Annotated in this window: 40 protein-coding genes and 1 pseudogene; 16 read left to right on the plus strand and 25 right to left on the minus strand. The window is 64.8% G+C overall.

Annotated elements, in window-relative coordinates; genetic code table 11:
• Nucleotides 1-13: 13 nt before the first annotated feature.
• Nucleotides 14-979, minus strand: a complete 966-nt coding sequence (locus DBR47_RS21450) for a succinylglutamate desuccinylase/aspartoacylase family protein (protein ID WP_124453954.1) — start codon at nucleotides 977-979, stop codon at nucleotides 14-16.
• 133 nt (nucleotides 980-1,112) lie between these two features.
• Here DBR47_RS21450 and DBR47_RS21455 point away from each other — a divergent pair, with 133 nt between their 5' ends.
• The gene (locus DBR47_RS21455; protein ID WP_124453956.1) at nucleotides 1,113-1,649 is read left to right on the plus strand and encodes a GrpB family protein; all 537 of its coding nucleotides are present in this window, start codon (nucleotides 1,113-1,115) and stop codon (nucleotides 1,647-1,649) included.
• A 6-nt stretch (nucleotides 1,650-1,655) separates the two neighbouring features.
• Here DBR47_RS21455 and DBR47_RS21460 read toward each other — a convergent pair whose 3' ends face one another.
• The 4 genes from DBR47_RS21460 to DBR47_RS21475 all read right to left on the minus strand — a co-directional run bounded on the left by DBR47_RS21460 (nucleotide 1,656) and on the right by DBR47_RS21475 (nucleotide 4,978).
• Nucleotides 1,656-2,528, minus strand: a complete 873-nt coding sequence (locus DBR47_RS21460; protein ID WP_124453958.1) for an alpha/beta hydrolase — start codon at nucleotides 2,526-2,528, stop codon at nucleotides 1,656-1,658.
• 97 nt (nucleotides 2,529-2,625) lie between these two features.
• Nucleotides 2,626-3,270: a glutathione S-transferase family protein gene (locus DBR47_RS21465; RefSeq protein ID WP_124453960.1), complete on the minus strand. Its 645-nt coding sequence runs from the start codon at nucleotides 3,268-3,270 to the stop codon at nucleotides 2,626-2,628.
• On the minus strand, nucleotides 3,267-4,124 hold the full coding sequence (gene yghU / locus DBR47_RS21470) for a glutathione-dependent disulfide-bond oxidoreductase (protein ID WP_124453962.1): 858 nt from the start codon (nucleotides 4,122-4,124) through the stop codon (nucleotides 3,267-3,269). Before yghU ends, DBR47_RS21465 begins: the two co-directional genes overlap by 4 nt.
• The gene (locus DBR47_RS21475; RefSeq protein WP_124453964.1) at nucleotides 4,121-4,978 is read right to left on the minus strand and encodes an enoyl-CoA hydratase-related protein; all 858 of its coding nucleotides are present in this window, start codon (nucleotides 4,976-4,978) and stop codon (nucleotides 4,121-4,123) included. Before DBR47_RS21475 ends, yghU begins: the two co-directional genes overlap by 4 nt.
• 166 nt (nucleotides 4,979-5,144) lie before the next feature.
• Between DBR47_RS21475 and DBR47_RS21480 the strand changes: the two genes are divergently transcribed.
• On the plus strand, nucleotides 5,145-6,041 hold the full coding sequence (locus DBR47_RS21480) for an alpha/beta hydrolase (RefSeq protein ID WP_124453966.1): 897 nt from the start codon (nucleotides 5,145-5,147) through the stop codon (nucleotides 6,039-6,041).
• A gap of 60 nt (nucleotides 6,042-6,101) precedes the next feature.
• Nucleotides 6,102-7,577, plus strand: a complete 1,476-nt coding sequence (locus DBR47_RS21485) for a M20 family metallopeptidase (RefSeq protein WP_124453968.1) — start codon at nucleotides 6,102-6,104, stop codon at nucleotides 7,575-7,577.
• Between the two features lie 76 nt (nucleotides 7,578-7,653).
• On the opposite strand, the gene DBR47_RS21490 is transcribed toward DBR47_RS21485, so the two are convergent.
• A complete protein-coding gene (locus DBR47_RS21490; RefSeq protein WP_124453970.1) occupies nucleotides 7,654-8,715 on the minus strand; it encodes an aminoglycoside phosphotransferase family protein in 1,062 nt (353 codons plus the stop codon).
• 207 nt (nucleotides 8,716-8,922) lie between these two features.
• On the opposite strand from DBR47_RS21490, the gene DBR47_RS21495 reads away from it, so the two are divergent.
• The 3 genes from DBR47_RS21495 to rsmA are packed head-to-tail and all read left to right on the plus strand — an operon-like array spanning nucleotide 8,923 to nucleotide 13,541.
• Nucleotides 8,923-11,442 (plus strand): LPS-assembly protein LptD, encoded by a 2,520-nt coding sequence (locus DBR47_RS21495; RefSeq protein WP_124453972.1) that lies wholly within the window; start codon nucleotides 8,923-8,925, stop codon nucleotides 11,440-11,442.
• 1 nt (nucleotide 11,443) lies between these two features.
• On the plus strand, nucleotides 11,444-12,760 hold the full coding sequence (locus tag DBR47_RS21500) for a peptidylprolyl isomerase (RefSeq protein WP_231512440.1): 1,317 nt from the start codon (nucleotides 11,444-11,446) through the stop codon (nucleotides 12,758-12,760).
• 4 nt (nucleotides 12,761-12,764) lie between these two features.
• A complete protein-coding gene (rsmA, locus tag DBR47_RS21505; protein WP_124453976.1) occupies nucleotides 12,765-13,541 on the plus strand; it encodes a 16S rRNA (adenine(1518)-N(6)/adenine(1519)-N(6))-dimethyltransferase RsmA in 777 nt (258 codons plus the stop codon).
• Nucleotides 13,542-13,791: 250 nt separating this feature from the next.
• Here the strand turns inward: rsmA and DBR47_RS21515 are convergent, their stop codons facing one another.
• From DBR47_RS21515 to DBR47_RS21525, 3 genes are all read right to left on the minus strand, one after another.
• Nucleotides 13,792-14,187, minus strand: coding sequence for a barstar family protein (locus DBR47_RS21515; protein WP_124453979.1), 396 nt, complete (start codon nucleotides 14,185-14,187; stop codon nucleotides 13,792-13,794).
• 62 nt (nucleotides 14,188-14,249) lie between these two features.
• Nucleotides 14,250-14,585 carry a ribonuclease gene (locus DBR47_RS21520; RefSeq protein WP_231512453.1) on the minus strand — a complete coding sequence of 112 codons (336 nt, stop codon included), beginning with the start codon at nucleotides 14,583-14,585 and terminating at the stop codon, nucleotides 14,250-14,252.
• A gap of 389 nt (nucleotides 14,586-14,974) precedes the next feature.
• Nucleotides 14,975-17,296: an NADP-dependent malic enzyme gene (locus tag DBR47_RS21525; protein ID WP_124453981.1), complete on the minus strand. Its 2,322-nt coding sequence runs from the start codon at nucleotides 17,294-17,296 to the stop codon at nucleotides 14,975-14,977.
• A gap of 290 nt (nucleotides 17,297-17,586) precedes the next feature.
• On the opposite strand from DBR47_RS21525, the gene DBR47_RS21530 reads away from it, so the two are divergent.
• A complete protein-coding gene (locus DBR47_RS21530) occupies nucleotides 17,587-19,740 on the plus strand; it encodes a sensor histidine kinase (protein ID WP_124453983.1) in 2,154 nt (717 codons plus the stop codon).
• Nucleotides 19,712-20,368 carry a response regulator transcription factor gene (locus DBR47_RS21535; RefSeq protein ID WP_231512441.1) on the plus strand — a complete coding sequence of 219 codons (657 nt, stop codon included), beginning with the start codon at nucleotides 19,712-19,714 and terminating at the stop codon, nucleotides 20,366-20,368. The genes DBR47_RS21530 and DBR47_RS21535 overlap by 29 nt, the downstream gene beginning before the upstream one ends.
• A gap of 17 nt (nucleotides 20,369-20,385) precedes the next feature.
• Here the strand turns inward: DBR47_RS21535 and DBR47_RS21540 are convergent, their stop codons facing one another.
• Nucleotides 20,386-21,438, minus strand: coding sequence for a kelch repeat-containing protein (locus DBR47_RS21540; RefSeq protein ID WP_124453985.1), 1,053 nt, complete (start codon nucleotides 21,436-21,438; stop codon nucleotides 20,386-20,388).
• Nucleotides 21,439-21,546: 108 nt separating this feature from the next.
• On the opposite strand from DBR47_RS21540, the pseudogene DBR47_RS25150 reads away from it, so the two are divergent.
• Nucleotides 21,547-21,687, plus strand: a pseudogene (locus tag DBR47_RS25150) (LuxR C-terminal-related transcriptional regulator); the annotation flags it as partial.
• Here DBR47_RS25150 and DBR47_RS21550 read toward each other — a convergent pair.
• Entirely contained in the window at nucleotides 21,684-22,994 is a 1,311-nt protein-coding gene (locus tag DBR47_RS21550; protein ID WP_231512442.1) for a pitrilysin family protein, read from the minus strand. The pseudogene DBR47_RS25150 and the gene DBR47_RS21550 overlap by 4 nt on opposite strands.
• A 135-nt stretch (nucleotides 22,995-23,129) precedes the next feature.
• Here DBR47_RS21550 and DBR47_RS21555 point away from each other — a divergent pair, with 135 nt between their 5' ends.
• Entirely contained in the window at nucleotides 23,130-26,306 is a 3,177-nt protein-coding gene (locus tag DBR47_RS21555; protein ID WP_124453989.1) for a ligand-binding sensor domain-containing diguanylate cyclase, read from the plus strand.
• Between the two features lie 273 nt (nucleotides 26,307-26,579).
• Here DBR47_RS21555 and truD read toward each other — a convergent pair whose 3' ends face one another.
• The 8 genes from truD to DBR47_RS21595 form a co-directional block, all read right to left on the minus strand.
• Nucleotides 26,580-27,599 carry a tRNA pseudouridine(13) synthase TruD gene (gene truD, locus DBR47_RS21560; RefSeq protein ID WP_124453991.1) on the minus strand — a complete coding sequence of 340 codons (1,020 nt, stop codon included), beginning with the start codon at nucleotides 27,597-27,599 and terminating at the stop codon, nucleotides 26,580-26,582.
• Nucleotides 27,600-27,693: 94 nt separating this feature from the next.
• Nucleotides 27,694-28,023 (minus strand): hypothetical protein, encoded by a 330-nt coding sequence (locus DBR47_RS21565; RefSeq protein WP_124453993.1) that lies wholly within the window; start codon nucleotides 28,021-28,023, stop codon nucleotides 27,694-27,696.
• Nucleotides 28,020-28,595: an RNA polymerase sigma factor gene (locus DBR47_RS21570; RefSeq protein WP_197047212.1), complete on the minus strand. Its 576-nt coding sequence runs from the start codon at nucleotides 28,593-28,595 to the stop codon at nucleotides 28,020-28,022. The genes DBR47_RS21565 and DBR47_RS21570 overlap by 4 nt, the downstream gene beginning before the upstream one ends.
• Complete coding sequence (locus DBR47_RS21575) at nucleotides 28,588-28,956, minus strand: DUF6249 domain-containing protein (RefSeq protein ID WP_197047213.1); 369 nt, start codon at nucleotides 28,954-28,956, stop codon at nucleotides 28,588-28,590. The genes DBR47_RS21570 and DBR47_RS21575 overlap by 8 nt, the downstream gene beginning before the upstream one ends.
• A gap of 67 nt (nucleotides 28,957-29,023) precedes the next feature.
• Entirely contained in the window at nucleotides 29,024-30,460 is a 1,437-nt protein-coding gene (locus DBR47_RS21580; protein WP_124453995.1) for a serine hydrolase, read from the minus strand.
• Nucleotides 30,461-31,401: 941 nt separating this feature from the next.
• Nucleotides 31,402-33,042, minus strand: a complete 1,641-nt coding sequence (locus tag DBR47_RS21585) for a DUF2326 domain-containing protein (protein ID WP_124453997.1) — start codon at nucleotides 33,040-33,042, stop codon at nucleotides 31,402-31,404.
• On the minus strand, nucleotides 33,032-33,256 hold the full coding sequence (locus tag DBR47_RS21590; protein WP_124453999.1) for an ABC-three component system middle component 7: 225 nt from the start codon (nucleotides 33,254-33,256) through the stop codon (nucleotides 33,032-33,034). The genes DBR47_RS21585 and DBR47_RS21590 overlap by 11 nt, the downstream gene beginning before the upstream one ends.
• Nucleotides 33,253-34,017 (minus strand): ABC-three component system protein, encoded by a 765-nt coding sequence (locus DBR47_RS21595; protein ID WP_124454001.1) that lies wholly within the window; start codon nucleotides 34,015-34,017, stop codon nucleotides 33,253-33,255. Before DBR47_RS21595 ends, DBR47_RS21590 begins: the two co-directional genes overlap by 4 nt.
• 267 nt (nucleotides 34,018-34,284) lie before the next feature.
• On the opposite strand from DBR47_RS21595, the gene thiL reads away from it, so the two are divergent.
• From thiL to DBR47_RS21615, 4 genes are read left to right on the plus strand one after another with little or no spacing between them, the layout of a single operon-like run.
• A complete protein-coding gene (gene thiL / locus DBR47_RS21600) occupies nucleotides 34,285-35,256 on the plus strand; it encodes a thiamine-phosphate kinase (RefSeq protein ID WP_124454003.1) in 972 nt (323 codons plus the stop codon).
• Entirely contained in the window at nucleotides 35,253-35,810 is a 558-nt protein-coding gene (locus tag DBR47_RS21605) for a phosphatidylglycerophosphatase A (RefSeq protein WP_124454005.1), read from the plus strand. Before thiL ends, DBR47_RS21605 begins: the two co-directional genes overlap by 4 nt.
• A 19-nt stretch (nucleotides 35,811-35,829) precedes the next feature.
• Complete coding sequence (locus tag DBR47_RS21610; protein WP_124454007.1) at nucleotides 35,830-36,330, plus strand: CinA family protein; 501 nt, start codon at nucleotides 35,830-35,832, stop codon at nucleotides 36,328-36,330.
• Nucleotides 36,327-37,268 (plus strand): NAD(P)-dependent oxidoreductase, encoded by a 942-nt coding sequence (locus tag DBR47_RS21615; protein WP_124454009.1) that lies wholly within the window; start codon nucleotides 36,327-36,329, stop codon nucleotides 37,266-37,268. The genes DBR47_RS21610 and DBR47_RS21615 overlap by 4 nt, the downstream gene beginning before the upstream one ends.
• 10 nt (nucleotides 37,269-37,278) lie before the next feature.
• Here the strand turns inward: DBR47_RS21615 and DBR47_RS21620 are convergent, their stop codons facing one another.
• Genes DBR47_RS21620 through DBR47_RS21630 form a run of 3 tightly spaced genes read right to left on the minus strand, consistent with a single transcriptional unit; the run spans nucleotide 37,279 to nucleotide 40,896 of the window.
• Nucleotides 37,279-39,738 carry a bifunctional diguanylate cyclase/phosphodiesterase gene (locus tag DBR47_RS21620; RefSeq protein WP_124454011.1) on the minus strand — a complete coding sequence of 820 codons (2,460 nt, stop codon included), beginning with the start codon at nucleotides 39,736-39,738 and terminating at the stop codon, nucleotides 37,279-37,281.
• Between the two features lie 36 nt (nucleotides 39,739-39,774).
• Nucleotides 39,775-40,422, minus strand: coding sequence for a methylamine utilization protein (locus DBR47_RS21625; RefSeq protein WP_197047214.1), 648 nt, complete (start codon nucleotides 40,420-40,422; stop codon nucleotides 39,775-39,777).
• Between the two features lie 36 nt (nucleotides 40,423-40,458).
• Nucleotides 40,459-40,896: a group 1 truncated hemoglobin gene (locus DBR47_RS21630; protein WP_124454013.1), complete on the minus strand. Its 438-nt coding sequence runs from the start codon at nucleotides 40,894-40,896 to the stop codon at nucleotides 40,459-40,461.
• A 136-nt stretch (nucleotides 40,897-41,032) separates the two neighbouring features.
• Between DBR47_RS21630 and DBR47_RS21635 the strand changes: the two genes are divergently transcribed.
• Together DBR47_RS21635 and DBR47_RS21640 are read left to right on the plus strand one after the other, a co-directional pair.
• A complete protein-coding gene (locus tag DBR47_RS21635; protein ID WP_124454015.1) occupies nucleotides 41,033-41,917 on the plus strand; it encodes a DUF3034 family protein in 885 nt (294 codons plus the stop codon).
• Between the two features lie 129 nt (nucleotides 41,918-42,046).
• Nucleotides 42,047-42,946: a DUF5694 domain-containing protein gene (locus DBR47_RS21640; RefSeq protein WP_124454017.1), complete on the plus strand. Its 900-nt coding sequence runs from the start codon at nucleotides 42,047-42,049 to the stop codon at nucleotides 42,944-42,946.
• Nucleotides 42,947-42,999: 53 nt separating this feature from the next.
• On the opposite strand, the gene holA is transcribed toward DBR47_RS21640, so the two are convergent.
• Genes holA through leuS form a run of 3 tightly spaced genes read right to left on the minus strand, consistent with a single transcriptional unit; the run spans nucleotide 43,000 to nucleotide 47,242 of the window.
• Entirely contained in the window at nucleotides 43,000-44,070 is a 1,071-nt protein-coding gene (gene holA / locus DBR47_RS21645) for a DNA polymerase III subunit delta (RefSeq protein WP_124454019.1), read from the minus strand.
• A gap of 7 nt (nucleotides 44,071-44,077) precedes the next feature.
• Entirely contained in the window at nucleotides 44,078-44,587 is a 510-nt protein-coding gene (gene lptE, locus DBR47_RS21650; RefSeq protein WP_124454021.1) for an LPS assembly lipoprotein LptE, read from the minus strand.
• A gap of 15 nt (nucleotides 44,588-44,602) precedes the next feature.
• The gene (leuS, locus tag DBR47_RS21655) at nucleotides 44,603-47,242 is read right to left on the minus strand and encodes a leucine--tRNA ligase (RefSeq protein ID WP_124454023.1); all 2,640 of its coding nucleotides are present in this window, start codon (nucleotides 47,240-47,242) and stop codon (nucleotides 44,603-44,605) included.
• Between the last annotated feature and the right edge of the window lie 89 nt (nucleotides 47,243-47,331).

The following is a 47,331-nucleotide window of genomic DNA, read 5'->3' on the forward strand; positions in this document are numbered from 1 at the left end:
TCAAGACGGTTGCTCAGTCCAGCCGCCCCAGCCTCACCATGGTGTTGCCCGGCTTGCCATGCTGGGTGCTGGGCATGACCAGCACGGCGTTGTCGTAACGGGTCTTGAATACATGCTCGCCGTCTTGCGCGAAGGCGGTGCCGGCGGTGGGGATCACGTCCAGACCGCGCACCGGGAAGAGGAAGTGGAAGTCGCTGCTGCGTGCCGTCACCGCCTCGTCCACCCGCACGATGTTTTGCTGGGCCGGCAGGGCCAGGCGCAAACGGTCTTGCGCCCAGGCCGTGTCCACCATGCCGGTGAGCTTGAGAAAGCGCACCATGCCGTCGATGGCCACATCGGCCGCCGCCGCTTCCCAGTGCTGACCGCATTCGATCAAGAGCGCGTTCTTGTGGCTGCTCGGGTCGCCAAAGCCGCCGCGATCGCGCATGCGCAGGCCGGAGGGATGGCCGGTGTCGATCAGCAAATCACCGGGCATGCCTAATTGGCGCGCAAAAGCTGCGCCCTTGTCCAGCAGGCCGCAGACCATCAGCGGCCGGCAGGCGTCCTGCATGGAATGGATGTCGAACAGAAAATCCGCCGCGTCCACAAATGGCTGCAACTGGCGCGCCCGACGCAGCTCCAGCGAATCGCCGGGGCCGAACAAGACCTCGTCGGCCCAGACGCGATTCAGGTCCTCGTCCACACAACGCGAGGCATTGGGATTGGCCGCGTCGAAGCGTGCATAAGCCTCCACATTGGCGAAGCTGAGAATCAGCTTGCCCATCAAGGGCTGAACGCTGCGGCCCATGCCTTGCTGGAGCAACCAGTCCAGGGCAATGGCCCCGCAGAGCTCATTGCCGTGGGTGAGGGCCTGCACCATCACCGTCGGCCCGGGCAGCCCGGAGTCAAACACATGTACAAAATCCACACCGCTATTGCTGTGGCGGTAGGGGCTGATATCGGGTGGGGTCAGGATGACCGGAGGAGAGGACATGGGCATGGGGGCAATATTAGGGCAGGGCCGAATCCTCGGCTTCGTTTCGTCGCTGATTTAGCCTAGGGGAATTTCAGCACATGCGGCAGCGGCAGGCGCGAGGCAAACTGTTGCGGGTGCACCTAACTTGCTTCTAGCGATGAACGACACCCAGTCCCTTCAACAGGCTATTCACGAAGTGATCGTCTTGGAGGCTCACGATCCCGCCTGGGCCCTTCGATTTGAGCAGGAGCGGCAAAGACTGTTGACGTTTGCGCCTGCGGCTTTCCTGGACATTCAGCATATTGGCAGCACGGCCGTGCCTGGCCTGTTGGCCAAGCCAGTTGTCGATGTCCTGGGTGGTGTGGCGTCGATGGAGGCGGCCGATACCTTGGTGGCAGCACTGCTCGACTTTGGCTACACCACATCGGCCGAGTTCAATGCAAGTCTGAGTGATAGGCGCTGGCTGATGCGCCATGCTCAGGGGCGGCGAACCCATCATCTGCACCTTGTCGTACTCGGCAGTTCCACTTGGTTGGAGCACTTGCGATTTCGTGACGTGCTACGCGCCGATACCGCACTGGCCGCTCAGTACTCGAAGCTCAAGCAAGTGCTGGTTCAGCAGCACGCCGAGGACCGCGAGGCCTACACCGAGGCGAAGGCAGGCTTTGTCCGCGCCGCCCTCGCTGCAAATTGAACTCGTTTAGCAGCTCTTGCCTGAGGCCGCATTCTTGATTGCCTGCAGCATGGCGGCCTGGCCTTGCGGGCGCCCGGCGATGCCGCCATGGCCGACCTCGGGCACCAGCACCAGGGTGGCGCATTGCTTGTGCTGCATGTGTTGAACAATGTCCTGGCTGAAGCGTGGCGGAGTGGTCTCGTCTTTTTCACCCGCCAAGAGCAGGGTGGGGCGCTGCAGGTCTTGCAAGGCTTTGCGATTGTCAAAGGCACGCACGCTCTCGGCCAGGGTGACGGTGACAAAGGGGGTGGCGTACCAAGGCACGCGCTGGTCGGCCCATTCCTGGGCATTGGTCAGGCTGCCTTCCAGAATCAGTGCCTGGGGTGGCAGATCCTGGCTCAGATGGCCGCTGACCAGGCTGCCCAGGGAGTAGCCCCAGTACACCAAGGGCAGGGCCTCGCCACCCAGGCGGCGCGCCTCGGCCACGATGCTGCTGGCGTCGCTGCGCAGCTGCGGCGTGCCGCCCTGGCCTTCGCTGAGGCCCGTGCCGCGGTAGTCCCAGAGCAGCAGATTGGCGGGCAGGGCTTCGCTGGTTTTGAGTAAATACTTGATGGTCTTTTGAACCGTGTTGCCGGCACCCTGGAAGTAAACCAGGGTGACTTGCGCACCGGGCTTGCGGACGAAGACGCCGCTCAGCAGCGTGCCGTCCTCTGCCTTGACGCTGATCCGCTCCAACTGGGCGGCCGAGGCCTGGGCCTGCGCCTGGCCGAACCAGTCGTCCTGCGGGGCCGCCTGGCCGCGGCGGAACATATCGCCGTCTTGCACATTGATGTGGGTGCAGGCGCTCAAGCTCAGGACGAGCAGGGTGGCAAGCAGGGCGCGCTGAGGAAGTTTTGTCATGGCAGGAAAACGGCGGTTACAAAATTCAGGGAGGCCAGTCTACGTGTTCGCCTTGCGCGCTCGCCACTGAAATTTGGCATTCCTTCCCCAGCTTCCCCTAACTCGCCATACTGGCCCGCTCCGCCATCCGCGCCCGCCAGCGCAGCAGATGCGGGTGGTTTTCATCCGGCTTGAGCTTGACCACGCGGGCAAAGTCCACCGCCACCACGGCCGTGATGTCGGCGATGCTGAAATGCGCGCCGGCGATGTAGTCCTGCTCGGCCAGGCGTTCGTTCAGCAGCAGGAAGAATTGCTGGATCCGCGCCAAGCCTCGCTGGGCCAGTTCCGGGATTTGCGCATAGCCTACCGGGCCCGGCAGGGCGCGCCCGGCCATGGCGGGCGCGCTATTGCGCAAGGCCTCGGCGACGGCCATCAGGCCTTCAAATTCCATGCGCCAGTTCCAGCTGGCGATCTCGGCTTTCTCTTGCGCTGTGCGACCCAGCAGGGGCGGCTCAGGAAAGCGCGCCTCCAGGTAGGCGGCGATGGCAGCGTTGTCGGTCAGCAGCAATTTTTCGTTAGGTTCGGCGATCAGCAAGGCCGGCACGGTGCATTGCGGGTTGATCTGGCGGTAGGCCTCGCCCAGTTGCTCGCCGCTGCGCAGATCGATCTGCACCGTGTTGTGCGCGACGCCTTTCTCGGCCAGCAGGATGCGGGCGCGGCGGGGGCTGGGCGCGGTGGCGCAGTCGTACAAGGTGATGCTCATCGTTTGTCCTGCGTCTTGCTGTCGAAGTCGCTGGCCTCGTGGCGTTCATGCAGCTGGCTGGAAGGTTCGCCCCAGGCGCGGTTGACCTTGCGGCCGCGTTGCACGGCGGGGCGTTTTGCGATGGCGTCCGTCCAGCGCAGCACGTTCTTGTAATCCTGCACCTGCAAGAACTCACCGGCCTCGTAGAGCTGGCCCTTGACCAGGGCGCCGTACCAGGGCCAGACGGCCATATCGGCGATGCTGTAGTCCTCGCCCGCCAGGTATGTGTGCGCCGCCAAGTGGCGGTCCAGCACATCGAGCTGGCGTTTGACCTCCATGGCATAGCGGTCGATCGCGTACTCGATCTTGTGCGGCGCATAGGCATAAAAATGGCCGAAGCCACCGCCCAGAAAGGGCGCGCTGCCCATCTGCCAGAACAACCAAGACAGGCACTCGGCCCGCGCCGCGCCGCCAGTCGGCATGAAGGCGCCGCCGAACTTCTCTGACAGGTATTGCAGGATGGCACCGGACTCGAACACCCGCACCGGTGTAGGCCCGCTGCGGTCCAGCAGGGCAGGGATCTTGGAGTTGGGGTTGACGGCCACAAAGCCGCTGCCAAACTGATGGCCCTCGTTGATGCGGATCAGCCAGGCGTCGTATTCCGCGCCGCTGTGTCCCAGCTCCAGCAACTCCTCCAACATCACCGTCACCTTGACGCCGTTGGGCGTGGCCAGGGAGTAGAGCTGCAAAGGGTGGCGGCCCACCGGCAGTTCTTGCTCATGCGTGGCAGCCGCCACCGGGCGGTTGATATTGGCGAACTGGCCGCCGTTGGCCTTCTGCCAGGTCCAGACCTTGGGGGGGATGTACTCGCTCATTCGGCCTTCTCCGTCGAATGCAGGGGGGCGAACTCGCCCGGTTTTTTGAGCTTCCAGGCCATGATGGCGCGGCCCATTTCCTCAACATCAAAGATGGCGCTTTGCAGCAGCGTCATCTGCTGCAGCGAGGCGGCCACGCCGTGGTCGCGGGCGTGGTTCATGGCCAGCTTGCTGCCGGCCATGGCCAGGGGGGACTTGCCGGCGATTTGGCGGGCAACGCCCATGGCATGCTCTAGCAGGGCAGCCTGATCGGGCAGCACGGCATTGACCAGGCCGGCGCTCAAGGCCCGCTCGGCACTCAGGCGCTCGCCGGTGTAAGCCATCTCGCGGGCCAGGCCGGCGGGCATCAGATGCTGCAGGCGTTGCAGCACGCCGAGGTCGGCGGTCATGCCGATCTGAATTTCTTGCACGCTGAAGAAGGCATCGGCCGTGGCGAAGCGCATATCGCAGGCGGCCGCCAGGTCCAGCGCACCACCGATGCAGCCACCTTGCACGGCGCAGAGCACCGGGAAGCGGGCTTCATCGAGGGCGCTGAAGCAGTCCATCAGCTGGCGCAAGGTGCTTTGAAAAGCCAGGCGGGCGCGTGCCGTGCTCGTATCCAGCAAGGCGTCTTGCGAGGCGAACGTTTCCAGCGCCATGCCGGCGCTGAAATGCTTGCCGGTGGACGAGATCAGCAGCACGCGGGTGCGGCCAGCGGCGTCCAACTCCCGCACCGCATCGCGCAGGGCGGGGAAGAAGGCGGGGGCCATGGTGTTCATGCGCTCGGGGCGATTGAGCTGCAGATGGGCGATGCCCGCGTCTTGCGGGTCCACGCCCTCGCCTTCGCAAGTGTTGATGGTGAAAAATTCGTTCATGGCCGGGTCTCCCTGGGAAGCTTGAATAGGGGAAAGCCTAGCTGCTTAGCAGGCGGATGCTGTCCGCCGTGTGACATCGGGGGTGAATTAGACCCAGCCATCCAGAGTCCCAATGCGCGGGCAAGCCCTGGGGCGGAGGGGGACGATGGCTGTCTACACTGGGGCGATGCGTACCTTGAAAACCGATGATGGTCTGCCCCTGCATTGGCGGCAATGGAGTCTGCCTGGCGAGATGGCTGGTGGAGCGCCCGCAAGAGGCACGGTCTTGATCGTCCACGGCCTGGGCGAGCATATCGGCCGCTATGAGCATGTGGCGGCTCAGCTCAATGGCTGGGGCTGGCATGTGGTGGGTTACGACCAGCGCGGCCACGGCGCCTCGGGTGGCAAGCGCGGCGATGTGCCCACGGCCGAGCGCCTGCTGCAAGACCTGGCCCTGGTGATCGACGAGCTGCGCGCCGACCCGGTGCTGGGCCGAGGGGCGCAGGTGCTGCTGGGCCATAGCATGGGCGGCTTGGTGGCCGCACGCTTTGTGGCCGGCGGTTTGGCAGCCCAGCGCGAGGGCGGTGAGGGTGGCGGCGCGGGTGCCTTGCCGGCCTGGTTCCGCCCGGTCCACGCCCTGGTCTTGAGCAGCCCGGCCCTGGACCCCGGCATGTCGGCCTTTCAACGCCTGCAGCTCGCCCTGGGCGTCAGCCTGGCCCCGCATCTGGCGGTGGGCAATGGGCTCAAGACGGACTGGATTTCGCGCGACAAGGCCGTTGTGCAGGCCTATATCGCCGACCCCCTGGTCCATGACCGCATCACCCCCACCCTGGCCAAGATGATTGTGGAGGGCGGCGAGCTGGTGCGGCGCCAGGCCCAGGACTGGGTCGTGCCCACCTTGCTGCTCTGGGCTGGCAGCGACCGCTGCGTGGCCCCCAGCGGCAGCGCCGAGTTTGCCGCCGCCGCGCCGACCCAGCTGCTGCGGTCGCATTGCTTTGAGCCCCTCTTCCACGAGATCTTCAATGAGCCGGAGCAGGCGCAGGTCTTCGCGGAGTTGCAAGGCTGGCTGGCTCAGAGGTTCTAAAATCAGCAGAGCGACCCTGACCATGGGGTCCACTCTCTTGCCACAAGCCGGGACCCCACCATGAATGCTCGCGACCCCTCTTTGCCCCTGCCCGCCGATCAAGCCACCGCCCTGGGCGAATTCGCCTCCCGCGTGTGGGATGAAGAGATCGTGCCGGCCCTGACCCAGTACATCGCCATTCCGGCCAAGAGCCCCATGTTCGATGCCGACTGGGCCGCCAATGGCCATATCGAAAAAGTGCTGCGCGATGCCGCAAGCTGGGTCGAGAGCAAGAAGGTGCCGGGCCTGAAGCTGGAAGTGATTCGCCTCGAAGGCCGCACGCCGGTGATCTTCTTCGAGGTGCCGGGTACCAAGGTGGACAGCACGGACACGGTGCTGCTTTACGGCCACCTGGACAAGCAGCCCGAGTTCAGCGGCTGGCGCAACGACTTGGGCCCCTGGACGCCCAAGTACGAGGACGGCAAGCTCTACGGCCGTGGCGGCGCCGACGACGGTTACGCCGTCTACGCCTCGCTGACGGCCATCATGGCCCTGGACAAGCAAGGCATCCCACGCCCGCGTTGCGTGGGCCTGATCGAGACCTGCGAGGAAAGCGGCTCCTACGATCTGCCGGCTTATATCGAGGTGTTGAAGGAGCGCATGGGCCAGGTCTCCCTGGTCGTTTGCCTGGACTCCGGCGCGGGTGACTATGAACAGCTGTGGCTGACCACCAGCCTGCGCGGCATGGTCAGCGGCGTGCTGAAGGTGGAGGTGCTGACCGAGGGCATCCACTCCGGTGATGCCTCGGGCGTGGTGCCGTCCTCCTTCCGCATCCTGCGCCAGGTGCTGGACCGCCTGGAGGATTCCAAGACCGGCCGCCTGCTGCCCGAGAGCTTCCACTGCGACATCCCGCTCAACCGCATCGAACAAGCCAAGGCCACGGCCGCCATCCTCAAGGACGAGGTCTACAAACGCCTGCCCTGGGCCTGCGGTGCCGACGGCGGCCCGGTGCTGCCGATGACGGATCAGCCGGTGGACGTGCTGCTCAACCGCACCTGGCGCCCGACCCTGTCGGTGACCGGCGTGGACGGCTTCCCCGAGATGAAGAGCGCCGGCAATGTGCTGCGCCCGCACACCGCTTTCAAGCTCTCGCTGCGCCTGCCCCCGCTGATCGACGGCAACGAGGCCGCGCTGCGCCTGAAGGCCTTGCTGGAAGACAACGCGCCTTACAACGCCAAGGTCACCTTTGTGCCGGACGGCCGCGCCGGAGCCTACGGCGCCACGGGCTGGAACACGCCCGATCTCTCGCCCTGGTTGAGCAGCGCGCTGAACGAGGCCAGCCTGGCGCATTTCGGCGCCCCGGTGGGCTATATCGGCCAAGGCGGCACCATCCCCTTGATGAGCATGCTGCAAAAAGGCTTCCCGGCCGCGCAGATGGTGGTCTGCGGCGTCTTGGGCCCCAAGAGCAATGCCCACGGCCCTAACGAGTTCTTGCATGTGCCCTATGGCAAGCGCCTGACGGCGGCGGTGGCGCAAATCATGGCGGCGCAGCCCTGAGGCTCAGTCACGCTGACGTTTAGACACAAAAAAGGCCTCGGTGACGAGGCCTTTTTGCATGGCGCAGGCGCTGGGCTCAGCGCAGGGTGAAGGAGGTTTCCACCAGGCTGCCCTGCAGCTCCTGCAGCAAATGGGTCAGCGGCGAAAGCTGCACATAGCGGGTCGAGACCTTGATGGCGTAGGCGAACAGGCGCGGCAGGTCGCTGGCATGGTGCGGCTTGCCGTCGCGGTGTTTGAGGCGGCAGAAGATGCCCAGAATCTTCAAATGGCGCTGCAAGCCCGTCCACTCCAGCTGCTGCCAGAACTCGCCGAAGTCGGCATTGATGGGCAGGCCTAGCTTGCGGGCTTGCTCCCAGTAGCGTATGGCCCAGTCCAGCTCCTGCTCTTCGTCCCAGGAGATGAAGGCGTCGCGCAGCAGGGAGGCGAAGTCGTAGCTGATGGGGCCTTTGACGGCGTCCTGGAAGTCCAGCACGCCGGGGTTGCCGTCCTCGGCGGGGCAGACCATCAGATTGCGCACCATGAAGTCGCGGTGCATGGGCACAAAGGGCTGGGCGGCGATATTGTCGGCCAGCACCTTGCAGCTGTGTGCCCACCATTTCAGCTGAGTCTCGTCCCATTCGCGGCCGTACTCGCGCTCCACACACCATTCCTTGAAGATGTGCAGCTCGCGCAGCACAAAGACTTGGTCGAACAAGGGCAGGCGCTCGGCATCGCCTTGGGACTGCCATTTCAACAAGGCCTGGGTGGCGTCGCGCATCAGGCGATTGGCCTCGGCCTTGTTGTCTTGCGCCTGGGTGTTCAGCAAAGCTTTCAGATAGGGCAGGGTGCCCAGATCGCTGAGCAGCAAAAAGCCCAGGCGCTCATCCGCCGCAAAAATCGTGGGGATGTGCAGGCCGCAGCCGCGCATATGTTCGGCGACCTGGATGAAGGGCTGGACGTTATTGGTTTCGGGCGGGGCGTCCATCACGATGTAGGAGCCACCGCTGCCGTTGGCGATGCGCAGATAGCGCCGCGTGCTGGCATCGGCCACCGCCTCGCACAGCGAGTCCGGCAGCAGATTGAAGGCTTGAATCAGGGGCTGGAGCCAGGCGTGGAAGTCTTGTTGGCGTTGTGGCTTGGGCCAGGCAATGGGATTCATGCAGATACTTTGGTGAGATGACAGGCCTGTGCTCAGCGGTGGCGGGAGCCTCATGGATAATGGATTTTACAAACCGCGAGCCAGGTGCTCGGCGCAGAGGCCCCCGGGCCTTGTTGCCGAAGCCTTTGCGGTGCCCGCCAACACCGCTCTAAGAAGACGCCTGCCGACGCCGTGCCGCGCCCAAGCCCCACTCCCATCTCTGCCCGATTGAATCGCCCGAAGCAAGGCAACCGCTTTGGCTGCGCCGCCCGGTGTGCCCTGCGCCTGAGCCGCGTCAGCCGTCTGCTGGCCGGCCTGGGCCTGGCCACGCCTGGCCTTTTGTGGGCCCAGGCGGCAGCGGTGGTGGTGCCTGCTGGCGCAGCTTCGGCCCCGGCCTTGGCCGCCAGCAAGGCCTCTGCACCGGCGCCCGCCGATGCCTTGCGTCTGCGCCCCAGCAGAAGTCTGGGGTCAGCCAAGTCCGAAGCCGATGACAAACCCGCCCTGGTGCTGAGCGCCAAGAAGCTGAGCACCCATATCGACCAAGAGTCGCGCGCCGAGGGCGATGTGGAGCTGCGCTATGGCGAACTGCTGGTGCGCGCACAAAACCTCAATTACGAGCAGGTGGATGACCTGGCCCGGGCCAGCGGCGATGTGGAGGTGAGCAAGGGTGGCACCTTGTTCCGAGGCCCCGAGCTCAAGCTTTATGTCAGCCGTTTTGAGGGCGAGTTCCTCAACCCCAGCTACTTTTTCTCGCTGACCGGCGGCGGGGGTAGCGCCAAGCGCATGTCCTTCAGCGACGCCAAACATATGCGGGCGGAAGAGGGGACTTACAGCAGCTGCCCCGTCGACGAGTCGGCGCCGCAGCCGGCCTGGCAGATCAAGGCCGACGAGCTGTCCATGAATTTCGAGGCCAATGAGGGTGTGGCCAAGGGCGCTGTGCTGCGTTTTTATGGTGTGCCCATCCTGGGGGCCCCGGCCCTGAGCTTCCCGCTGGGCGGGCAGCGCAAATCGGGCTGGTTGCCGCCCAATATCAATTTCGACAGCCGTAGCGGGCTTGAGTTTGGCGTGCCCTATTACTGGAATATCGCACCACAGCGCGACGCCACCTTGACGCCCTTCTTGATGACGCGGCGCGGCCCTGGCCTGGACAGCGAGTTCCGTTATCTAGAGCCCGAGCACAGTGGCCAGATCAACTGGGCCTTGCTGCCCAATGACCGGGTCACCAAGACCGACCGCTGGGCGCTCAATCTGCAGCAAGACGGCCAGTTGCCGCTGGACTGGCGCTACCGCGTGCGGGCCGAGCGGGTCTCGGACGACGAGTACTGGAAAGACCTGCCCAAGCGCATGCAAAGCCTGACTCAGCGCCTGCTGCTCAGCGATGTGCAACTGGCGCGTGACCGCACGACCCACTGGGGCGAGGCCCATGCCTACGCCCGGGTGCAGCGCTGGCAGGTTTTGCAAGGCAGCGAGGCTTCGGCCAATTTCGATGCGCCCTACCAGCGCTCGCCTCAGCTGGGTCTGCGCCTGAATACGGCGGCCGACGATGCGGTGCTGGACGGTTTTGTGCCCTGGGTGCGGCGCGCTCGCTTGGAAGGCGCCGTCGAGATGGAATACAACCGTTTCGATCTGCCCCCCCTGGCGCAGCTGAGCCCCAATCAGCTCAAGTCCATGGCCGAGGGCACGCTCTACACCGGCCAACGCGCCCATCTGCAAGCGCATCTGAGCACGCCCGTGGGCGGCGCGGCCTGGTGGTTGATCCCGCGCCTGGCGCTCAATGCGGCCCAGTACTCGCTGGATCAAACCATGGTGGACGGCCGCCGCTCGGTGAACCGCAGCATTCCCACCTTCAGCCTGGACCATGGCTGGGTGCTGGAGCGTGACACTACTTTGTTCGGTCGCAACACCTTGCAGACCCTGGAGCCGCGTCTGCTCTACGTCAACACGCCCTACCGTGACCAGAGCAGCCTGCCCAATTTCGATTCGGCTCCCAAGGATTTCAACTTTGATTCCATCTACACCGAGAACCAGTTCTCGGGCGTGGACCGGGTCAATGACGCGAATCAGCTGACCCTGGGCCTGTCCAGCCGCTGGATCGATGCCGGCCAGGGCGAGGAAGTCTTGCGCCTGGGAGCGGTGCAGCGCTATCTCTTCCGCGATCAACGCATCACCCCGGATGGCACACCCGCCAATCAGCGCCTCTCGGACCTGCTGCTGCTGGCCTCGGCCCATATCAATTCGCAATGGTGGGCGGATGGTTCGGTGCAATTCAACCCCGAAGCCGGGCGCTCGGTGCGCACCGTGCTGCGTGCGCGCTATTCGCCCGGACCCTTCCGCACCATCAGCACGGCTTACCGGCTGGCGCGTGGGCAGAGCGAGCAGATCGAAATCGCCTGGCAATGGCCTTTGTGGGGCCAGGAAGGCAAGGCCGCCGCCCGCCGCAGCAATAGCAATAGCTGCACGGGCGCCTGGTACAGCGCTGGCCGCATTCAGTACAGCCTCAGTGACCGCCGTCTGACCGATTCGGTGATGGGTGTTGAGTACGATGCCGGCTGCTGGATTCTGCGCGTGGGTGCCGAGCGCCAGTCAACCGGCCAGGCCGAAGCGAACACCCGTTTGATGCTGCAAATGGAGCTGGTGGGCCTGTCCCAGCTGGGCTCCAATGCGCTCAAAGTCTTGAGGGACAATATCCCTGGTTACCGACCGCTGAGCGCTGAGCGCTCGGCAAGCCTTGAAGCCCCCTATGACTGATATGTCGATCCGATCCCTGACCCTTGTTGGCGCTGTGCTTGTGGCCGGGCTGTTCGCCGGCCCCGAGGCTCAGGCCCAGCGCCGTGCTGCCGACTTGCTGCCTGGCGACTACATCGCCGCCGTGGTGAATCAAGACGTGGTGGCGGCCAGCGAGGTCATCCAACGCACCGAAAAGCTGCGTCGCGAAGCCGCGCAGCGGGGCGAGTCCACCGATACCCTGGTGCTGCGCAAGCAGGCCATGGAGGCGCTGATCGAGGATCGGGTGCTGGTGACCTATGCCCGTGAGAGCGGCGCCAAGGTGGACGAGCCCGAGCTGGACCGGGTGGTCGGCAATGTGGCGGCGCAGAACAAGCTGACCATGGATCAGCTCAAAGAGCGCCTCAAGCAAGAAGGCATCGACTACCGCAGCTTCCGCGAAAACATGCGCGACCAGCTGATGAGCGAGCGGGTGCGCGAGCGCGAGGTGCAGGGTCGCATCCGCATCACCGATGGCGATATCGACAAGTATTTGGACGAGCGCCGCAGCGTGCTGGGCAAATCCGACCAGGTCAATGTGGCGCAAATCCTGGTCAGCGTGCCCGAAGCTGCCGACGAGAATTTGGTGGCCGAGCGCCGTGCTCGCGCCGAAGCCGCCCTGGCCCGCGTGAAGGGTGGCGAGGACTTTGCCAAAGTGGCCCGCGAGTTCTCCGAAGATGCCAACAAGGACAAGGGCGGTGAGATTGGCCTGCGTCCGGTGGACCGCCTGCCCGATCTCTTCGTCGAGACCATCAAGGGCCTGAACAGCGGCGATCTGGCACCCAAGCTGCTGCGCTCCGGCGCCGGCTTCCATATCCTGAAAGTGGTGGAGCGCAAGACCGGCTCCCTGACCACCGTCGTGCAAACCCATGCCCGCCATGTGTTGCTGCGCCCCTCGGCTCAGCTGACGGCCGAAGTGGCGGCCCGCCGCCTGGCCGAGTTCAAGCGTGCCATCGAAACCGGCCGCACGACTTTTGAGCAGGTGGCGCGCGAAAACTCCGAGGACGGCAGCGCCCCCGAAGGCGGTGATCTGGGCTGGATGTCGCCCGGCGGCTTTGTGCCCGAGTTCGAGCAAGCCATGGATGCCCTGCCCCTGGGCGGCATCTCGGCCCCTGTGCCCTCACGCTTCGGCATGCACCTGATTCAGGTGCTGGAGCGCCGCAATACCGAGATCGAGATGAAGCAGCTGCGCGATCAAGCCCGTGGCGCCTTGCGTGAACGCAAGTACGACGAGGCTTATCAGGAGTGGGTCAAGGACCTGCGCGCCCGTGCCTTCGTTGAGTTGCGTGAGTGGCAGGACTGATCCCGTGGCTCAACATATTGCACGCAAGCGCTTCGGTCAGCACTTTTTGACCGACGTCCACATCATCGAGTCCATCTGCGACGCGATTGATCCCCAGGCCGGTGAGGCCCTGGTTGAAATCGGCCCGGGTTTGGGGGCCATGACCTTCCCCTTGCTCAATCGCATTCCGGCCTTCTCCGTGGTGGAGTTGGACCGCGACCTGGCCGCCAAGCTGCGCAAGCGAGACGGCCTGGAGGTGATCGAGAGCGATGTGCTGAAGGTGGACTTCGCCGCCCTGGCTGCCGCCAAGGGCCAGAAGCTGCGGGTGGTGGGCAATCTGCCCTACAACATCTCCACCCCCATCCTCTTCCATCTCTTGGGCTTTGTGGACCAGGTGGTGGACCAGCACTTCATGCTGCAAAAAGAGGTGGTGGACCGCATGGCCGCCTCGCCTGGTTGCAAGGACTATGGCCGCCTGACGGTGATGTTGCAGTGGCGTTATGCCATCGAATCGGTGTTCGACGTGCCGCCCGAGGCCTTTGATCCGCCGCCGCGGGTGATGTCGGCCATTGTGCGCATGCAGCCCTATGCCAAACCGCCCGAGCTGGACGTGAAGCTGCTGGGCGAGATGGTGGCGGCAGCCTTCTCCCAGCGTCGCAAGCTCTTGCGCCACAGCCTGGGTGTTTGGCTCACAGCCCATGGTTTTACCGGCCACTTCGATCTGCAGCGCCGTGCTGAGGAAGTGCCGGTGCATGAATATGTGGCACTGGCCCAGGCCCTCAGCAAGCAGGCCGCCGCCTGATCCCGGATTTGCTGCTTTCGAGCGGCCAATGAAAAAGGGACCCGAGGGTCCCTTTTTTGCGAGCCTTGAATTCGATTCGATCAGGCGGCGCTGAGCCACATGGCGGTGTCGAAAGCGCTGCTCATCATCGGCATATTCATTCCGAAATTGGCATTGGCTGCCGCTTTGGAATTCTTTGCAGCCGGTTTGGCCGGCACGGCGGGGGTCTCTTCGGTAGCCCGCTCCCAAGAACCATTTTCTTGTGAGCGGGCTACTGAAAAGAATAGAAGCACCTGAACTGAACCTTGCGGTCGGCCCAGTAATCGGCCGCTTCCCGGAAGACGTCGAGCAATTGCTCGCGGGCCTCGCGATCAAACTTGGAGTTGTCGGGCAATTGCTCGAGGACGACAACAAAGCCGGGCTGGGCGCCGGACTTGTGAACCAGATCGGTCATGCAGTCGTGGAGCGCGTCCAGATTCTTGCCAAAATGAGCCGGGAACAGGAATGCCTGGGCAATCCCTTCCAGCACGTCCTGCTTGGACTGCGCCTCGGTCAAGTTGGCGTACAGAAAATGCTGGCCAGCATCCTGTGCGGCTTGCATCAAGTCCTCTACGCGATAGGCCCTTATGGCCTGCACGATATTGGGACGGACGGTCTGCAAAAGCATGGTCACAATCCTCCTATATAGTCACAGAACTTTTTGATCTTCGAATATGGACTGCGTCTTCTTCAAGGTTGATTCGTTTGAATCTGCCTGAAGCTGGCGTAGTGGTCATCGGAGTAATAACAAACATCAGGACTTGTCGGGGCTTTCCCGCCGCAAACCAAGCGCTTTGCTCCGCGATTGCGGGCGCCGGGCGTGGGGACGGTGTACTCGTGGTAGTAGCCTCTGGTCTTGCGCGGCAAGATGCGTTCGCGGTTGCCGAAGACAACGCCATCTTTCTCGTAGGGGAAAGGCCCCCCAGCGAGAACGAGACGGTGCGTCTTTTGGGCTTCGCGAGGCAGTGCCGACAAGGCCACCGTTTCCAGCGTGACGACTTTTTCAATGCTCTCCCTGGCTTGCACTGCCGTGCCAAGCGTCGTTGCCGCCACGAAAACCGCGGCTAAAACGGACTGGCACTTCAGCTGACGCCAAGTGGGAAAAGACAAGGGCCACGACAGCGGCCCAGAGAGCAAAGACACGGGTTTACCCTGTTCCTGAAAGGTATATGGTAACGAAAGCGCTTGAAAACCTCAAGCGGCGCTCGTCCAATCCCCCGTGTTTCAGTGACATGTAAGTGTGCGCACACAAAGCCGCTATCGTCGATAGAATCGACGATAGGTCGGCGCAATTATTTTTTGTGAGCCCTCACAAACTTTTGTAAAAACAATTTGTAAGCAAGGGCAATGCCCGCTTTAGCACCCAGGCCATGCCGGCAGGGCCGACCTGGTCTGGATGGCTGTGCTTGGCCGCTTCAGCCGCGCGCGGCGTTGGCGTCAGCGACGGTCAGGGCCGTCATATTGACGATGCGACGCACGGTGGCCGAGGGGGTCAGCACATGCACCGGCTTGGCCGCTCCCAGCAGCACCGGGCCGATGGCGATGCCGCCGCCGGCCGCCGTCTTCAGCAGGTTGTAGGAGATATTGGCTGCATCAATATTGGGCAGCACCAGCAGATTGGCTTCGCCACTCAAGGTGCAGCGCGGCATGGTGATGGCGCGGCTGACCGGGTCCAGCGCCGTGTCGCCATGCATCTCGCCGTCCACTTCCAGCCAGGGCGCTTGTTCGCGCAGCAGGGCCAGGGTCTGGCGCATCTTCAGCGCGCTGGGGTGGTCGCTGGTGCCGAAGTTGGAGTGCGAGAGCAGGGCGACCTTGGGCTGCACGCCGAAACGCATCATTTCCTCGGCCGCCATCACGGTGATCTCGGCCAGCTGTTCGGCGCTCGGGTCGTAGTTGACATGCGTGTCGACCAGGAAAACCTGGCGGCCCGGCAGCATCAGACCGTTCATGCAGGCATAGACCGGCACGTCTTGCGGTGTGCTGGGGCTGCCGCCCAGGTGTTTGCCTATGACCTGATCGATGTAATGCAGATGGTTGGCCGTCGTGCCCCAGGTGCCGCAGAGCATGCCGTCGACCTCGCCCTTGTGCAGCAGCATGGCACCGATCAGGGTCAGGCGGCGGCGCATCTCGATCTTGGCCACCTGCACCGTCACGCCCTTGCGCTCGGTCATCTGGTGGTAGGTCTGCCAGAAGTCGCGGTAGCGGTGGTCGTTCTCGACATTGACGACGTCGTAGTCGCGGCCCTCTTGCAGGCGCAGGCCAAAGCGCTCGCAGCGCTCGGCGATCACGGCCGGGCGGCCGATCAGGGTGGGGCGGGCCAGGCCCTCGTCCACCACCACTTGCACGGCGCGCAGGATGCGCTCCTCTTCGCCCTCGGCGTAAGCCACGCGCTTGTTCAGCGCCCGCTTGGCCACATTGAAGATGGGCTTCATGGTGGTGCCGGAGGCGTAGACAAAGCTTTGCAGCTTCTCGCGGTAGGCGTCCATGTCGGCGATGGGGCGCGAGGCCACACCCGATTCTTGCGCCGCCAGGGCCACGGCCGGCGCGATCTTCATCATCAGGCGCGGGTCAAAGGGCTTGGGGATCAGGTACTCGGGGCCGAAGCTCAGGTTGGCGCCGGCATAGGCCGCCGCCACGACTTCGCTTTGCTCGGCCTGGGCCAGCTCGGCAATCGCGCGCACGGCGGCGATTTCCATCTCGTCATTGATGGTGGTGGCGCCGCAGTCCAGGGCGCCGCGGAAGATGTAGGGGAAGCACAGGACGTTGTTGACCTGGTTGGGGTAGTCGGTGCGGCCGGTCGCCATGATGGCGTCGTCGCGCACCGCTTTCACTTCCTCGGGCAGGATTTCCGGGGTCGGATTGGCCAGGGCGAAGATCATGGGTTTGGCCGCCATCTTGGCCACCATCTCCGCCTTCAGCACGCCGCCGGCCGACAGGCCCAGGAACACGTCCGCGCCCTCGATCGCCTCGCTCAAGCTACGCTTGTCGGTCTTTTGCGCGAAGCCAGCCTTGTCCGGGTCCATCAACTCGACACGGCCTTCGTAGACCAGGCCGGCCAGATCGGTCACCCAGATGTTTTCGCGCGGCAGGCCCAGCTTGACCAGCAGGCCCAAGCAGGCCAGGGCCGCCGCACCGGCGCCCGAGGTCACCAGCTTGACCTGTTTGATGTCCTTGCCCAGCACCTTGAGGCCGTTTAGGAAGGCGGCGCCCACCACGATGGCCGTGCCGTGTTGGTCGTCGTGGAAGACCGGGATCTTCATGCGCTCGCGCAGCTTGCGCTCGACGTAGAAGCAGTCCGGCGCTTTGATGTCTTCCAAGTTGATGCCGCCGAAGGTGGGCTCCAGCGCAGCGATCACATCGACCAGCTTGTCGAGGTCGTTCTCCTGGATTTCCAGGTCAAAGACGTCGATGCCGGCGAACTTCTTGAACAGCACGCCCTTGCCTTCCATCACCGGCTTGGACGCCAGCGGGCCGATATTGCCCAGGCCCAGCACGGCGGTGCCGTTGGTGACCACGGCCACCAGATTGCCGCGCGAGGTGTAGCGGAAGGCATTGGCCGGATCGGCCACGATCTCTTCACACGCAAAGGCCACGCCCGGCGAGTAGGCCAGCGCAAGATCGCGCTGGTTGACCAACTGCTTGGTCGCCGCGATGGCGATCTTGCCCGGGGTCGGGAACTCGTGGTACTCCAAGGCGGCTTGACGCAGCTGGGCTTTCTTTTCTTCGGACTTGGACATAAAGATTTCCGGTTTCTCTCGGCAGGGCAGAGCGGGGGGCGATTGTAGGAGGCAGGGCTGGCTCGGGCGCCACCATGAGTCGCTCATAAGTGTGCGACCAGGCAAGCGGCGGCGCCGTACGCGGTATTGCGCATGGGCACTTCGCCCAGGCAAAGGATACTGCGAGCCGACCTCGCTCCCAGGCTGGGAGTGCAGCGCTGTGCGAATCGTCGTGCGGACCGTCGTTCGGCCCGTCGTCTGGCGCGCTCGCTCAGCCCGGCTGCGCTGCCCTGACTTCAGACCACCCATCCATGTTGCTACCGCCCGCTGTGCCCGCTAATTTGTTGCGCCCCTGGAGCTGGCGGCGGGCGCTGCTGTGGGGCGCCCTCACCGTGCTCTTGCTGGTGGCCCAAACCCTGTTGGTGGCGCTGACCCTGCGCTACGAGGCCGCGCGTGAGCAGGAAAAGGTCGATCAAGTCGCCGCCGAGGTGGCCGGCCGGCTCAAGCAAATCGCCGACCGTGATCTGCGAGGCTTGCAAGGCCTGCTCTGGAATGACCCCAGCGCCGATCCGGGCCCGCGTTGGGCGCAGGACTCGGCCGAGCTGCTGCGTCGCACCCGCCCGATTCTGCGACTGGAGTACCGCAATGCGCAGCGCCTGATCACCCGCTCGACCGACTCGCCCTATGTCTCCCCGCTGTATCTGCAAGCCTCGCGGGAGGAGATGGAGATCGAAACCCAGCTGGCCTGTGCCGCCGCCCTGCGCCAGGGCGCCCAGCAGTTCTCGCGCAGCTATTTCATCGTGCTGGCCGGGGGGGAGGGCCTGGAGGTCTTTGACCTCTGCCTGCCCCAGCTTCGCAACGGCCAAGGCCCCAGCTTTGTGGTCGCCACCCTGAGCCTGCGCTATCTGCTGGAAGAAGCGGTGTCCGAGGAATTGGCGCGCGGTGCGGAGTTCAGCTTTGTGGAGAGCGATGGCACCCGTTTGGCGCGCGCAGGCCTGACGCGGGGCGCGGGCAACTACCTGGCCGAGCGCCTGGTGGATGTCAGCGGCTTGACCCTGCAGCTCAAGGTGGACAGCGCCGCCGGCCGCCCCCAGCTGATCCCCAATCTGACCACCGCCCTGGTGCTGGGCCTGTCGCTGGCGCTGTTCGTGCTTGTCTTTTTGCTGGCGCGTGACGGCCGCCGCCGTGCCTTTGCCGAGCATGCCCTGGCCGAAGCCCTGGCCTTCCGGCATGCGATGGAGAACTCTCTGGTCACCGGTCTGCGTGCCCGGGACATGGCCGGCAACATCACCTACGTCAACCCGGCCTTCTGTGCCATGGTGGGCTTCCGTGCCGAAGACCTGCTGGGTCAGGACAGCCCCCCTTACTGGCCGCCCGAGTTTGTCGAGGAATACCGCCACCGCCACAAGGATCGCAAGGCGCGCTGGAGCGCTGGCGAAGACCCACGCCAGGGCTTTGAGACCGTCTTCATGCGCCGCAACAGCGAGCGCTTTCCGGTGCTGATCTTCGAGGCGCCCTTGCTGGACGCCCAGGGCCATCAGACCGGCTGGATGAGCGCCGTGCTCGACGTCAGCGACCAGCGCCGGGTAGAAGAGCTCTCGCGCCAGCAGCAAGATCGCCTGCAAGCCACGGCCCGCCTGGCCACCGTGGGTGAGATGGCCTCGCTTTTGAGCCATGAGCTGAATCAGCCCCTGGCGGCCATTGCCAGCTACTCCGCCGCCTCGCTCAATCTGCTGACGCTGGAAGCGCATGACGCGCAAACACCCGAGCTGGTGCGTCAGGCCGTCAGTCGTATTGCCGAGCAGGCCGAGCGCGCCGGGCGCGTCATCAAAAGCGTGCACGACTTTGTGCGCCGCCGCGACCAGTCGCGTGAAACCATAGGCGTGGACCAGCTCTTCGAGGCCGTGCTGCCCCTGGTGCGCTTGCAGGCGCGCAAGAGCGGGGCGCGCATCGAGGTCGATCTGCCGCGGCCCGCGCCGCGCGTGCGCTGCGACCGCACCATGGTCGAGCAGGTGCTGTTGAATCTGACCCGCAATGGCATCCAGGCCATGGACGGCGAGGGCCCCGAGGCCACGCCCCTGGCCCAGCGGGTGCTGGTGCTGCGCGCGCGTCAGACCGAGCCGGGCTGGGTCAGCATCGCCGTGCGCGACAACGGCCCCGGCATCTCGCCCGAGGTGGCGCGCCAGCTCTACACCCCCTTCTTCACCACCCGCGCCGAGGGCATGGGCCTTGGGCTCAGCCTGTGCCGCACGGTGATCGAGCAACATGGCGGAGCGTTGGATTTCGTCAACCGTGCCGATCAAAACGCCGGTGAGCCCAGTGGTCGAGGCACCGAATTCCGGTTTACGCTTGCAACGCCGCCCGGTTCAGGCAGCGCGCCCAAGCCGGATGGCGCCGAATCGGCCCGGCCGTCGTCCGAAAGTGAGTCCAGTGAACATGAGCATCAGCCCAAGCAGCGCCCGTAAATTGCCCATGGTCTATCTCGTCGATGACGAGGACGTGATCCGCGACTCCCTCTCCTGGCTGTTGCGTTCGCGCCGGCTTTTGTCCGAGGGCTTTGCCAGCGCCGAGGCCTTCGAGGCCATGCTGGATGCCCGCCCCGATCACGCCAAAGACTGGCCCGACGCCCCCTCCTGCCTGCTGCTCGATGTGCGCATGCCCGGCATGAGCGGCCTGGCCTTGTTCGAGCGCTTGAGCAGCCGTGGCCTGGGTGCTGCGCTGCCGGTGATTTTTCTGACCGGCCATGGCGATGTGCCCACCGCCGTCTCGGCCGTCAAGCGCGGCGCCTTTGATTTCGTTGAAAAGCCCTTCTCCGACAACACCCTGGTCGACCGCATCGAAGAAGCCCTGGCCGCCAGCGAAAAAGCCATCGCTTCCCGCCAGCACAACGGCAAGCTGGCCCTGCGCCTGGCCGAGCTGACCGAGCGTGAGCGCGAGGTGATGGGCCTGGTCGTTCAAGCCCTGCCAAACAAATTGATCGCCGACCATCTGCACATCAGCGTGCGCACGGTGGAGGTGCACCGCGCGCGGGTGTTCGAGAAGATGAACGTCAAGTCGGCGGTGGAGCTCTCCAACCTGCTGAGAGAGGGCTGAATCAGCCGTTCAGACTTTTAGGGTTGGCGTGCGGCGACCAAACTGAGGCGGTCCAGACGTGGGCTGGTCTGGTTGAGACCCGGCTGGCGTGCACCGCCGATGGCGTAGAGCTGGCCATCCAGGCTCAACACGCCCAGGCCGTGGCGGGGCTCGGGCATCTCGGTCAAGACTTGCCATCGACTCTCGTTCTGAGCGCGGCATTGCACCTGCGCCAACACGCCGCCGCCGTTTTCGGCGTATTCACCACCCACGCTGCAGAGCAGTGAATTGCTGCCCTTGCCGACCTGGCCCACGCCGTGTGCGGCTTGGGCAAACAGCAGTGGCGCCTCAGGCAGCCAGTGACCCGTGGCCGCGTCCAAGCGATGCACGCTGCGCAGATTGCTGCCCTTGTATTCGCGTCCACCGACCAGCCAGACCTGCCCGTCCAAGCTTAGCGCGGCTGCGCTGCTCTTGCGCGCAGGCCCCTCGGGCAGAACTCGCCATTCGTCTTGCTCCGGCAGATATGCCCAATGCCAGTTCACGTCTTGATGGTCACCCCATTGGGCGTTGGCCCTGCCGCGCGGGCTGCGGCCGCTGATGAGATGGATCTGGCCCTGCTGCACAAAGGCGGTGGACTCGGTGAGCGCCAGCGGCAAGTCGCCCATGCGCTGCCAGGTCCTGTGGCCATCCTCCAGGCGCAGCACATCGCGGCTTGCGCACCAATCGCCCCCCGCGCAGCGTGTAAAGCCGCCGATCAGATACAGGCTGCTGCCCAGGCTGATCAGCTGCGCATGGTGCCGACCTTCGGGCAGCGAGGGCCCCAGGCTCCAGCGCCCTGTGTTGGGGTCGTAGATTTGCAGCGCGTCGCTGAGGTGGCCTTGAGAGGCCGGCAACTCGCTGCTCAAGCCTCCTGCCACCACCAGGCGGCCGCCATGCACGGCGGGGTAGATTTCTTGCACGCCGATGGGCATGGGGGCCAGCGTCTCCCAGCGCAGGGCTGCCGCCTCTGGGGCCTGAGTCTGAGCCTGCGCTAGGCAGGCACTTGCCAGCGCAATCCCGCTCAGCAGGATGCGAGTGATTTGTCGATTCATTGCTGTTTTCCCCTCCTCCAGATGATCCGCTTGAATTTTGCGTTATTCGGTGGAAGCTGTCGTCTGGGCGCGCGGAACCGAGCTCAAGAAGGCGGCAGTAGGTGGGCTGTTCAGGCCCTGCCAAACAAATTGATCGTCGACCATCTGCACATCAGCGTGCGCACGGTGGAGCTGCACCGCGCGCGGGTGTTCGAGAAGATGAACGTCAAGTCGGCGGTGGAGCTGAGCAATTTGCTCCGCGAGGCTTAGGCGTTAAGGAACAAGGCCTCGGCGCAGGCCTTTACCTTTTGCGGCACGCTGCCCGCCAGGGCGATGGCCGGGCGCTGCGAGGCCTGCAGCAATTGCTCAAACACGGCCTGCACCTGCTTGGCGCTGACGGCTTGCAGCCGCGCCATCTGTTCCTGCGGCTCGCGCAGCTGGCCGAAGTTGAACAACTCCTGTGCCGCGCCCTCCATGCGGCGGGCCGGTTGCTCCAGCGCACGCAGGGCGCGCATCTGCAACTGCTTGCGGGCGCGGGCCAGGGCCACTTGGTCCAGCGGGCCCTGGGCCTGGCGCTGCAGCAGGGCGTGCACGGCTTGCAGGAACTCTTCGGCCTGGCCCGGCGCGGTGGCGCCTTCGATCAGGAACTGGCCGTAGAGCGGCAGGATGTCGGCCGAGCAGGCCACGTGATAGGCCAGGCCGCGGCGTTCGCGGATCTCGTCGAGCAGAGGCGAGCTCATGCCCTCGCCCAGCAGGGCGGCGGCCAGCACATGGGGTAAATGGCTGGCGTGGGCGTCGTCCAGGCAGGGCGCTTCAAAGCCCAGCAAGACCTGGCACTGGCCGCTGCCGGCCATGCGCCGGGTCTTCAGCCCGCCCTGCCAGCTGGGGGCGGTCAAGGCGTTCGGGCTGCCGCTGGGCATGGCGGCGAAAGCGCGCTCCACCAGGCGCGCGAAGGCATCGCCATCCACCGGCCCGGCCACCGTCACCACCACATTGCAGGCGGTGTACTGGCGGCGGGCATAGTCCAGCAAATCGTCGCGGCTGAAGCGCAGGATGTTGGTGCGGGTGCCGATGATGGGGCGGCCGGCCGCATGGCTTTGGCCATAGCAGGCGCGGTCCAGCAGTTGGAAGGCCGTGCTGGCCGGGTCGTCCTCGAACTCGGTGAATTCCTGCACGATCACGCCGCGTTCGCGCTCCAGCTCATCGGCCGGGAAGCTGCTGTTCAGCACGATATCGGCCAGCAAGTCCACAAAAGCCGGCAGATCGGCGGGCAGGCCTTCGACGTGGAAGGCGGTGTGGTCCTTGTCCGTGTGGGCGTTGAGTTCGGCGCCCAGGCCTTCGGCATCCAGATTGATGCGCTGGCAGTCGCGGCTGGCCGTGCCTTTGAAGGCCATATGCTCCACCACATGGCTGATGCCATTCAGCCGCGCGCTTTCATGCAGGCTGCCGGTGCGGATGAAGACGCTGAGGCTCAGCGTTTCGCGCCAGGGCATGGGGATGGCGACGATGCGCAGGCCGTTGGACAGGGTGCTGAGGCGAGGGGCGGTGGCGGCGCTGAGGGCGCTGAGGGTGTTCAAGAGGCGCTGGCTTCGTCGGGTTGCTGGGAGCGCTAGTGTCGCGCAAAGCCTTTTTCCTCGGCTTTGTCGGGGCTGTGTGGTCTGCTGGCCGCATCCTGCCTGGGCTTGGCGCCGGTACTACTTACAATTTAAAACATGCGAACTCCCTTTGGCAGCCTGCGTGGCCTGCACTGCTTGACCCTGCTGTTTGCCCTGGCCTTGCTGCTTGTTGTGGATGCTCAGGCGGGGGCGACCGAGGAGCCGCTGGAGGTGCAGTTCCGCAGCGTGGATGTGCCGCAGAGCACCGTGCCCACGCTGGCCCAGGACCGCGCCGGTTTCATCTGGGTGGCCACCAGCAAGGGCTTGACCCGTTACGACGGCTACCGTCTGCGGCCCATCGAGCAGCTCGGCGCCAATGCCGCTCAACGCAATCTCGGCTGGGTGCGCGCGCTCAGCCCCGCCCGCGACGGCCGCATGTGGATAGGCACGGAGTTCATGGGCTTGATGGTCTTTGACCCCGCCAAGGACCGCATCGAAACCCTGGGCAGTGCGCGCGGTGCCGCCGGCCCGCATGCCTCGATCCGCGCCCTGGCCGAAGACCCGCAAGGCGGCGTCTGGGTTGGCACCTTGGGCCAGGGCTTAATGCGTTACTCCCCCGCCACGCGCAGCTTTGTGAGCCAAGACCTGCGCTGGAAGGGCGAGCCCGAGGCCCGCGTGTTGTCGCTCAAGGTCGCCCGCGACGGCAGTGTCTGGGCCGGCCATTGGCGTGGCCTGGCGCGCCTGCGGGACGGCGCGTGGGAGTCCCTGCCTCTGCCGGGCCTGACCCAAGGCGCGCCGGTGCTGGCGCTGGCCGAGGACCGCAGCGGCCGCATCTGGCTGGGCACGCAAAGCGGCCAGCTCGGCGTGGTGGAGCAGGGTCGGGTGCGCTGGGTGCAGGAGTTGCAGACGCCGGTGCAGGCGCTGGCGCTGGCCAGCGATGGGCGGCTCTGGGTGGGCTGCAAAGTCGGCCTGCTCTGGGTCGACCCCAGCAGCGGCGCGATTGAAGCCCGCTTGCGCCACGACCCCCGCCGCCTGAGCGGCCTGGCGGGCAATGACATCAGCGGCCTGCTGCGCGATGCCAGTGGTGCGATGTGGGTAACGGGTTATGGCCTGGGCCTGCAGCGCCACCAGACGCACCCGGCCTTGGCCGTGCGCGGGCCCGACTCCGACCCCGCCGCGCCTCTGGCCGATGCCGATGTGCGCGCCCTGCTGCGCCTGCGCAATGGCGAGGTGCTGGCGCCCACGCAGAACGGCCGCCTCGTGCGCCTGGACGGCCGCCCCGAGCGTGAGCTGGCCGTGCTGGGCCTGTGGCCGCGCGAGCGCAGCAGCGTGGTCGAGTCGCTGGCCGAGGCGCCTGACGGCAGCCTTTGGCTGGCCGCCGCCGGCCGTCTGGAGCACCGCGCCGCCCAGGGGCTGCTCTTGCGGGACTGGCCGCTGGACGGCGGGCGTGCTCAGCGCCTCTTGCTGCGTGCCAATGGCGAGGTTTTGCTGGGCATGCAGGAGGGGCTGTACCGCTTGCCCAGCCCCACGGCCCCGGCCTTGCAGCGGGTGGGCTTGGCGGGCGGTGCGCCGCTGCATGGAGGCATCTATGCCTTGATCGAAGAGCCTGCTGCGTCTGCCTCGGCCACAGCGCGGCTCTGGGTCGGCGGCCAACAAGGCTTGTTCCGTGAAGGCCAGGGCCAGCAGGCGGCGCAGCTCGCGCCCGTGACGCAAGCGCCGGGCGAAACCCTGGCCAGCCCCGTCGTGATGGGTCTGCTCTTGGCGCGCGACGGTACGCTGTGGCTGGATACGCCGGTGGCCGGCCTGCACCGCTTGCGCGGCTGGGACGCGCAAGGCCGCGCCCGCTTTGATCGCATCGGCGAGCGCCTGGGCACTGAGGGCGTGTTCGGCGGCAATCTGCATGAGGACGCGCGCGGCCGCATCTGGAGCCAGCTCTACGTCTACGATGCCAAGACCGATCGTATCGACAGCTTCGGTCTCGCCGAGGGCGCGGCCTTCGGCAGCTTCTGGTTTTTTGCCAGCACCGACTTGCCCGGCGGCGGCTTTCTCTTTGGCGGCAGCCGTGGCCTGCTGCGCATCCAGCCCGAGTTGTACGAGCCCGCCGCGGGTGCGCTGCCCCTGGTCATCAGCGCTTTGCGCGTCAACGGCCAGCCCTATCAGCCCGAGCGTGGCAAGCTCATGTCCAAACAAGACGGCGTGCTGGCAACTCTGAAGCTGCCGGCGGGCACTCGCAGCTTCAGCGTCGAGTTCGCCGGCCTGGACTACGCCGACCCCAGCCGCCTGCGCTACCAGTACCGCCTGCTGGGTCTGGACAGCGACTGGACCAGCGTGGACCCCGGCGCGCGCAACCCCAGTTTTGGCCCGCTGCAGCCGGGGTCTTATGCGCTGCAAATGCGGGTTAGCGCCCACCCCACGCTGTGGGGCCCGACCCAGCTGGAACTGCCCATCGAGCTGCTGCCCGCCTGGTGGCAAACCCTGTGGGCCCGTCTGGCCGGCCTCGCACTGGCCCTCGTGGCGATCTGGGGCTTTGTGCGTTCACGCACCCGCGTGCTGCGCCGCCGCGAGGCCGAGCTGCAAGCCCTGGTGGACGAGCGCACCGCCGAGCTGCGCGAAGCCAGCCTTACCGACACCCTGACCGGCCTGCGCAACCGCCGCTATCTGGAGCTGCGCCTGCAGGACGACCTGCCTCTGTGCCTGCGCCGTTTCGAGTTGGGCGGCGAGGGTGATGCGGGTAAGCCTGAAGTGCTGCCCGGCCCCGACAGCGATCTGGTGCTGATGCTCTTGGACCTGGACCACTTCAAGCGCGTCAACGACGAACATGGCCATGCCGCCGGCGACGCCGTGTTGGTGACCCTGGCCGAGCGCTTGCGCCATGTCTTCCGCGCCACCGATTCGCTGGTGCGCTGGGGCGGTGAAGAGCTGCTGGTGCTGGTGCGCGAAACCCACCGCGAAGACGCCGCCGAGCTCGCCGCCCGCGCCTGCGCCGCCGTGCGCGAGCAGCCCTTTGACGTCGGCGAGGGCCGCAGCGTGGCCGTCACCGTCTCCATCGGCTTTGCCGCCTTCCCGCTCGACCCCCGCCATCCCCGCGCCTGGGACTGGCCCGCCACCCTGGGCCTGGCCGACTCCGCCCTTTACGCCGCCAAAGCGCGTGGCCGCGACGGCCATTTCGGCATCATCGAAGCCAAGGGCCTGAGACCGGCCGATGTGCCGCGTGACTTGGGCGATTGGGCAGGGGATGAGCGGCTGGTAGTGAGGGCAAGCCGGGTGCTTGCCGGGAGCGAAGCTTCGGTTTGAGCGCCTGCTTGCAAGCGGCTTCCAGGGCGCGGTCTTCAGGCGGTGGCGAAAGCGGGCGTACCATGCGCCAGCCGCGTGGCAAGGCCACGCTCCTCATCATCGTAAGTCTCAGCGCATCGCCTGGAAAAACTCGAAATCATGGAATGGATCCCTGTCTTCCTCTTGGTCTTCAAAGTTCTCGTGTTCGGCACGGGCATGTTCTTCGCCATCAAGTGGCATTACGACAAAGAGAAGAAGAACAAGGAGAAGAAGGGCTGAGCAGGGATTGCGCCGTTATTCGACGGGCGCGGCTTCGCTCTCGGCGAGCCGCTCAGGCTCCGAGGTCTGCAGGATTTCGCTCAGAACGGATGTGGCGTAATTCCCGGCCGGCAATGAAAAGCTGAGCAGCAGCTGATCGGCTTGCGGCCATTCCCAGGCCATGTCCAGCGGGCTTGTTACCAGGGCGCGGCGCTCCTGATCCAGGCCGGCGTGTTCCATGCCGTCGCACAAGCTGGCGTTGCGTTCGGCCACGCCCATTTCCAGGGCCTGCGCTTCCTCGCTGCTGCTCACCCGGCCTCGGCCCCAGAGCGGCCCGGTGGGGCGGCCCGCCTCGTCCATCACATCACCGACCAGAGTCTTGCCCCAAAGCCCTTGCTGTATTCGCAGGGCCAGCACTTCATTGAAGACGAAGGAGCGCACCGCCGACAGGTAGATGCCTTTTTTCTTCGGGTTGCGCACGCGGATCTCGCGCGCCAGCATGGCCCGGCCTTGTTCGACGTTGCCGCCGTCATGGCCGAAGCGCTGGGCGCCGAAGTAGTTGGGTGCGCCTCGGGTTGCAACCGCTTTGAGATTGGCTTCGATTGCCGCGCGGTCGCCGCTCACATCCCGCAGCACGATGCGGAAGTGGTTGCCCTGCAGATCACCGCGGCGCAGCTTTTTCACGTGGCGGCTCTGGCTCAGCACCTTGAACTCCGGGTGCTGAAGCAGGGTCAGGTCGGGCGTTTCGCCCTTGGGTAGATAGATGCTGAACCACTGGCGGGTGATGGCGTAACGGTCTTTCAGGCCGGCATAGCCCACATCCCATTCCTTCACCCCGGCGGCCGCGGCCAGCTGCTCGGCGACGAAGGCGGTGTTGGCGCCATTCTTTTCAACTTCCAGCCAGAGGTGCTCGCCCGCGCCGGAGGGCTGCTGCAGCGGCAGCTCGGTCACGATGAAATCTTCATTGAGAAATTTCAGCGTGGCGCTGGCGCCGCTGGCAGGGTAAGCCTTGGGCCACAGCGGCAGGGTCGTGTATTGCGATTGAGCGTCGGTCATGAGGGGGGCTGAGGGCAGCAAATGTAGGGAGGGACTGGCCTGCTTGGGGGAAGTCCAGACCGCGATTGTCCCCCCTGCCGGGCGACGTGCAGGCCTAAGTGCCTGCCCGCGTCTCGGCCAAGCCCCAGGCCAGCGCCAGCAAAGCCAGGACGCCGCTCGCCAACCACAGGGTGATTGCTGAGGGCGAGGGGGCTCCAGCCAGCCAGTCCGCCCAGCCCTTGCGCAACAAGGGGCTGTCGGCCAGAAGCATCCAGCAAGTTGCCATGCCGGCCAGCAGGCCCAAGCAAACCGGCCAGGCCGATTGACGCCGCCGTGCAGGCAGCTGCTCCATCACCCGCGCGCAGAAGCCATCGTCGGCCACCGGCCCTTCAAATTGTTGCTGCAGCAGCCGCTCTATCGCGTCGTCATCCAGATCGTTCTTCATGGCTTTGTTTCCTCCGTGCCGACGGCTTCGCGCCAAGCCGCCAGCCATGTTTTCAACTTCGCTTTGCCACGCATCGCGTGGGTCTTGACTGTGCCCAGGGGCATGGTCAGCACCTCGGCGGCTTCCTCATGGCTCAGCCCGAGTTGCACGCAATGCAGCAGCACGGCCTGCTCCGGCGCGGACAAGCGTTGCACCGCGCGCTCCAGATCAAGCTTTAGCTCCAAGGGCTGGGCCGGTGCGGGCAGCTGCGCCTCGGCCTCGCCCTCCAGCGCCTCATGCCTGACGGGGCCTCGGCGCGACTGCAAAAAGCAGGTGTAGGCGATGCGATACAGCCAGCTGGAAAAGCGCGCCTCGCCACGGAACTGCTCGAGCTTGCGCCAGGCCAGCAAAAAGGTTTCCTGCGCCAGATCATCGGCCGCGGCCGCATCGCCCTGCAGCAAACGACGCAGCTGGGCGCGCACCATGCCTTGATGCCTTCGCATCAATTGCTCAAAGGCCCGACGGTCGCCGTCCAGCAGCACACGGGCCACCAGCGCTTGATCGATGCGATCCTCGGCGGCGCCATCAGCCACGCAGGCGCCCCCGCTCGTTCAGGTAGAAACTGCCGAGATAGCCCAGCCCCGTCATCAGCGGCAAGAGGCCGATGCCCCAGAGCCGCGCCAGGCTCTCGCCGCTGTCGAGTTGGCCGGGCAGGCTGAGAAACATGGCGATCAAGCCCAGGCCGCCGCCCACCAGCACCATGCCTCGCCGGCGTTCATCAAACACCGCTTGCGGCTCCAACAGCAGTTGTGGCGGCAGCTCCACGCCCTTGTCGGCCAGCTGCAAAAGGGTGCGGTAGCGGGCTTGCGTCTGCCGGTCGCGATAGCCCAGAACGAGCCAAACGATGAGCACGGGTGCCAGCATCAGAATGAGGGGGATGAAGATTTCTATCATGGTCATGCTCCTGGCGATGGTTTGTTTTCTGAGGATGAGGTCGAGGACCTGAAGCTTGCGTGCGGCCTCATGGTTTGGCGGCGGCCGTGGCGGCCAGCAGATCGGCAATGCGCTCGACCAGCATCCAGTTTTGAGTCGGCCCCTGATTGCTGGTCAAGGCGACGGCCGCGCCGCTTTCCCAGACGATTTGCAGATTGGCGGTCGTGCCCTCGATGCCGCCCGAATGGCCACGGATATGCCGTCCCTGCGAGGGGCGGTCGGAGAAGCCAGCCGCGTAACGGCCAGGGCCAGCGGGAACTCCGTTCTCGAACATCTGGCTCAGTGTGGCTGGTTTCAGCAGACGGCCGTCCCGCAAGGCCTGGGCGAACTTCAGCAGATCTTCATTGCTGGAATAGCCACCGCCTGCCGGCCCGCCCTTGAGCCCCAGCTTGCGCCAAGCGGCCTTCCAGTCGCGCGAGAACAAGCCGTCTCGGTAGTAGCCAATGGCCAAGCTGGGCACCACCTCGTCCAAGGCGTCGAAGCCGCTGGCCCGCATATTCGCAGGCGCAAAAACATGGGCTTGCATGTAGTCGAAGAAGTTCTCTCCCGAGCTGTTTTCAATCACGCGGCCGAGCAGCATAAAGCCGGCATTGCTGTACGCCCACTGCTGGCCGGGCTCACTCACCCGCGCTTGGCGCGCGATCAGGTCCAGGTAGTCCGCCGGGTTCAGAAAGCGCTCGCTGTGCGCAAAGTACTCCGGCACCAGGAAGTCGCCCAAACCCGCCGTGTGATGCAGCAATTGCCACAGGGTGATCTTCTTGGCGCTGGCTTGATCGGGATACTCGGGGACGTGTTGCGCCAAGCTGTCCTGCCAGCCCAGCTTGCCGGCCTCCACCAGCTGCGCGATGGCGACGGCGGTGAACATCTTGTTCATCGAGCCGATGTGAAAGCGCGTGAGCTTGCTGGTCGGCGTGCCGAAAGTGCGCTCGGCCGCACCCCGGCATTCGTGGAACGCGGCTTCGCCAGCCGCCTGCACGCTGACGCAGCCGGAGAAGTCTTCCGTCTGCACCAGCCGGTCCAGTGCTTTGCGAACCAAGTTCTTCAGCTGGGCCTGCGTGAGTGGCGCGGCGGGCCAGTCGGCGTAGAGACTGGGGTCGTCCATCGGGTGCAAGCCCGCCTCGCTGAATTGCTCGGCTTGCGCCGCATCGGCCGCCAAGACAAACAGGGCGTGGCGCCCGTCACGCCTGGCCTTGACCGCGACTTGCAATTGCTCAGGCTGGCGCGGATTGATGCGCGCGTCGATCACCTCCAGGCCGCCGCTGTCACGCGCCGCCGATTCGAGATCGGCGACGAAGGCGTCCCTGTCTTCCTGCGGGATGGCAGCCGACAGCCGGGCCTGCGCCCATTTCCGAATCTCCGGCGGTTTGTCAGTGCTGACATGCTGGATCAAGCTGCCAGCAAGCCGGCCCACCGGCGTTTCGGGCAAGGGCTTGCTCAGCGCTTGACTGGCTTTCGCAGACGGCATGGCACATGCCAAGGCCGCGCAAAGAATCATCGTGAGTGACAGTGGCCGGACCGCAGTCCTGGCGAAGGGCTTGAAGGCAATCATGAGGAGTCAGGCTCTCGGGCATGACCGGCCGGAATGGCGGTCTCTGGCTCTTAGATGCGGGTGCTGCTGCAAATGGATTCAGCACAGCCAGACTTTTTTGGTGAGTGTTGAGCGAGCAAGGCGATGAACGACAGTTTGCCGCGCCTCCACCTCCTGCTTGAACAGCCGCCTTCGATGCTGAGGTCACCGCTGGGTTGGAGGCTAGCAATCTGGGCTACTCGGTCTTCAGGCGCTTCTGTGGCATGGCCTACGCCAGCGAAACTGCATGCGCGGCGAGCGAGCATTTGACGGCTTGCGGCGTCCACCGCCTGGTCGCCACCGTGGCCCTGGGCAACTAGGCCTCGGGCCGCGTGTTGCAAAACGATAGCTTCCAATTCACACGCATCCTGCCGGGCAACGATGTGATTCGGGGTGAGGCAATGGATGATGAGGAGTGGGTGAGGGAGGAGTGCGGAGCGGGCGCAGCGGCGCAAGTGCCGGCAGACGAAGATGGTCATGCCAGCGTTTGAGTTGAAAGATCAGCCTATTCGACTCAGATTTTGAGTCGAATAGGGGGTAAATCTGCGCTCAAGGCTTTGGGGAGCGATATCGGGTCAATCTATTTCACGATGCCTAGCTTCCCTTTGGTTCAGCAGAAACACTTGGCATGAATCAAGGCGACTGGATGATGTCCCGCCAGTTGGTGTGAGCTCTTGAGCGAGGCGGCCCGATGAGGGTGGCCATCGTGAGTTCGGATAAGGTTGAGGTGCGACCCACCAACCTGGATCCAAAGGAACGTCTGGATCGATGGGTGTCCCAGTCCGGCTTAGCTACTCAGATGCGGCAGCCAAATTTCGATCGGTATCCCGCTCTTGTTGTCAAACTGCATCGGACCTAGACGCCGGTGGACGGCTCGGCCGCCAGTCCTTGACATAGAGTACAGCACGGTCGCTGAGCTGTATGACACTCTGTTCTTGCAACGTTTGAGCAGCTACTGGCCCATATTTCTGGATCTCGTCAAGCGCGATAAATGACTGCTTCTGGATCTTTGCGTACAGCCCGACGAGATGTGCGACGGAGTCGTTCGAAATATTCTTGAAGAGCACGGAATCGTGCGCAATAGCTGGAAGGCTGGTAGCCCGAAAGACCGCCATGTCGAAAAGTACGAGACCGAAGTACGCCGTCCCTGTTCCGGTGTCCTCGAAGACCTCGAAGTTGTAGGTGGTGTCGGCGAGCGACAGGCGCGGGCTCTTGCGGTGCTCGCCGACTGCTTCGCTGACGATCTTGCGCATCCCTTCATTCACACTGGTCTCAATTTCATTGAGGATGCGTTGCTTCACTTTCGCGAGCGCTTCCCTCGCCTTGTTCAGCGCATCGATATGTGCTTGCTCATGCTCGTAGCCATCTCTGTTGTTCCGTGCAGCCTGAAGTGACAAAGCGACCTTGTAGACGTGGTCAACCAGCGACTCAGGTTGTTCGACTGATCCCAATGCCGCAGCCATCTCCGCGTCGATGCCTGCAATGCCTAAGTCGATCAGGCTCAATTCCTCTGCCAATTGCTCTTTGGACAGTTTCAGCTGTTCCTTGAGGATGCGGGCGACGCCGTCATGAAACGCTTCAACTTCAACGAGTCTTTCGGTGTTGATCTCCGGGAAGAATCTCTGGAGGTCCAGGAAATTTCCACCGTGGAGGGCTCGCTTTCCACCGAGGTTGCGGTCGACCCGCTGTAGGCGCCCGGCCACGATCATGCGGCGCTGAAGCAGATCATCTTTACGCTCTTTGAGTTCTAGGACTTCTTTATTAATTACCGCACTCAGACTTGTCGCGTAACTCGCCAAGTTCTGACGCACTTCTTCAAGATCGCGCTCAAGACCCGCGATCTGTACCTTCGCATTTGTGTACCCCGTCTTGGTGACCTTCGGAATAAGCTGCTTGCTTGCCGCGGCCCGAATAACCTTCAGCTCCGTATCGGCAGTTCGCGCTGCTTGGTCGCGCTCACGAATCGCTTCGAACTTGCCATAAGTTTTGACCAAGTTATCGATGCAATCCTTGTCCTTCTGTTTCGGGAACACATGCAGCGGCTCGTCGGGGATTAGGTTGGTCTTGCCCCACACGCGCAAATGAAGGCCGACAGCAGCGCGGAACGACTGACCGGGTTCAGCGAGGCCGTACGCGCTTTTCAAGAACGCGTTGAATTCATCCAGTTGTATTGCCGACTGCACTTTGTAGTCCGCATCGCAGACGTACAGGGTTTCTGGCGTGATCGTTTCGCGCCTGAAGCGGTGCAGTTCACCAGAAAATTCGAATGCAAAGTCATAGTGGTGGTGTCCCAGCTCAGCCACGATGTCCTTATTCCAATCCAGAAGCGTCGAGCCGCCGAACACGAAGTCCACCAGCATCAAAAGCGTGGATTTGCCAATGGAGTTGGTCGCGTTTTCGTCGCCCAGTACGACATTCAAGCCTGGATGAAACCTTACAACGCGGTTGCAAAATTTCTCGCAGCGGATTTCACGCAGCATATACAACCTTCTCGGTACCAAAGTCGACGGTCAAACGGTCAAGCAGAAAAAGAACATCCAAAGCCAGCAAGAACTGGTCGATGCTCTCGAACTTGTCGCCCACCTGCTGGAACAGATCCGCCAGCCGGATCGATTCGGGCCCCACTTTCAGCACATGGGTCAGGTTCCCCAAGACGGAGGCGGATAGTGGTACAGCCTTGTTAGGGGTGATCACTCGAACACCTCGCAGTTCTGGATGAAGAAAGATGCTACGGCCTCAGCCGACTCAAGGGTTTGGGCCTTTGCCCGGACGCGAATCCAGGCGACCAGATTGGCGAACACCTGTGCCTGAGGCAGACTTTGACGCTTCTGCATCACATAAAACGATTTCACCTGGACAAAGATCTGCTCGGAGCACCCAGGGTCGCTACGCTCAAGCTCCAAGAAGGCGGCCTGCACATGCCGGAAGTAGTCTTCGACAGCATTACGAACCTTGCGCTTGGTGGGCGGCGGCATAGTCGCATCCAGTTTGTCATTGACTGCCTTTGGGGTGAATGACAACTCTGCACTCTCCGCACCCTCTACGGCAGCACTGTGCAAATGAGCAACGACCGCTGCAATCTGCTGCTCAAGGGGGTACTGCGAAGCCAGAGAACGTTGCCGCTCTTGCTGCAAAGCATCGGACTTGATCTGATAAAGGTCGAGGTACTCTTGTGCGGTCCGGGGCTTGTCAAACTTCCCATGGCAGGCGTTGCAAAGGGGAATGATGTTGTCCGGGTCGTTTACATCAGCACAGAGCATTTGCAGGTTAGCTAACTCTATGAGTTCCTCCGGACGCGGGTTCAGAGGGTAGATGTGGGCCATCTCGTAGCCCTTGTACTGCCGTTTCAGCTTTCGATAGAACAGTGGGTCGTCACATAGCGGGCAGCGGCTGCTGACCTGCGCAAGCAGAGCAGCGATCTCCGCGTCGTTGTATCCACGTCTTGCGTTCGTCACTAGGTCCCTCCTTCCGTCGGCGCTTGGCGCACAACGTTGACCGTTATTGATTTAATTTGGTCGCTCCCGACCACTGCTTGTGACGGCGATTTTGGCTGATACAAACGTAGTCCGACAGAATTCTCGTCAGGTTGCTGGATCAATGGCCAAACTGGTGGGATCGGTCTAATTCGCAACCAACAGAATGACCGGTACTCGCGGCGACGGGTAGTCGGGCGCAAGCGCTGAACGACTGTCCCCCACCTCCCTCCCTGACACAATCCCCCCATGGGCGAATTCGATCTGATTCAACGATTTTTCAAGGAGCACAGCCGGCCGTCGGCTGAGGCTGTGCCGGTAGGCATTGGCGATGACTGTGCGGTGATCAATCCGACGGCGGGCATGCAGTGGCTGGTCTCCAGCGATATGTTGGTCGAGGGCCGGCATTTCTTGTCCACGGTGGCGCCTGAGCGTCTGGGGCATAAGGCGCTGGCGGTGAACCTGAGCGATCTGGCGGCTTGTGGCGCGAGGCCGCGGGCCTTCACGCTGGCGCTGAGTTTGCCGCGGGCCGACGAGCAATTCCTAGCGGGCTTTTCGCGCGGCTTGTTCGCGCTGGCGCAAGCCCATGGAATCGAACTGGTGGGCGGCGACACGACGGCCGGGCCGCTGAACATCTGCATCACGGTGATGGGCGAGGCGCCGCGTGGCCAGGCCTTGCTGCGCAGCGGCGCCAAGATTGGCGACGATGTTTATGTGAGCGGCACGACCTTGGGCGACGCGCGGCTGGCGCTGGAGGCCTTCCGTGGCACGGTCCGCTTGCCCGGTGAGGACTTTGACTTGGCGCGCCAGGCGATGGAGTGCCCGCAGCCGCGCGTGGCCCTGGGTCAGGCCTTGCGCGGCTTGGCGCACAGCGCCATCGATGTGTCGGACGGCCTGGTGGGCGACCTGGGCCACATCCTCAAGGCCTCGGGCGTGGGTGCCCGCCTGGAGGTGGATGCCTTGCCGCGCAGCGCCGTGTTGCGCCGCCAGCCCCTGGCCATGCAGCGCGAATGCGGCCTGGCCGGTGGTGATGATTACGAGCTGGTGTTCACCGCGCCCGCAGCCGCCGCTGCGCAACTGGCGGCCGCCGCTGCGGCCAGCGGCACGGCCATCACCCGCATCGGCTGCATCGAGGCCGAGCCCGGTCTGCGGTTGTTCGATGCCCAGGGCCGGGCGCTGGATTTGGGCCTGAGCAGTTTTGACCATTTCAAACAAGCATGAGCATCGGCGTCGACGAATCCTTGGCCAGCGCGGCCGCACCCCGCCGCGCCACCGCAAGCTTCATGCTGGCTCACCCGGCGCGCTGGATCGCCCTGGGCTTTGGCAGCGGGCTCTCGCCTGTTGCGCCGGGCACGGTGGGCACTTTGTGGGCCTGGCTGGCCTTTCTGGTCATCAACCCCTGGCTGAACGACTGGCAATGGGCCGGCTTGCTGCTGGGCGGCACGGTGCTCGGCTGGTGGGCATGCACCATGACAGCGCGGGCCCTGGCAACACCTGACCCCGGCGCCATCGTCTGGGACGAGGTGCTGGCTTTTTGGCTGGTGCTCTGGCTGGTCATGCCCACGGGTTTTTTGGGCCAGGTGATCGCCTTTGCCTTGTTCCGCTACTTCGACGCGGCCAAGCCCGGCCCGGTGGGCTGGGCCGACCGGCTTTACAAAGGCGAGCGTGGCAAGCCGGTGACCTGGGCGCAGGGCTGGGGCATTTTGTTTGACGATTTCGTCGCGGCTGGATGTACGCTTCTGGTGATCGCGCTGTGGCGATTCCTATTCTTCTGACTTCTGACAGGAGGCCCCCATGCATTTCCCTGAAGAGCAAGAACTGATCGATCGCATTGCCGTGGCCCTGATGCAGCGGCGCGAGCGCCTAGGCACGGCGGAGTCCTGCACCGGCGGGCTGATCGCCGCAGCCTGCACCAGCTTGTCGGGCTCCAGCCAGTGGTTTGAGCGCGGCGTGGTCAGCTATAGCAATGAGTCCAAGACCGAGCTGCTGGGTGTGCCCGCGGCCTTGATCGGCCTGCATGGCTCGGTCAGCGGCGAGGTGGCCTTGCATATGGCGCGCGGCCTGCTGGCCCATGCGCCGGTGGACTGGGCGCTGGCGGTGACCGGCATCGCCGGCCCCACCGGCGGCAGCACCGACAAGCCCGTGGGCACCGTCTGGCTGGCCCTGGTGCACGGCTGCGCCGAGCCCAAGGTCTGGCAAGAGCTATTCACCGGTGACCGCCACGCCGTGCGCACGGCCACCTTGCGCGCCGGTCTGATGGCCTTGTGCGAGGCATTAGAAGATAAAGACCGATGAGTTTGCTGCTGCTGGGTCGCTGGTCTGATGCAGAGCGGGACCGCTGGCTGCAGCTGCTGCAAGCCGAACTGCCCGCCGAGCGTTTCTTGCTGGCCCCGCCCACCGACCCGGCCGAGGCCGCCGAGGTGGAGGCGGCCATCGTCGCCAACCCCGAACCCGGCAGCTTGATCGGCTTGCCGAACTTGCGGCTGATTCAGTCCGTCTGGGCTGGGGTGGACCGCCTGTTGCAAGACCCCACTTTGCCGCCCGAGGTGCCGCTCTCCCGCATGGTGGACCCGGCGATGAACGAGGCCATGGTGCACACGGCGCTGTGGGCCGTGCTGAGCCTGCACCGGCATTTCTTTGCCTTGGCCCGCCAGCAGCGCGAAGGCCTTTGGCAGCAGCCCGAGCAGCGCCGCGCGGCCGAGGTCAACGTGTTGGTGCTGGGGCTGGGCGAGTTAGGTGGGCGTGTGGCGCGGGCCTTGGCGGCGCAAGGCTATGCCGTCAGCGCCTGGAGCACCCGGCCTACCGAACAAGCTGGTTTGCGCTGCCTGGCCGGTGAGGCCGCTTTGCAAGCCGCCTTGGCCGAGGCCGATGTGGTCATCAATCTGCTGCCCCTGACCCCAGCCACCCAGCAGTTCTTCAGCGCGGCGCGCCTGGCCCAGATGCGGCGTGGCGCGGCCCTGGTGAACCTGGCGCGCGGCGCCCATGTGGACGAGGCGGCCCTGCTGCAGGCCTTGGCCAGCGGCCAGCTGGGCCATGCCGTGCTGGATGTGTTCGCGCAGGAGCCGTTAGACCCCGGTCATGCCTTTTGGCAGCACCCGCAGGTGACGGTGCTGCCGCATTGCGCGGCGCAGACCGATGCGCGCAGCGCGGCGGCCGTGGTGTTGGCCAATCTGCGGGCTTTGCGCGAGGGGCGGCCGCTGGCTCACCAAGTGAGCCGACAGCGCGGCTACTGAGGCCGCAGCCTCAGCTGAGGCCGCCCAACACGGTGTCGGCCGATTCGCTGCTCAGATCGGGGGCCTGCCAGCCGCGCAGCCAGTCCAGGAACTGGTTCTCGGGCATGGGCTTGGCGATGAAGTAACCCTGACCTTCATCGCAGCCCAGGGCGGCCAGGATCTTCCAGGCCTTGGCGGTCTCCACGCCCTCGGCCACCACCGACAGGCCCAGGTTGTGGGCCAGCTCGATGGTGGAGTGCACGATCTTGGCGTCGCCCAGATCGTTTTCCATGGCCAGCACAAAGCTTTTGTCGATCTTGAGCTCGTCCACCGGCAAGGTCTTCAGATAGGCCAGCGAGGAGTAGCCGGTGCCGAAGTCATCGATGGACAGCTTGAAGCCCAGGGCGCTGAGCTGCTCCAGCGTGCTGAGCGCGCGCTGGGGGTCGTCCATGATGGCGCTTTCGGTGATCTCCAGGCACAGGGCCTGGCTGCTGGCGCCCTGGGTGGCGAGCATGGACATGATCTTGCCCGGCAAGTCCTGATCCAGCAGATCGCGGGTGGAGAGGTTGACGCTGATGCGCAGATCCACGCCCTGCGCCCGCGCCTGCGACCAGGCGCGCAAGGAGGCGGCGATCACCCAGGTGGTGAGCTTGCGGATGAAGCCGCTTTGCTCGGCAAAGGGGATAAAGTGCAGAGGCGGCACCAGGCCGCGCTCGGGGTGCTGCCAGCGCACCAGGGCCTCGGCGCTGAGGATGCGGCCCCGGGCCAGATCGACCTTGGGCTGCAGATACAGGCGCAGCTCACCGGCCTCGACCGCGTGGCGCAATTCGCCCAGCAAGGACAAAGACTCCTGGCTGCCCACATCCAGCTTGGCGCTGTAGACCATGCTGCCGCTCTGGCGTTTTTTGGCGTCGAACATGGCCAGGGTGGCGCGGGCCAACAGCAGCTTGGCCTCGCGCCCATGCTGGGGCGCCAGGGCGATGCCGATGCCGGCGCTCAGGTCCACCGTCTGATCCTGGATCTGCAGGGGGTTTTCAAAATCGCGCCGGATCGCATCGGCCAGAGCCAGGGCCGAGCTTTCATTGGCGCCGCGCAGCAGCAGGGCAAACTCATCGCCGCTGAGTCGGGCCAGGGCGTCTTCGGGGCCGGGTAGCAGGGCTTGCAGGCGCTTTGCCACCTTGCGCAAGAGCAGGTCGCCGAATTCATGGCCCTGCACATCGTTGACATGCTTGAAGCGGTCCAGACCCAGGGTCAGCACGGCTGCGGAGTTGGCGGCCCCGGCCCGCTCCAGGGCATTGCTCACCAGCAGGCCGAAGCCGGCGCGGTTGGGCAGCTCGGTCAGCTGGTCTTTGAAGGCCAGGTCGTTCAAGCTGGTGTCGCGCTGGTGTATGCCTTGGCGCATGGCTTCAAAGGCGCGGGCCAGATTGCTGACCTCCTCAGCGCCCTTGATCGGGGCCACCGGGGTGTCGTAGTCGCCACGGCCCAGGCGTTCCACCGAGTCGGCCAGCTTGGAGATGGGCTCGCTGATGCGGCGCGCCGTCAGCACGCTGCCCAGGGCAAAGGCGGCCACGCCCAGCAGGGTCAGCCAGGCCAGGGTTTGACGCAGCAGGCCGAAGGAGAGAAAGGCCTTGTCAAAAGAGCGCAGCAGCACCACCACCAGCTCCTGCGAGCCCTCTTTCAGCAAGGGCAGGTAGAGGCCGCGCATCTCCTCGGCGCCGATCTGCAGGCCAAAGGGGCGGCTGTCGCCTTCGGGCTTGTCTTGCATTTGCTGGGCTACGGCGACGGTGTGCTGAATGTCCAGCACCGAGCCCAGGGGCTGCCAGGCCGCTTGGGCTTGGTCACGCCGCAGGATCACGCCGTGCAGCTGGGACAGGTCTTGCAGCTCCCGCAGCGGCTCGTCCTGCAGGTCTACCGCCATCAGCAGCCAGCCGCCCAGGCCGGCCGCATGCACCGGCACGGCCACCAGCTGGTAGGCGCGGCCCTTGACCAGGGCCAGATTGGTTTGCCAGGCCGGGGCCTTGCCCTCGCTGGCCTGGGTCATGGCGGTCTGCAAGCGCGGCAGAAGGGCGGCAAAGTCCTGCGCCTCGGGGGCGGTGGCGGCGATCACCTGGGCATTGCTGTCCGCGTAGGCGATCAGGCCGGCCTTGAGCAGGGTGCGGTTCTTGGAGTCCAGCGCGCTGACCAGGGTCTCGGCGAATTCCTCGCGGCTCATGCTGCCGGCATCGGCCAGCACATCGCGGATGCCGTGGTTGTTCTCCAGCTGGCGCAGCAGGGCGGTGCGCTGTTGCGCGTCCTGCACCAGCAGATGTTCAAACATGCGCTGGCCGGTCTGCAACTCGGCTTGCACGGTCAGCTCGGTGCTGTTCTTGATGTTGGCGTCGGTGATGAACCAGCTGGCCAGTTGCACCACGGCCAGCAAGGCCAGAAAGGGCGCGACGATGCGGCCTTCCAGGCGCTTGAGGTTGAGAAAAGCCGGCAGGGCAAGTTTCATCGGACGGGGGGCGGGCTAGAGAGGCCAGGCGCGCGCTCAGCGCTCCAGGCTGAGGCTGAGTTCCAGCTGATTATTGCCCGTACCGCTCACGCTCAGCGCTTGCTCGCGCAGCAGCGGCTGTTTGAAACCGGGGTGCCAGTAACGCAGCATATGTTCGCCAGCGGGCAGGTCCAGCTTGAGCAGGCCGCTGGCATCGGTCTTGCCGAACAAGGGCGTGTCCACCACCACCACATGGGCGCTCATGCTGTCGTGGATATTGCAGCCCAGGGTGGCCACACCGGCCTTGTCGAACAGCACCGGCTCGGCGGGCGTGCCGGAGTAGAGCTTCATATCGAACTTCTTGGCCGCCGAGAAGGAGTAGACATGGTGACGCACCGTGTCGAAGTTAGGGAAATTGACCGGCGTGCCGGTCTGCACCACCAGCACAAAGGGTTGGAACTGGCGGCGGCGCTGTTCGATCTGTGCCTGGGTCTTGCTGCCGGCGGGCAGGCGGCTGGGCTGACCCTTTAACTCGACGGCGATGACGGCATCGGCCAGGGGCTGGCCTTTGGCGTCGCGCACCTGCACGCTCCAGGGCAGGGCGTGGGCGCCGAGGCTGAGCAGGCCTAGCCATAGGCCGAGGCCCAGGCCCAAACCGGCGGGCCGCCAGCTTGGCCGGCGCTGATGGGGCGCTATTGCGTTCATGGCCGACCTCTCTGGAGCAGGGTTGCGGGGGGCAAGTCAATGGTTGGCAACGATATCCCGCTTCATCGGCGCGAGCTGACGCAAGAGTTCGTTTTTCGCGGAGGCCGTCACGCCGGCGGCGTCCAGTTCTTCGCGCAGCATGCTGACCAGGGCATCGAACTCGCTGGCCGTGATCTTGGCCTCGCGGTGTGAGCGCGCCATGGTCTCGCCTTCGTAGACGCAGGGCCCGCCGTTGAGGGCGCAAATCTGCTGGGCCAGGCTGGTCTTGATGGCGGCCAGTTTGATGCCCTCAAAGCTGCGACGGGTGCGTGCATCGCTGGCGCTGCGATCCAAGGTGCGCGAGACCACCTGGGCGATGCCGGCCTCGCCGCCCAGGCGCTGGTAGAGCGTGGGCTTGGCTGGGCTGGCGCAGGCGCCGAGCAGGAGCAGGCTGAGCATCCAGGCAAAGAGGTGGTGGCGGCGTTGAGAAGGCATGGCTTGAAGGGCTTGGCGGGCTTGGATCTAGGAGTTCTTGCTTCAGGCTCCCTGTGTTCAGCCGAAAACCAAACAGGCGAATCCCTCGCCTTGTTCTATCGACCTTTTTTGCCGTCGACTTGAGTCGCCTCACGCCATGCTTGAACTCCCGTGCCCTAGGCCCCGATTCGGACGGATCGCCTTCACCGTTTCCTTGCTGCTGAGCTTGGGCGCTGGCCAGGCCTGGGCGGGCAACAAGCTGCTGGCCACCTCGGGTGTGAGCCAGGTCGAGGGCGCGGCCGGTGGCGGCCTGAGCCCCTGGGCCTTGATCGCCGGCGGCGGCAGCCGCGATGAGATCGGTGCCTCGGCCTTTGCCACCCGGGTGCAGACCCGGGGCGGCTATGTGCTGGAGGCCGGGGGTGTGGCCCTGGGCCTGTACGACAGCGTGGAGTTGTCGGCGGCGCGCTGGCGCTTTGGCTTGGCCGACACGGTGCCGGGCCAGAGCTTGGGCGTCGACGTATTCGGCCTGAAGTGGCGGGTCTTCGGTGATGCGGTGTTTGAGGCCGACAGCCCCTGGCCGCAGATCGCCCTGGGCCTGCAGCACAAGCGCAACAGCCGCATGCTGGTGCCCGAGCTGTTGGGCGCCAAGCGCGCCAGCGATACCGAGCCCTACCTCAGCTTCAGCAAGCTGTGGCTGGGTGCGGCGGGCGGCTTCAATCTGCTGGGCAATCTGACGTTGCGCGGCACGCGCGCCAATCAGATGGGCTTGCTGGGCTTTGGCGGCGACCGGGGCGACGCTTTGCGCGCCCAGGCCGAGGCCTCGCTGGTGCTGCTGCCGCGCGACAACCTTGCCCTGGGCCTGGAGTGGCGCGACAAGCCCAGCCTGCTCAGCGCCGCCCCCGAGACGCGCGCCTGGGACTTGTTCCTGAGCTGGTGGCCTTGCGCCAACATCAATCTGACCCTGGCCTTTTTGGACCTGGGTCAGATCGCCGACAAGAAGGCGCAGCGCGGCAGCTATCTCTCCTTGCAAGCGCAGTTCTGAGAGTCATTTGGGCTGGGTTTGAAGCCGTCCAAGTAGCAAGTTATGCAGTTCGTCGCCTGCCGCTGGGCTGGCGGTCCAGGCCTGGCAAGAATTTGCCCAGGTCCTGCACTCTTTGAAACTTGGACGTTTATGTCAACACTCGATTCACTCTCAATGCCTGCCCTGGCTCGGCGCGCCGCCTTCGGCATCGCCCTGGCCTTGGGCACCTGCTTCGGCCCCGCGGCTCATGCGGCCGAGAACAGCGCCGCCGCAGTAGCGCAAAAACCTGCCAAGCCGCAGCTGCTCTTGCTGGCCACCTATCACATGGCCAATCCGGGTCTGGATGTGGTCAAGCAGCAGGCCGATGACATCCTGAGCCCGCGCCGTCAACAGGAGCTGGAAGCTCTGGTTGCCGATTTGGCCGGTTTCAAACCCACGGTCGTGGCGGTGGAAGAACTGCCGCGCAACGAGGCCAAGCTCAAACAGCGCTACGCGGACTGGCGTGCGGGCAAGGCCCCACTCGGGCGCGGCGAGATCGAGCAGATCGGCTTTCGCCTGCTGCAAGGCATGGGCGGGCCGGACGAGTGGCAGATGCGGGCCATCAACTGGAACGGCATGCCGCCCGGTGAGCTGAAGGCTTACAACTACGAAGAATGGGCCGAGGCGCGTGGGCAAACTGCGCGCTTGCAGGCCATACGGGCCCGCTCGCAAGCCGAGTCGGACGAGCGCTACCTGGTTCTGCATGCGCAAGGCTTGCGCGCCTTTTTGCAGTTGATCAACTCGGCGGAGTGCATGGCCGCCTCACATGCGCGCTACTTTGAGTACGCCACCCTGGCCGACGATGAATGGGGCGCCGGCGCCAACTGGGTGGGGCACTGGATGACGCGCAATCTGCGCATGTTTGGCAAGCTGCGCGAGCTGGCTCAGCCTGGCGCGCGGGTCTTGCTGATCGTGGGCTCTGGCCATGCCAAGCTGTTAAGCGAGTACGCGCGTGAGTCTGGCGTGTTCGAGGTGGTGGACACCCAGGCTTGGTTGAAGGCCAAGCCCTGAGCGGCTGCCCCTAGGAGTCTGCGCGGCAGAAGAAGTGTCGGCTGCGCAGACTCCTAGCCTTGCAATGCGAGACGCGGCGCGCGCGGCGCCGTGGCCTCCACCAGCATCAGCGCCAGGCGGCGCAGGCCGGCCCAGGGCTCGCTGGGCCAGTCGGGGTGGCGCAGGCCTTTGACTAAGCCGTCGCAGACTTGCGCGGCCTGCACCAAACGGGTCAGGTCGGCGGCGTGCAGACCCGGCACGATGCGCTCAAACAAGCGCTCCTTGGGCCCCCAGACTCGTGCCTCGCGCAAGGCCATGGGCAGGGGCTTGCCGCCGTCCACCGCGTCGCGCACGCGCTTCAAGGCGCGGATGTCTTCGGCCAGCGCCCAGTGCACCAGCACGGCGGCTTCGCCCTCGGCCTCCAGGCCGTCCAGCATGCGCAGCACGCGGGCGACCTGGCCGCCGAGCACCGATTCACTCAGCTTGAACACGTCGTAACGGGCCACGTTCAGCACGGCGGCTTCGATCTGCTCCAAGCTCAGCTCGCCCTTGGGGTGCAGCAGGGCCAGCTTTTGCAATTCCTGGTGCGCGGCCAGCAGATTGCCTTCCACCCGGTCGGCAAAAAAGGCCAGGGTGCGTTGACCCTCTTCACCCTCGGGCACGCGTTGGCCTTGCGCCACCAGGCGTTGGGCGATCCACTGCGGCAGGGCGCGGCGTTCGACAGGATCGACCCGCACGCTGGCACCGGCGCCGTCCAGGGCCAGGAACCAGGCGCTGTTCAGCTGGGTCTTGTCCAGGCGCGGCAGGGTGACGAGGGTGACGACGTCTTCAGGCAAATGCTCGCAGTAACGCTGCAAGGCCTCGGAGCCGTCCTTGCCCGGCTTGCCGGAAGGGATGCGGATCTCGATGAACTGGCGCTCGGCAAACAAGCTCATGGCCTGAGCCGCGCCCAAGACCGGCGCCCAGTCGAAGTAGGCGCCCGCGACGGTGAAGACCTTGCGCTCGCCATAGCCCTGGGCGCGGGCCGCGGCGCGGATGGCGTCGGCCGCTTCCTGAGCCAGCAAGGCCTCGTCGCCGTACACGGTGTAGATGGGGCGCAGGGCTTTGGAAAGCTGCTGCGAAAGGGCGTCGGCGCGGATTTGCATGGGGGATTTAACTCGGCAAACGCACGGCCGCCAGGCGACGCAAAAGCTGATTCACCACGTCAGATTGCATGGCGCGGTAGAGCTGGGCTTCTTCCTGCTCCTTGGCCAGGGCGGCGCTTTCGGTGGTGTTCATGTCGCGCGACATGCGCAGCTGGGTATTGGGCAGCAAGACTTCGCCCGCTGGCGTGCGCAGCAAAAAGTCCAGCTTGACGCGCAACTGCCATTCGCGGATTTGGCCGGCCGTGGTGGTGACGACCGAGGTCTTGTCGCGCTCGTCCAGCAGCGCCTCCAGCACCAGCTCGGCGCGATTGGGGTCTTCCACCAGCTTCACAGGCGTGCGCGCCAGCTGGCGGCGCAGCTCCTGCGCCAGCGGCGAGCCCGGCGCGAAGCCGGTCAGCGCAATGCTCTGGAACAGCAGCTCCGGCTCGCGCCGCGGCTGGAAGCCGCAGGCGCTGAGGCTCAGGGCCGCTGCCAGCAGGGCGCTGGCGCGCAGGACTTGGCGTCGGTTCTGCTGCATCTGAGCCAGCCGCGCTTAGGCCACCACGTTGACGAGACGACCCGGCACCACGATGACCTTCTTCACCGGCCGGCCTTCGCAGAACTTGATGCAGTCTTCGTTGGCCAGGGCGGCCGCTTCGATAGCAGCCTTGTCCGCGCCGGCCGCGACCTTGATCGCGCCACGCAGCTTGCCATTGACCTGCAGCATCAGCTCGATCTCGTCCTGCACCAGGGCGGCTTCGTCCACGGTGGGCCAGGGGGCGTCGAGCAGGTCGCCGAACTGAGCTTCAAAGCCCAGGGCTTGCCACAGACCGTGGGTGATGTGCGGCGCCACAGGGTAGAGGGCGCGCAGCAAAATGCCCGTGCCTTCACGCAGGGCGGCCGCATCACCAGCCTGCAGCTTGGCATCTTCCAGGGCGTTGAGCAGCTTCATCACGCCCGAGACCACGGTGTTGTACTGCAGGCGCTGATAGTCGCTGCTGATCTGGCCCAAGAGCTTATGCACTTCGCGGCGCAGGTCTTGAGCGGCCGAGCTTTGACCCTCGAAACTGGTGCCCGCAGCTTGAATGCTGGACTGGTGCTTGAGGCCGAAAGCCCAGAGGCGACGCAGGTAACGGTAAGCGCCCTCGGCACCGCTGTCCGACCAAGCCGCGCTTTGGTCCGGTGGGCCGGCGAACATGGTGAACAAGCGTGCCGTGTCGGCGCCGAACTTCTCGATGATGTCGCGCGGTTCGACCACATTGTTCTTGGACTTGGACATCTTCTCGATGCCTCCCAGGGACACGGGCAAGCCGTCGTCCTTGGCCGTGGCGCCGATGGGGTGGCCCTTGTCGTCGAACTGGACATTCACCTCGCTGGGGTAGAACCAGCGCTTCTTGCCCGAGGCTTCTTCGCGGTAGAAGGACTCGTTCAGCAGCATGCCTTGGGTGAACAGCTTGGTGAAGGGCTCGTCGAACTTCACCAGGCCGATATCACGCATGGCCTTGGTCCAGAAACGCGCGTACAGCAGGTGCAGCACGGCGTGTTCGATACCGCCGATGTACTGGTCCATGGGCGACCAGTAGTCGTTGCGGGCATCGACCATGCTGTCTGCCGCATCTGGGCAGGTGTAGCGCATGTAGTACCAAGCGCTGTCCACAAAGGTGTCCATGGTGTCCGTCTCACGCTGAGCGGGCTTGCCGCAGCTGGGGCAGGCCACATTCAGGAAGGACGAGCATTTCTTGAGAGGATTGCCGGAGCCATCGGGGATCAAGTCCTCGGGCAGCACCACGGGCAGGTCTTTCTCGGGCACGGGCACCGAGCCGCAGTCGGCGCAGTGAATGATGGGGATAGGCGTGCCCCAGTAGCGCTGGCGGCTGATGCCCCAGTCGCGCAGACGCCAGGTGGTTTTCTTCTCGCCCAGGCCCTTGGCACCAATCAGTTCGGCGACCTTGTTGACGGCTTCCTTGTGCGGCAGGCCATCCAACTCGCCCGAGTTGATGCAGACCGCGCGCTGCTTGTCGCCATACCAGTCGGCCCAGCCGTCCAGGCTGAAGGTTTCGCCTTCAGCCTTGATGACCTGCTTGATTTCAATGTCGTACTTCTTGGCAAAGGCGAAGTCGCGTTCGTCGTGCGCGGGCACGCCCATCACGGCGCCGTCGCCATAGCTCATCAAGACGTAGTTGCCGACCCAGACCTCGACTTGCACGCCGGTCAGCGGGTGGGTGACGAAGAGGCCGGTGCGCAGGCCCTTCTTCTCTTGCGTCGCGAGCTCGGCCTCGGTGGTGCCGCCGGCCTTGCATTCTTCGATAAAGGCCTGCAGAGCGGGGTTGCTGGCGGCTGCGTGCAGCGCCAGGGGGTGCTCAGGCGCCACAGCGCAGAAGGTCACGCCCATGACGGTGTCGGCGCGGGTGGTGAAAACGTAGAGCTTGCCGTCCTGAATCAAAGCACCGTCGGCGCCCTTGATCTCATGTGGGAAGGCGAAGCGCACGCCCTCGCTCTTGCCGATCCAATGTTCCTGCATCAGGCGCACGCGCTCGGGCCAGCCGCTCAGATAGCCGGGAGCTTCGGGGTCGGCCACATTGGCCAACAATTCGTCAGCGTATTGGGTGATAGCGAAGTAGTAGCCGGGGATCTCACGCTTTTCCACCAGGGCGCCGGAGCGCCAGCCGCGGCCGTCCACCACTTGTTCATTGGCCAGCACGGTTTGGTCGATCGGGTCCCAGTTCACCACCTGAGTCTTTTTGTAGACCACGCCCTTTTCCAGCATCTTCAGGAAGAACCACTGGTTCCACTTGTAATAGCTGGCGTCGCAGGTGGCGACTTCACGGGTCCAGTCAAATGCCAGGCCCAGGGGCTGCATCTGAGCCTTCATATCGGCGATGTTGTCGCGCGTCCATTGGGCGGGGGCAACGTTCTTGTCCATCGCCGCGTTCTCCGCCGGCAGACCAAACGCGTCCCAGCCCATGGGCATCAAGACGTTGTAGCCCTTCATGCGCAGCTGGCGCGTGAGCATGTCGTTGATCGTGTAGTTGCGCACATGGCCCATATGCAGCTTGCCGCTGGGGTAGGGCAGCATGGAGCAGGCGTAGAACTTGGGTTTGTTCTGATCCTCGACCACGCGGTAAGCGTCGCGGGAATTCCAATACTGGCGCGCAGCGGCTTCGATCTCGTTCGGGGCGTACTTTTCGTTCATGCGCCAAATTGTAGGGGCTGAGCCCGCACTCAAGTTCCGGAAGGAACTTGTGGCTGGCGAAGGCCCAGACGCGATACAAGCGGCTGGGC

It is taken from the genome of Paucibacter sp. KBW04, assembly GCF_003852425.1.
Classification (GTDB): Bacteria; Pseudomonadota; Gammaproteobacteria; order Burkholderiales; family Burkholderiaceae_C; genus Paucibacter_A.

Bases quoted from the DNA above. Each gene is read 5' to 3' on its own strand.
- yghU (WP_124453962.1), bottom strand. From the start codon at position 4,124: ATGAGCGAGTACATCCCCCCCAAGGTCTGGACCTGGCAGAAGGCCAAC.
- DBR47_RS21580 (WP_124453995.1), bottom strand. From the start codon at position 30,460: ATGCCGTCTGCGAAAGCCAGTCAAGCGCTGAGCAAGCCCTTGCCCGAA.
- DBR47_RS21490 (WP_124453970.1), bottom strand. From the start codon at position 8,715: ATGAATCCCATTGCCTGGCCCAAGCCACAACGCCAACAAGACTTCCAC.
- DBR47_RS21555 (WP_124453989.1), top strand. From the start codon at position 23,130: ATGCGAACTCCCTTTGGCAGCCTGCGTGGCCTGCACTGCTTGACCCTG.
- DBR47_RS21540 (WP_124453985.1), bottom strand. From the start codon at position 21,438: ATGAATCGACAAATCACTCGCATCCTGCTGAGCGGGATTGCGCTGGCA.
- DBR47_RS21615 (WP_124454009.1), top strand. From the start codon at position 36,327: ATGAGTTTGCTGCTGCTGGGTCGCTGGTCTGATGCAGAGCGGGACCGC.
- DBR47_RS21485 (WP_124453968.1), top strand. From the start codon at position 6,102: ATGAATGCTCGCGACCCCTCTTTGCCCCTGCCCGCCGATCAAGCCACC.
- thiL (WP_124454003.1), top strand. From the start codon at position 34,285: ATGGGCGAATTCGATCTGATTCAACGATTTTTCAAGGAGCACAGCCGG.
- DBR47_RS21610 (WP_124454007.1), top strand. From the start codon at position 35,830: ATGCATTTCCCTGAAGAGCAAGAACTGATCGATCGCATTGCCGTGGCC.
- DBR47_RS21460 (WP_124453958.1), bottom strand. From the start codon at position 2,528: ATGACAAAACTTCCTCAGCGCGCCCTGCTTGCCACCCTGCTCGTCCTG.
- DBR47_RS21535 (WP_231512441.1), top strand. From the start codon at position 19,712: ATGAGCATCAGCCCAAGCAGCGCCCGTAAATTGCCCATGGTCTATCTC.
- truD (WP_124453991.1), bottom strand. From the start codon at position 27,599: ATGACCGACGCTCAATCGCAATACACGACCCTGCCGCTGTGGCCCAAG.
- DBR47_RS21530 (WP_124453983.1), top strand. From the start codon at position 17,587: ATGTTGCTACCGCCCGCTGTGCCCGCTAATTTGTTGCGCCCCTGGAGC.
- DBR47_RS21475 (WP_124453964.1), bottom strand. From the start codon at position 4,978: ATGAACGAATTTTTCACCATCAACACTTGCGAAGGCGAGGGCGTGGAC.
- leuS (WP_124454023.1), bottom strand. From the start codon at position 47,242: ATGAACGAAAAGTACGCCCCGAACGAGATCGAAGCCGCTGCGCGCCAG.
- DBR47_RS21465 (WP_124453960.1), bottom strand. From the start codon at position 3,270: ATGAGCATCACCTTGTACGACTGCGCCACCGCGCCCAGCCCCCGCCGC.
- DBR47_RS21635 (WP_124454015.1), top strand. From the start codon at position 41,033: ATGCTTGAACTCCCGTGCCCTAGGCCCCGATTCGGACGGATCGCCTTC.
- lptE (WP_124454021.1), bottom strand. From the start codon at position 44,587: ATGCAGCAGAACCGACGCCAAGTCCTGCGCGCCAGCGCCCTGCTGGCA.
- DBR47_RS21605 (WP_124454005.1), top strand. From the start codon at position 35,253: ATGAGCATCGGCGTCGACGAATCCTTGGCCAGCGCGGCCGCACCCCGC.
- DBR47_RS21575 (WP_197047213.1), bottom strand. From the start codon at position 28,956: ATGATAGAAATCTTCATCCCCCTCATTCTGATGCTGGCACCCGTGCTC.
- DBR47_RS21450 (WP_124453954.1), bottom strand. From the start codon at position 979: ATGCCCATGTCCTCTCCTCCGGTCATCCTGACCCCACCCGATATCAGC.
- DBR47_RS21525 (WP_124453981.1), bottom strand. From the start codon at position 17,296: ATGTCCAAGTCCGAAGAAAAGAAAGCCCAGCTGCGTCAAGCCGCCTTG.
- DBR47_RS21630 (WP_124454013.1), bottom strand. From the start codon at position 40,896: ATGCCTTCTCAACGCCGCCACCACCTCTTTGCCTGGATGCTCAGCCTG.
- holA (WP_124454019.1), bottom strand. From the start codon at position 44,070: ATGCAAATCCGCGCCGACGCCCTTTCGCAGCAGCTTTCCAAAGCCCTG.
- DBR47_RS21625 (WP_197047214.1), bottom strand. From the start codon at position 40,422: ATGAACGCAATAGCGCCCCATCAGCGCCGGCCAAGCTGGCGGCCCGCC.
- DBR47_RS21565 (WP_124453993.1), bottom strand. From the start codon at position 28,023: ATGAAGAACGATCTGGATGACGACGCGATAGAGCGGCTGCTGCAGCAA.
- DBR47_RS21515 (WP_124453979.1), bottom strand. From the start codon at position 14,187: ATGCTTTTGCAGACCGTCCGTCCCAATATCGTGCAGGCCATAAGGGCC.
- DBR47_RS21500 (WP_231512440.1), top strand. From the start codon at position 11,444: ATGTCGATCCGATCCCTGACCCTTGTTGGCGCTGTGCTTGTGGCCGGG.
- DBR47_RS21480 (WP_124453966.1), top strand. From the start codon at position 5,145: ATGCGTACCTTGAAAACCGATGATGGTCTGCCCCTGCATTGGCGGCAA.
- DBR47_RS21620 (WP_124454011.1), bottom strand. From the start codon at position 39,738: ATGAAACTTGCCCTGCCGGCTTTTCTCAACCTCAAGCGCCTGGAAGGC.
- DBR47_RS21585 (WP_124453997.1), bottom strand. From the start codon at position 33,042: ATGCTGCGTGAAATCCGCTGCGAGAAATTTTGCAACCGCGTTGTAAGG.
- DBR47_RS21455 (WP_124453956.1), top strand. From the start codon at position 1,113: ATGAACGACACCCAGTCCCTTCAACAGGCTATTCACGAAGTGATCGTC.
- DBR47_RS21640 (WP_124454017.1), top strand. From the start codon at position 42,047: ATGTCAACACTCGATTCACTCTCAATGCCTGCCCTGGCTCGGCGCGCC.